The sequence below is a fragment of the Flavicella sediminum genome, assembly GCF_006381105.1.
Classification (GTDB): Bacteria; Bacteroidota; Bacteroidia; order Flavobacteriales; family Flavobacteriaceae; genus Flavicella; species Flavicella sediminum.
In genome coordinates, this window is the sequence record NZ_VDET01000001.1 from 230,686 (window position 1) to 288,356 (window position 57,671).

The 57,671-nt window shown below is 34.2% G+C and carries 46 protein-coding genes and 1 tRNA gene (2 of these 47 only partly in view); 24 read left to right on the top strand and 23 right to left on the bottom strand.

Going from position 1 to position 57,671, the window contains the following annotated elements; all coding sequences use genetic code 11:
- From FGM02_RS00660 to FGM02_RS00705, 10 genes are all read right to left on the bottom strand, one after another.
- Positions 1-946, bottom strand: the 5' portion of a protein-coding gene (locus tag FGM02_RS00660; protein ID WP_139955933.1) for an MFS transporter. It extends 344 nt beyond the left edge of the window; 946 of the gene's 1,290 nt are visible here — the first part of the coding sequence; its start codon is at positions 944-946; its stop codon lies beyond the left edge, outside the window.
- Positions 939-4,226 (bottom strand): VCBS repeat-containing protein, encoded by a 3,288-nt coding sequence (locus FGM02_RS00665; protein WP_139955935.1) that lies wholly within the window; start codon positions 4,224-4,226, stop codon positions 939-941. Before FGM02_RS00665 ends, FGM02_RS00660 begins: the two co-directional genes overlap by 8 nt.
- 84 nt (positions 4,227-4,310) lie before the next feature.
- Positions 4,311-5,888 (bottom strand): RagB/SusD family nutrient uptake outer membrane protein, encoded by a 1,578-nt coding sequence (locus FGM02_RS00670; protein WP_139955937.1) that lies wholly within the window; start codon positions 5,886-5,888, stop codon positions 4,311-4,313.
- Between the two features lie 16 nt (positions 5,889-5,904).
- Positions 5,905-8,970 (bottom strand): SusC/RagA family TonB-linked outer membrane protein, encoded by a 3,066-nt coding sequence (locus FGM02_RS00675; RefSeq protein WP_139955939.1) that lies wholly within the window; start codon positions 8,968-8,970, stop codon positions 5,905-5,907.
- Positions 8,971-9,353: 383 nt separating this feature from the next.
- Positions 9,354-11,837 carry a beta-galactosidase GalB gene (gene galB, locus FGM02_RS00680; protein ID WP_139955941.1) on the bottom strand — a complete coding sequence of 828 codons (2,484 nt, stop codon included), beginning with the start codon at positions 11,835-11,837 and terminating at the stop codon, positions 9,354-9,356.
- A gap of 18 nt (positions 11,838-11,855) precedes the next feature.
- Entirely contained in the window at positions 11,856-12,170 is a 315-nt protein-coding gene (locus FGM02_RS00685) for a Dabb family protein (RefSeq protein ID WP_139955943.1), read from the bottom strand.
- A gap of 213 nt (positions 12,171-12,383) precedes the next feature.
- Entirely contained in the window at positions 12,384-14,207 is a 1,824-nt protein-coding gene (locus FGM02_RS00690; RefSeq protein WP_139955945.1) for an arylsulfatase, read from the bottom strand.
- A 15-nt stretch (positions 14,208-14,222) separates the two neighbouring features.
- Entirely contained in the window at positions 14,223-15,209 is a 987-nt protein-coding gene (locus tag FGM02_RS00695; protein ID WP_139955947.1) for a Kelch repeat-containing protein, read from the bottom strand.
- A 251-nt stretch (positions 15,210-15,460) separates the two neighbouring features.
- Positions 15,461-16,339 (bottom strand): family 16 glycosylhydrolase, encoded by an 879-nt coding sequence (locus FGM02_RS00700; RefSeq protein ID WP_139955949.1) that lies wholly within the window; start codon positions 16,337-16,339, stop codon positions 15,461-15,463.
- Positions 16,340-16,388: 49 nt separating this feature from the next.
- Positions 16,389-17,714: a family 43 glycosylhydrolase gene (locus tag FGM02_RS00705; RefSeq protein ID WP_139955951.1), complete on the bottom strand. Its 1,326-nt coding sequence runs from the start codon at positions 17,712-17,714 to the stop codon at positions 16,389-16,391.
- Positions 17,715-17,940: 226 nt separating this feature from the next.
- Here FGM02_RS00705 and FGM02_RS00710 point away from each other — a divergent pair, with 226 nt between their 5' ends.
- Positions 17,941-18,936: a hypothetical protein gene (locus tag FGM02_RS00710; protein WP_139955953.1), complete on the top strand. Its 996-nt coding sequence runs from the start codon at positions 17,941-17,943 to the stop codon at positions 18,934-18,936.
- 62 nt (positions 18,937-18,998) lie between these two features.
- Here FGM02_RS00710 and FGM02_RS00715 read toward each other — a convergent pair whose 3' ends face one another.
- From FGM02_RS00715 to FGM02_RS00735, 5 genes are all read right to left on the bottom strand, one after another.
- On the bottom strand, positions 18,999-20,441 hold the full coding sequence (locus FGM02_RS00715; protein ID WP_139955954.1) for a sulfatase-like hydrolase/transferase: 1,443 nt from the start codon (positions 20,439-20,441) through the stop codon (positions 18,999-19,001).
- 2 nt (positions 20,442-20,443) lie between these two features.
- The gene (locus FGM02_RS00720) at positions 20,444-23,701 is read right to left on the bottom strand and encodes a glycoside hydrolase family 2 TIM barrel-domain containing protein (RefSeq protein WP_139955956.1); all 3,258 of its coding nucleotides are present in this window, start codon (positions 23,699-23,701) and stop codon (positions 20,444-20,446) included.
- A 112-nt stretch (positions 23,702-23,813) separates the two neighbouring features.
- The gene (locus tag FGM02_RS00725; protein WP_139955958.1) at positions 23,814-25,325 is read right to left on the bottom strand and encodes a sulfatase-like hydrolase/transferase; all 1,512 of its coding nucleotides are present in this window, start codon (positions 25,323-25,325) and stop codon (positions 23,814-23,816) included.
- 162 nt (positions 25,326-25,487) lie between these two features.
- Positions 25,488-29,732 carry a hybrid sensor histidine kinase/response regulator transcription factor gene (locus tag FGM02_RS00730; protein ID WP_243739317.1) on the bottom strand — a complete coding sequence of 1,415 codons (4,245 nt, stop codon included), beginning with the start codon at positions 29,730-29,732 and terminating at the stop codon, positions 25,488-25,490.
- 38 nt (positions 29,733-29,770) lie between these two features.
- Positions 29,771-30,796 carry a LacI family DNA-binding transcriptional regulator gene (locus FGM02_RS00735; protein ID WP_139955962.1) on the bottom strand — a complete coding sequence of 342 codons (1,026 nt, stop codon included), beginning with the start codon at positions 30,794-30,796 and terminating at the stop codon, positions 29,771-29,773.
- Positions 30,797-31,052: 256 nt separating this feature from the next.
- On the opposite strand from FGM02_RS00735, the gene FGM02_RS00740 reads away from it, so the two are divergent.
- Both FGM02_RS00740 and FGM02_RS00745 read left to right on the top strand, forming a co-directional pair.
- Entirely contained in the window at positions 31,053-32,099 is a 1,047-nt protein-coding gene (locus FGM02_RS00740) for a sugar kinase (protein ID WP_139955964.1), read from the top strand.
- 109 nt (positions 32,100-32,208) lie between these two features.
- Positions 32,209-32,877, top strand: a complete 669-nt coding sequence (locus FGM02_RS00745; RefSeq protein ID WP_139955966.1) for a bifunctional 4-hydroxy-2-oxoglutarate aldolase/2-dehydro-3-deoxy-phosphogluconate aldolase — start codon at positions 32,209-32,211, stop codon at positions 32,875-32,877.
- A gap of 62 nt (positions 32,878-32,939) precedes the next feature.
- On the opposite strand, the gene FGM02_RS00750 is transcribed toward FGM02_RS00745, so the two are convergent.
- The gene (locus FGM02_RS00750) at positions 32,940-33,968 is read right to left on the bottom strand and encodes a LacI family DNA-binding transcriptional regulator (protein WP_139955968.1); all 1,029 of its coding nucleotides are present in this window, start codon (positions 33,966-33,968) and stop codon (positions 32,940-32,942) included.
- A 357-nt stretch (positions 33,969-34,325) separates the two neighbouring features.
- Between FGM02_RS00750 and FGM02_RS00755 the strand changes: the two genes are divergently transcribed.
- The 7 genes from FGM02_RS00755 to FGM02_RS00785 all read left to right on the top strand — a co-directional run bounded on the left by FGM02_RS00755 (position 34,326) and on the right by FGM02_RS00785 (position 42,215).
- On the top strand, positions 34,326-35,342 hold the full coding sequence (locus FGM02_RS00755; protein WP_139956041.1) for a zinc-binding alcohol dehydrogenase family protein: 1,017 nt from the start codon (positions 34,326-34,328) through the stop codon (positions 35,340-35,342).
- 39 nt (positions 35,343-35,381) lie between these two features.
- Entirely contained in the window at positions 35,382-37,034 is a 1,653-nt protein-coding gene (locus FGM02_RS00760; protein ID WP_139955970.1) for a UxaA family hydrolase, read from the top strand.
- Between the two features lie 94 nt (positions 37,035-37,128).
- The gene (locus tag FGM02_RS00765) at positions 37,129-38,565 is read left to right on the top strand and encodes a tagaturonate reductase (protein WP_139955972.1); all 1,437 of its coding nucleotides are present in this window, start codon (positions 37,129-37,131) and stop codon (positions 38,563-38,565) included.
- A 61-nt stretch (positions 38,566-38,626) separates the two neighbouring features.
- Entirely contained in the window at positions 38,627-39,454 is an 828-nt protein-coding gene (locus tag FGM02_RS00770; protein WP_139955975.1) for an amidohydrolase family protein, read from the top strand.
- Between the two features lie 11 nt (positions 39,455-39,465).
- Positions 39,466-40,419 (top strand): aldo/keto reductase, encoded by a 954-nt coding sequence (locus tag FGM02_RS00775; RefSeq protein WP_139955976.1) that lies wholly within the window; start codon positions 39,466-39,468, stop codon positions 40,417-40,419.
- Between the two features lie 111 nt (positions 40,420-40,530).
- On the top strand, positions 40,531-41,868 hold the full coding sequence (fucP, locus tag FGM02_RS00780) for an L-fucose:H+ symporter permease (protein WP_139955978.1): 1,338 nt from the start codon (positions 40,531-40,533) through the stop codon (positions 41,866-41,868).
- Between the two features lie 5 nt (positions 41,869-41,873).
- Complete coding sequence (locus FGM02_RS00785) at positions 41,874-42,215, top strand: L-rhamnose mutarotase (RefSeq protein WP_139955980.1); 342 nt, start codon at positions 41,874-41,876, stop codon at positions 42,213-42,215.
- Positions 42,216-42,368: 153 nt separating this feature from the next.
- Here FGM02_RS00785 and FGM02_RS00790 read toward each other — a convergent pair.
- A tRNA-Phe gene (locus tag FGM02_RS00790) sits at positions 42,369-42,441 on the bottom strand.
- A gap of 456 nt (positions 42,442-42,897) precedes the next feature.
- Here FGM02_RS00790 and FGM02_RS00795 point away from each other — a divergent pair.
- The 14 genes from FGM02_RS00795 to FGM02_RS00860 all read left to right on the top strand — a co-directional run bounded on the left by FGM02_RS00795 (position 42,898) and on the right by FGM02_RS00860 (position 53,282).
- Positions 42,898-43,380, top strand: a complete 483-nt coding sequence (locus FGM02_RS00795) for a hypothetical protein (protein ID WP_139955982.1) — start codon at positions 42,898-42,900, stop codon at positions 43,378-43,380.
- Positions 43,381-43,610: 230 nt separating this feature from the next.
- A complete protein-coding gene (locus FGM02_RS00800) occupies positions 43,611-44,099 on the top strand; it encodes a hypothetical protein (RefSeq protein WP_139955984.1) in 489 nt (162 codons plus the stop codon).
- A gap of 88 nt (positions 44,100-44,187) precedes the next feature.
- Positions 44,188-44,598 (top strand): hypothetical protein, encoded by a 411-nt coding sequence (locus FGM02_RS00805; RefSeq protein ID WP_139955986.1) that lies wholly within the window; start codon positions 44,188-44,190, stop codon positions 44,596-44,598.
- Positions 44,599-44,602: 4 nt separating this feature from the next.
- The gene (locus tag FGM02_RS00810; RefSeq protein ID WP_139955988.1) at positions 44,603-45,466 is read left to right on the top strand and encodes an AraC family transcriptional regulator; all 864 of its coding nucleotides are present in this window, start codon (positions 44,603-44,605) and stop codon (positions 45,464-45,466) included.
- A 98-nt stretch (positions 45,467-45,564) separates the two neighbouring features.
- Positions 45,565-46,014 carry a MoaF-related domain-containing protein gene (locus FGM02_RS00815; RefSeq protein ID WP_139955990.1) on the top strand — a complete coding sequence of 150 codons (450 nt, stop codon included), beginning with the start codon at positions 45,565-45,567 and terminating at the stop codon, positions 46,012-46,014.
- A gap of 197 nt (positions 46,015-46,211) precedes the next feature.
- Entirely contained in the window at positions 46,212-47,171 is a 960-nt protein-coding gene (locus tag FGM02_RS00820; RefSeq protein ID WP_139955992.1) for an MBL fold metallo-hydrolase, read from the top strand.
- A gap of 90 nt (positions 47,172-47,261) precedes the next feature.
- On the top strand, positions 47,262-47,888 hold the full coding sequence (locus tag FGM02_RS00825; protein ID WP_139955994.1) for an O-methyltransferase: 627 nt from the start codon (positions 47,262-47,264) through the stop codon (positions 47,886-47,888).
- Between the two features lie 159 nt (positions 47,889-48,047).
- Complete coding sequence (locus FGM02_RS00830; protein ID WP_139955996.1) at positions 48,048-48,245, top strand: hypothetical protein; 198 nt, start codon at positions 48,048-48,050, stop codon at positions 48,243-48,245.
- A 14-nt stretch (positions 48,246-48,259) separates the two neighbouring features.
- Positions 48,260-48,889 (top strand): ferric reductase-like transmembrane domain-containing protein, encoded by a 630-nt coding sequence (locus FGM02_RS00835; protein ID WP_139955997.1) that lies wholly within the window; start codon positions 48,260-48,262, stop codon positions 48,887-48,889.
- A gap of 5 nt (positions 48,890-48,894) precedes the next feature.
- Positions 48,895-49,623, top strand: coding sequence for a siderophore-interacting protein (locus FGM02_RS00840; protein WP_139955999.1), 729 nt, complete (start codon positions 48,895-48,897; stop codon positions 49,621-49,623).
- A 36-nt stretch (positions 49,624-49,659) separates the two neighbouring features.
- The gene (egtB, locus tag FGM02_RS00845) at positions 49,660-50,808 is read left to right on the top strand and encodes an ergothioneine biosynthesis protein EgtB (RefSeq protein WP_139956001.1); all 1,149 of its coding nucleotides are present in this window, start codon (positions 49,660-49,662) and stop codon (positions 50,806-50,808) included.
- A 1-nt stretch (position 50,809) separates the two neighbouring features.
- Entirely contained in the window at positions 50,810-51,757 is a 948-nt protein-coding gene (locus FGM02_RS00850) for an L-histidine N(alpha)-methyltransferase (protein ID WP_139956003.1), read from the top strand.
- Positions 51,758-51,759: 2 nt separating this feature from the next.
- On the top strand, positions 51,760-52,422 hold the full coding sequence (locus FGM02_RS00855; RefSeq protein ID WP_139956005.1) for an aspartate/glutamate racemase family protein: 663 nt from the start codon (positions 51,760-51,762) through the stop codon (positions 52,420-52,422).
- Between the two features lie 14 nt (positions 52,423-52,436).
- Positions 52,437-53,282: an SDR family oxidoreductase gene (locus FGM02_RS00860; RefSeq protein WP_139956007.1), complete on the top strand. Its 846-nt coding sequence runs from the start codon at positions 52,437-52,439 to the stop codon at positions 53,280-53,282.
- Positions 53,283-53,396: 114 nt separating this feature from the next.
- Here the strand turns inward: FGM02_RS00860 and yiaA are convergent, their stop codons facing one another.
- From yiaA to FGM02_RS00890, 6 genes are all read right to left on the bottom strand, one after another.
- Positions 53,397-53,798 carry an inner membrane protein YiaA gene (gene yiaA / locus FGM02_RS00865; RefSeq protein WP_139956009.1) on the bottom strand — a complete coding sequence of 134 codons (402 nt, stop codon included), beginning with the start codon at positions 53,796-53,798 and terminating at the stop codon, positions 53,397-53,399.
- A 2-nt stretch (positions 53,799-53,800) separates the two neighbouring features.
- Positions 53,801-54,466 carry a TIGR02117 family protein gene (locus FGM02_RS00870; RefSeq protein ID WP_139956011.1) on the bottom strand — a complete coding sequence of 222 codons (666 nt, stop codon included), beginning with the start codon at positions 54,464-54,466 and terminating at the stop codon, positions 53,801-53,803.
- A 49-nt stretch (positions 54,467-54,515) separates the two neighbouring features.
- Positions 54,516-55,031 (bottom strand): TetR/AcrR family transcriptional regulator, encoded by a 516-nt coding sequence (locus FGM02_RS00875; protein ID WP_139956013.1) that lies wholly within the window; start codon positions 55,029-55,031, stop codon positions 54,516-54,518.
- 359 nt (positions 55,032-55,390) lie between these two features.
- Positions 55,391-55,837 carry a KTSC domain-containing protein gene (locus tag FGM02_RS00880; protein WP_139956015.1) on the bottom strand — a complete coding sequence of 149 codons (447 nt, stop codon included), beginning with the start codon at positions 55,835-55,837 and terminating at the stop codon, positions 55,391-55,393.
- A 128-nt stretch (positions 55,838-55,965) separates the two neighbouring features.
- Positions 55,966-56,568: a YkgJ family cysteine cluster protein gene (locus tag FGM02_RS00885; protein ID WP_139956017.1), complete on the bottom strand. Its 603-nt coding sequence runs from the start codon at positions 56,566-56,568 to the stop codon at positions 55,966-55,968.
- Positions 56,569-56,744: 176 nt separating this feature from the next.
- On the bottom strand, positions 56,745-57,671 hold the 3' portion of the coding sequence (locus FGM02_RS00890; protein WP_139956019.1) for a glutamate synthase subunit beta. It continues 537 nt past the right edge of the window; only the last 927 of its 1,464 coding nucleotides appear in the window; its start codon lies beyond the right edge, outside the window; its stop codon occupies positions 56,745-56,747.

Genomic DNA, 57,671 nt, shown 5'->3' on the forward strand with positions numbered 1-57,671 from the left:
CTATGATAATGGGTGCTTTTCTTGATATTTCTACCGAAAAGCCTTTTTTTGTTAAAAAGTCTGATGTAAAACCAGACAATAGAATTCCAACAAAAGCGGCCAAATAGGGTACTGAGGCATAAAAACCTGATTTAACAAAGTCGAGCCCTCTAAATTCTACTAAATATGTAGGGAACCATGTTAAAAAGAACCATGTAATTGCCCCTAAACAAAATTGGCCAATATAGATTCCCCATAGTTTTTTGTAAATAAAAGCTTGTTTTAAATCGTTCCAAGTAAACTTCTTTTTTTCTTTTTCTTTGGTTTTAGCCCCAACTAATCCTCCTCCTTTTTCTATATAGTCTAATTCAGATTCACTTATAGAATTATGATCTCTTGGGTCTCTATAAAAGAAATACCAAACGACAGCCCAAACCAAACCTATAAGTCCCGATACTATAAACAAGCCTCTCCAACCTAATGAATCCTGAATTAATGTTAATACTGGCATTAAAAATGCTAAGCCTAAAAACTGACCAGAGGTATAAACGGCAATAGCCGAAGCTCTTTCTTTTTCAGGGAACCATCTGCTTACCACTAAATTGTTAATGGGGTATGAAGGAGCTTCAAAAACTCCGATACTTGCTCTTAATCCTATTAAGGCGCCTAATGAATTTATAAAGCCTTGTAAAAGAGTGGCTAATGACCAAAACACCAATATGACAGAGTAAAAAACTCTAGATTTAATTCTATCCGCAAGAACACCACCTGGTATCTGTAATGTAGCATAGAATATTCCAAAAGCAGAAAATACCCAGCCCATTTGTTCTGTGTTTATTCCTAAATCTGTTCTTAAGGCAAAAGCTGCCACCGAAATATTTGCCCGGTCTAAATAATTAATAACGACAGTTATAAAAACCATGGTTAAAATGTTAAATCGCTTTTTTGTTTTTAGGTTTTTATTCATTTTTTTTAATTATTTGTAGGGTTTCGTTATTTCTAAGCAATATATAGCCTGTTTGTTTGTGTTTTAATTTGATGGGAGCTATGTTTTTTATTTCACCGTCTAAAAATAAATGACTTTCTTTTGCTGTTATGGCATCAAATCCTTTTCCATTTCCAATTAAAATGATCCCTAAACTGGCATCGTTTCTTGGGGTTTCCACTTCTGAATTGTGTAAGTTTCCAACCGCAATCAAATCGGGGTACGCATCATGGTTGTAATCAATTTGTTGAAATTTATTGATGGATGAAAATTGTGATTCATTTGGTAATTTATGAATTTTAAACGTTTCATTGCCTAAGTTTTCAATCCAGTGATGTGCAAATGTGTTGATTTTATAATGCAAAGATTCTTTTAACATGCGTTCTCCATAAATATCATCTAGATTTGCTTCCGAAAAGGATTTATAGGTTTTAAAACGATGTTTAATCGCAGGTATTTGTTGGGAAGAACATTCTCTACCTCGAAGTGGCAGTTTGGTTCCTTTTTTATCATAACTTAAAACAATGTCTGATTTACCATTTTCATCAAAATCATTGGCATACACTTCAAAAGAAACCTTTTGATTGGTTTTGTATTTGTAATTCAAGCCAAGATTTCCAGCAACATAATCTAAATCACCATCCTGGTCTATATCTATTTTTTGCAAGCCATACCACCAACCTGTAGTATTTTGTAAACCAGAATTACTCGTGATTTCTTTTAGTTTAGTGCCTGTGTTTTTAAAGATTCGAATTGGCATCCATTCCCCTGTAATTATTAAATCGATGTTGCCGTCTGCATTAAAATCATTCCATAGGGCTGAGGTAACCAAACCTGCTTTTAGCAATTCTGGCGCAACAGTTTCTGTAACATCTATAAATTTGACTTGCTCATTTTTCTTGCCTTGATTCTGTAGAATATAACTTTTTGCAGGATATGGATAATTCCCAGGTACAATTCTACCTCCAATAAATACATCTAAATCACCATCATTGTCATAATCTGCTTGCGTAATGGCAACTCCGCTTCCTGTTATTTTAGGCAATGCATTGGTTGTTTTGATAAACCCTTTTTCGGTATTGATATATAGGCGATCTTGAAATAAATTTTCAGTTCGTTTATCAGGATTTCCTCCACTAACAACATACAAGTCTAAATCACCGTCGTTATCTACATCAAAAAGTAGGGCAGCAGTATCTTCAAAATCTAAGTCTAGTTCCCAAGGACCAGAGACAACAGCAAAGCTTCCGTTTTCGTTTTGAGAATACATTTTGGCCATACTATTTTTAGCATTTCCAACAAAAAAATCTTCTAATCCATCGTTATTGATGTCACCTACAGCAAGTGCTTCGCCAAGTTGAGAATATTTATGCGGCAATAGCGGTTCGTTTTCAAAATCATTATAGCTGTCTTCTTGGTGTTTGAAATCGACATTTAGTTCTTTCGAGATCTCTTGATAAGCGAATGCACTTGTATTTTTATTGTTTGTTAAGTTTTTTTGATAAGTGATTTCTAAGGTTTGGTTAGCAGTTATAGTATTCAGAATTTGTTGGTTACCATCTGCCCAAGTAATTTCAATTGTCTCAATAGTATGTTCTTTACCAAGTCCGAAATGCGAAATAGGTTCTACACTTGATTGGTAACCTCTGGTAAGTGTAATTTCTTGAGTTTGTGAAGTTTTATTTGTGTGAACCGTAATTTTTGCTCCAATAGCAAAAGGGTTGGAAGGGGTACCTTTTAATTTTATTTTTAAATAATTACGTGACGTATTTGCTTCATTAATAAAAATTGAAGCCGGTTGGTCGATATTATTAATGATAATATCAAGATCACCATCATTGTCCAAGTCGGCATAAGTAAAACCATTGGAAAATCCTTTTTCATCTAAGCCCCAGTCTTTTGTTTTGTTAGAAAAGGAAAAATCGCCATTGTTTTTAAAAGCATAATTGGCTATAGGTGTACTTGGTAATAAGTTGTAAGCTTTGGCTTTTTTTTCTCCAAATAAGGCTTCTGTTTTAAAGGCTTCGTTAAGATCGTTGTTATTCACATCGCGTTTTATACCATTGGTAATAAAAGCGTCTTTATAACCATCATTGTCAAAATCGGCAAAAAGAGCACCCCAACTCCAATCCGTTGTTGCTAAACCAGCATATCTTGAAATATCGCTAAAAACGGGGTGGCCATCAGAATTTACACCGTTGTTAAATTGCAAAGAGTTTTGCATGTATTGGTAGTGCAAGCCTAATTTAATGGCATTGTAAAAAGTACTCGGACTCATACTGGCCATATTTGTTTTAGATCTTTTGTAATCTTCAGCGGTCATGTCTACTTGTAACAAATCTGTTAACCCATCATTGTTAAAGTCGGAAGCATCTATTCCCATTCCAAACATCGATGTATGCTTGGTGGCTTTTTGAATAATTTCTGTAAAAGTTCCATCGCCATTATTTTGGTACAAATAATCAGGCACATTAAAATCGTTGGATAGATACAGATCTTTGAAACCGTCATTGTTAAAATCGGAGGCAACGAGTCCTAGTGTTAAACCAAAGTTTTTGACACCTGCTTTTTCGGTTACATTGGTAAAAGTATCGTCTCCGTTGTTTTTATAAAGCTGACCAGAATCTTCTATTAAATTGGCATCCATTTTACTACGATAATAGCTATTGCCCATACTTACCGGTACGTTTGGATAGTTGGCAACGAATAGGTCTAGCAAGCCATCATTGTCATAATCGAAAAAAGTGGACTGAATTGAAATTCCTGCATCATCAATACCATAAGAGGCTGCTTTTTCCGTAAAGGTATTGTCGCCATTATTGATGAAGAGTTGGTTTTTAGTAGTGGTGAATTTTCCAGAGACACTTAGGTAAATGTCTAAAAAACCATCATGGTTAATATCTACCATGGTAGTTCCAGAATACCAGCGATTATCTCCTGACATACCAGCGGATTCTGTTATGTCTTCGAATTGCAAGTTGCCTTTGTTGAGGTATAATTTGTTTTTTGTCAGGTTTCCTGTAAAATATAAATCAGGGAGTCCGTCATTATTTATGTCTCCAACAGAAACTCCGGCACCAAGATATAGGTATGGAAATTTAAAATAATTTAACGTATCATTTTCTATAAGCTTGTTAGCAAATGATACCTTAGATTTTTTTTCATCCAGTTTATAAAAATGTGTCGAATTTGTTTCTTCATTGACAGAACTACAAGAAGCAAAAAACAAAAGGAATGCTAAAAAAGTAAAGATGTTTTTCATGAACAAATAAATTTTAAAGGAACCACCCGAAGGCGATTCCTTTGTTAACTAACCAAATATTACTATTAAACTTACTCAAATCATTTAGTATCCAGGATTTTGTTTGAATTTTGCATCATTGTCATTCGCATCAAGTTCTGAAATAGGAATAGCAAGGTATTCTCTACCAGCCTTGTAAGATCCTGTTCCTCCACTTTCAGATTTGAATTCGGAATTGTCAACAATTCTTGACTTTACTTTACCCCAACGTAACAGGTCAAAATACCTTGTGCGCTCAAAAGTCAATTCTTTTATGCGTTCATCTTCGATGTCTTGCATGGTAATTACTAAGTGAGGTGCTAAATCAACTCTTGCACGTACTTCATTAATAGCATCAAGTGCAGCGATTGTAGAGCCATTTAACATAAATTCAGCTTCGGCAAACATTAATAAGATATCCGCATATCTTAAAATTCTTAAATTATTTCCTGAGGCATGCCAACCACCATCTCTAGACTGGCTTTTTCCATTGTATTCCCAGTCGGCATATTTGTTTCCGAAAATATTAGTACCCGTCGCTGAATATGCATCAGGGTAAGAAGTATTAAGATATGTTCTCGAACTTAAGGTTTTACCTTCGTATTGAGTTGTGACTGCTGAATTCCAAAAGAAAGTAGTATACGTTCTAGGGTCCACTTCATTATTAATGGTTTGTTCATCTAAAAACAAGTCCAATGCCCATTGATTGACCCTCATTGTATTTTGGTTTGTATAGCCAACAGGAGCTAAATCAGCTTGAAATGCAGATCCAGAGCCACTATTTGAAGCATCTGCTCCCCAACCTTGATTACCATCAGATAATAATTGAATTTCAAATAAAGATTCTTTATTATTTTCAAATTCTTCACTGAAATTATGAGCGTAATTATCCATAAGTTCAAAACTGCCATCCATGATCTTTAAAAATTCGGTTTTTGCTTCCATGTATTTACCTTGGTATAAATATACTTTACCAAGTAAACCAGTGGCAGCTTTGGCTCTAGCTCTTCCTGTTTGACTTGCAGGCCAAGAATTAGGTAACATTGTTTGCGCTTTTTTTAAGTCAGCTTCAATTTGAATCCAAACATCAGCAGGGTCAGCTTGAGGAATAGAATTTGGTTTGGCAATTTGTGTAGCAGGAATCGTAATTAAAGGAACGTTTAAAAAATTGTTCACTAAATTAAAATAGTTAAATGCTCTAATAAAATAGGCTTCCCCTAAAATATTTTCTTTGTCTGTTGCATCCATATCTATATTTGGAACATAGAAAAGAACATCATTGGCTCTAGCAACACCTCTGTATTGAGCTTCCCACATCCATCTAGGTGCATTACGATCTGCCGTTGCGTTAAAGTTTCCTGCAGCAGTTCTGTCTGAAGGATTAAAACCATTAACAACATCATCTCTATAATCTGACAAGAAAATTTCAAATCTTGCATAATAAGTAATCGCAATAAATGGGCTATAAGCACCAATTATGGCTTTGTTAGCATCATCTGCAGTACTCCAGAAAGATGATGGAACTAGAACATTTGGATTGTCTTGGTTTAAGAAATCATCTGAACAGTTTGTGTTAAGTGCGAATATTGCTACTAGTGCAAGTATGCCTTTTATTGAAAGCTTGTAATTTTTTATTTTCTTCATTTTTTTCATTTTTTAATTAAAAAGAAACTTGTAAACCTAGTTGGAATGTTCTTGGAGTTGGGTAGTTTCCTTCATCTACACCTCTGTTAAATAGGCTAGTTCCTCCTCTACCATTTGTACCAACTTCTGGATAATAACCAGAATAGCTATTAAGAGTGAACAAGTTTGTTCCTGAAAGATAAAATCTGATTTTTTCAATTTTTATTTTGTCTATAATAGTATCAGGAATTGTATATCCAATTTGCGCATTTCTCAAACGGAAATAAGCACCACTTTCTAAATAGAAGTCTGACATTCTTCTGTTAAAACCAGGGTCTACTTGCGTGTTTCTTGGAACATTTGTATTTGTGTTAGATGGGGTCCATGCATTTGCAGCATCTGCCAAGTAGTTTCCGTTAAAATCAAAGTAACCTCTGTATATTGTTGAGTTCAATATTTTATTTCCAGAAACTCCATTAAAGAATAAACTAAGATCAAAGTTTTTATAATCAGCATTTATGTTAATCCCGTATTCGAAGTTAGGAATTGCACTTCCCAAAAATCTTCTATCATCCGGATCAAGACCATTTCCGTCAAAATCTTTAAATTTTAAATCTCCAGCTTTTGGATTTCCTTCTTGATCGTTAGCAGCAGTTGCTTCTGCATCTGTTTGGTAAATTCCGTCTGTTACATATCCATAGAAAGATCCAATAGGTTGTCCAATTTCTGTTCTAGTTCCTCTAAGTCCATTAGAAGTGAAGCCTCCGCCAATAATTGGAGCTTGTCCTCCTAAAGATTTTACAACATTGTCTAATGTAGAAAAGTTTCCAGTAACGCTAAAGTTTAAATCACCAATTTGATCTCTATAAGTAGCTAAAAACTCAAAACCTTTGTTTCGAATATCACCTCTGTTTTCAGGAACTGTATTAGAAGTACCTATGTAAAAAGGTCTTTGTACATTTACAAGGATATCTTCTGAGTCCTTAATGAAATAATCCATTGTCACGCTCAATTTACTATTTAAAGCATTGAATTCAAGACCAAGATTTGTTGTAGTCGTTGTCTCCCAAAATACATCTGTATTTACACCTCTAGTTATTGCGTAACCTGCTGTTCTATTTTGATCATCACCTAAAATATAGGTGCTAAATAAATTTATAGTAGGAATTATTTGATAGGCTGGTACATTGTTAGAACCCACTTGACCGTATCCACCTCTAAGTTTAATGTTTGTTAAAGCATTAAAATCTTCCATAAAGTCTTCGTTACTTAAATTCCAACCTAATGCAAATGATGGGAATTTTCCAAATCGTAAAGGTTCTCTAAAAACGGAAGAGCCATCGCGACGCATACTAGCTGTTAATAAGTATTTATCATTGTAGTTGTAGTTTAATCTTCCAAAATAAGATTGGATTCCAGAAGTGATATCAACAGAAGGTGCACCTTGTAATTTTTTGGAATCAAATGCTCCTGCAACGCTTATTCCATTGATGGCGTTGATCGCGTTAATTCCTAGTGATCTAGAATTGTTTTTTTGATCTGTAAAACCAGCAATAAAATCAATCGTGTGTTTTCCAAATGATTTTTTATAATTCAAAGTGTTTTCAACCAATGTGTTTAGTGAATTTGTATTTGATTCAGATAATTCAGATGTGGCGGAGTTACCTCCATTATAAATCAACTGGTTGTCTGGACTAAACCTAAAATTATTTCTTGAAGATGTTTCTAGGCCTAAATTAAGTTTGTAGGTTAATCCATCTAAAATTTCATAGGAAGCAGAAATGTTACCTAAAACAGTATGTTGCTTGATTTTATTTTTTATCAATGCCGCATATCCTAGTTCATTTCTAATAGTACCGGGACCATAAAAAGCACCATAAGCAGTTGTTATTCCTCTAGCTTCTCTATCATCAGAATTCCAGTTTCCATTTTCGTCTTTTAATCGAATTGTAGGAAGTAAGTTTCTTTCTTGATTAAAAAAGGTGTTTGGGCTATTTACGGTTCTAGTTAAACCGATGGTGCTTTCCATTTTGAATTTTCCCTTGTCTAATCCTGCATTTAATCGAACTGTCGTTCTTTCAAAATCAGAGAATTTAATGATTCCTTCTTGTTCAAACTGATTTAAAGAAAGGCTATACACACTGTTTTCGCCACCTCCAGAAAATCTAAGATTTGTGTTACGTACCGAAGCTGTTCTAAAAGAATCATCATATAAATTACTGCTATAATTTGGGTCAAATTGTGAATCATTGGCAGGATATCTTGGAACTCCATCAGCATCGTTTGCTCTATTTACGATGGTTGCATATTGGGTCGCATCTGCCCAGTCTACCTGATTAATCGCTTTTTGAACTCCGTAACTTGTATCAAGATCGATAGTAACTTTTCCTTTTTTTCCTTTTTTAGTTGTAATAATAACAACTCCATTTGCTGCTCTAGAACCATATATGGCAGTGGCAGATGCATCTTTCAAAACAGAAACATTGGCAATATCTCCAGGGTTTACGGTATTCATGTTTCCTGTTATCATTCCATCTATAATAAACAATGGGCCTGCATTGCTAAATGTTCCAGTACCTCTAATGGTTATTACCGAACCAGCTCCTGGTGCACCACCTTGTGCTTGTACGTTTACCCCGGCCATTTTTCCCTGTAATGCTTGAGAAGCATCGTTATAGGTATACTTATCAATGTCTTTAGAATCGATGGAGGCAATAGAACCTGTAAGATCTGATTTCTTTTGAGAACCGTATCCAACAATTACGACTTCATCCATTAAGTTTGATGTTGGGGCTAACTGAATTTTTAGACCAGATTTTCCGGTGATAACAACTTCTTTGTTTTCGTAGCCAACATAACTAACAATCAAAATAGCATTTTTGTTTGCGGTCACGGAAAAATTTCCGTCAAAATCGGTCTGTGTTCCGGTTTGTGTTCCTTTAATAACCAAATTGGCTCCCGGTAAGGGTTGGTTACTTTCATCTGTGACCACCCCTTTGATAGTGGTTTGCTGCGCTTGTAGTTTTGGTAGGGTTAGTACCATAAAAAACAGTAAAATCATACTGCCTTTTGAAAATAGCTTTAGTTGTAGTTTTTTCTTCATAAATAGTTTAGTTTAAATATTTACTTATTAATAATATGTAATACATCATACAAATATGAAGAAAAACAATGATATTTCAAAATGAAGAAATATTCAATAGTTTAAAAATGTTGATTTGGAAGAAGTTGAGTTTCGCTATAATAAATTAAAAACGTGTGTTTTCCTAGTGAAAACAATAGCTTAAGGAGAGACGTTTGTAATTATTTGCGCAAAATATTGCGCAAATAATTTTAATTTAGAATTGTTAGACTTTTTGTGAATTCTATGAAAAACGATTCTTTAGAAGAATTTAAGGCTCAAGTTTTGCAAATAATCAACCTGTGTTAGGCAGTAAATAACCTTTCCAACCTGTTTAGGTTTTAGTTGGAAAGGTTGTCGTTATTTTATTTGGTACTGATACTGGTTGATGCAGCCATTAAATTGTTTGAAGTTGCTTTTATTTGAATGTTTCCACTTTTTTCTGTTGACTTGACAATTAATAGACACAAACCATTAAAGGCTTTTCTTTGAGGTACTTGAAAAGAGGCCATTGATGTTTGGTCCCCATTACCAACAGCTGCTAACGTTCCTGCTCCATCTATTTCAAAACTCACTAAATTATCTGCCAATGGACAGATATTTCCATCTTTGTCTTCAATTTTAACGGTGATAAAAGACAAATCATTACCATCTGCTGATATTTCTGTTCTGTCAGCAATTAGTGAGATTTTAGCTGGCGCACCTGCTGTTTTTATTTCTTTTTCAGAAACTACTTTTCCGTTTTTGTAGGCAACAGCTTTGATGCTTCCTTTTTGATACGGTACATTCCAAGACAAGCGGTACTTTGTTTTGTACATTCCTTTTTTGAATCCGTGGTATTCTGAAGGAATTTCTGTAAAATCCTTCCCCTTCACTCGTCGTCCGAAAGATTTTCCATTGACAAATAATTCTACTTCATCACAGTTGGTGTAGGAGTAAACAGGAATAATTTCTCCTTCTTTTCCTTCCCAATTCCAGTGTGGTAAAATATGCACCATTGGTTCTGTTGTCCACTGACTTTGGTATAAATAATATCGGTCCTTAGGGAAACCACATAAATCTACAGGAGCAAAATAAGAAGATCGAGAAGGCCAGTCGTCATTCCAATACCCATTTGTAGAATTGTCTCTTCCTCCATAAGGAGTAGGTTCTCCTAAATAATCAAAACCCGTCCAAATAAATTCTCCTAAAGATCTTGGCTCTTTTGCTTGTGCATCAAATTCAATATCTGGAGCATAAGCCCACGGCGGTCCCACAATTACATCATAACTAGAAACGTGATTGGTTTCGTGTTTCTCTTTAAATTCTATCGGTAAATGGTACACACCACGGCTACTTGTTTGTGAAGAAGTTTCTGATCCATAAACAATCATATTTGGATTGTCTTTTAAAATTCCTTGATAGTTTTCTGGCCAATAATTCATACCAACAATGTCTACATAATTGGCTAGTTTGTTTTTAAAAGGTGCCGGAAAATAATTAAATCCAACAGTTGTAGGACGCGTATTGTCTTCGTCATGACAAATATCGTTTAACATTTTTGTGATTTTCCATCCATCTTTTCTAGACTGTTCTAAAATTTCATTTCCAATACTCCACATAATAACGGAAGGGTGGTTACGATCTCTTTTGATCATATCACGTAAATCTTTTTCATGCCATTGGTCAAAATAAGTGTGGTAACCATTTTCAACTTTTCCTATTTTCCACTCATCAAAAGCTTCAACAATAACCACGATACCCAATTCATCACAGGCTTTTAAAATTTCTGGTGAAGGTGGGTTATGACTCGTACGAAGTGCATTTACTCCCATGCTTTTCATTATTTGCATTTGACGTTGCTTCGCTCTAAAATTAATGGCACTCCCTAAAGGACCTTGATCGTGATGCATACAAACACCATTCAATTCTACTTTATTTCCGTTTAATAAAAAGCCGTTTTCTTTACTGAATTCAATAGAACGAATTCCAAAATTCGTTTTGTATACATCAGAAATATTTCCATTGACAAGAACAGTACTTGTGGCTGTATATTGAACTGGCGTATCTAAATCCCATAAAGCAGGATTGTTTAAAGTCACATGGATTGCTGCTTTTTCTGTGGAGTTTTTAGAAAGTGTCAGTTTTTTACTGTCGTTTGCAACAGTTTCTCCATTTGGATTGGTGATCACGGTTTCTAAAGTTACCGAAGTATTTTTATTCAGTTTATTGCTAATTTTTGTTTCAATACTTACAGAAGCTTTTTCTTTTGTTACTTTGGGTGTTGTAATAAAAGTTCCCCATTGCGGAATGTGCACTGCTTCATTTATTTTTAAACGAACATTTCTATAAATACCTGCACCTGGATACCATCTTGCTGATAAGTCGGTAGGTGACAATTGAACGGCTAGTACGTTGTCGCCATCAAAATTAATGTGTTTTGTTACATCTAATTCAAAACCGATGTAACCATAGGGTCTTTCGCCTACATAGTTGCCATTTAACCAGACTTTGGCATTGTTCATAGCGCCATCAAATTCAACAGATATGTACTTGTTTTTCTGCTTTTTGTCTAATGAAAAATGTTTTCGATACCAAGCTTCCCCAGTAACAGGTAATCCACCAGTTCTAGCATTGTGTTTAATGTCAAACGGACCTTCAATAGCCCAATCATGCGGTAAGTTTAACTTCCTCCATTGCGCATCGTTGTAGTTTGTTTTTTCAGCACCAGGCAATGTGTCTTTTACAAAAAGCCAATCTTTATTGAAATTTTGATCCTCAAGAGATAAATTTTGAGGAACTTCACAGGAAGTCAAAAAGCAAGATAGGAGCATAGCCGTACTTGCAAATAAAATGTAGAGTTGTTTCATGGACTATTTTTTTTTAGTTTAAGCTTCGGAATCATAAATGAGAACGCGATCCCATAATTGACTAGATTCTTCTATAAAAGTTGTATGTACGTCTTCTATTTGGTATGCGTCGTGTTGTTTTTTAGATTGAAAACCAACGGATAATGAAAAAGTAAAGGAGTCGTCAATAACAGCACGTTCTTTTTTTGGAGGAGTTCCAATAAAGGAACTTTCGATAAATTTTGAATTAGAAATGAATTTTTCTAATGAGGATTTGAAAGCGGTTTTGTCTTCAGAAGATTCTGGATTTTTTAACCAGAACAAAACCGTATGCATAAATTTTATGGTAGCCATTTTGTTTAAATTATTGGATTCTTTGTAAATATAGATGTATTAATATTTTCCACAAAAGAAAGACCGATACGTATTAAAGGAAAAGACATTTGTGGTAGGATTGGCAATTATTCAGAATAAAGAAGTTACTTGATTTTTATTCTCGTCAAAATTTGACATAAAGAAGCCCTGAAAATTATTTTTCAGGGCTTCTTTTTTTTTGCATATAATTCGTTATATTTTTTCTATATATACATAGTATGCAACATTTTTATTTCCTTTGGCGTCGTAAAAGTTCGCATTCATTTTAGTTTTACCCGCTTTTAAATTTATGGTAAAAGTAGCTTCTTTGTCTTTGTTTGTCACGGCGACTTCTTCAAAAATAGTGCTGCCAAGTTTAATAGAAGCTTTTGTGTACTGCATGTTTTTACCTGCTGGAATTTCTTTTTCTAATCCAGGAAGTTGCTCGGTACTAATGGCAGGAATAGTGGTATTGATCAATAGGCCAGATTCCAAAGGATATCTGCGTAAAGCAATATTGTAAGTCCCTTGTTTTTTAACATCAATACACCAGTAACCTTTTCCTTTATTTCCATTTCTAATAGCTATTTGATTCCAGGGTTGGTTTCCGTTATCCGCATGAATATCATGACAGGTTAAAGTAATTGGGTTTTCTTTTTCGGATCCTACTTTGAAATAAATTTCTTTATCAAAATCTACAGAAACTTCGTTCCACCATTGTTCGTAAAAAGCACGCATTTCTGCAACTTTCTCTGGGTTTTTATCAGCAATATTGTTTTTTTGACCTTTGTCGTTTGAAATGTTGTACAATTCCTTTCCGTCAATTAACCTCCACTTATTTTGCATTACTGCTGAAGATTTCCATTTTTTTGGACTTTGAATTCTTTGAGAATCGGTAACCAACATTCTGTTATTTGTTGTTTCAGGATTTTTTAACATTGGCACCAAGCTCTGTCCGGCAATTTTTAAATGCTCCTTTGGAAGTGAAATACCACAAAGTTCTGCCAAAGTAGGCATAATATCTACAACACTTGTTAGTTCATTAATGTCGGTTGCTGTTGTAATATTTCCGTTTTTCCAATGAATAAAGAAAGGAACTCTATGTCCACCGTCATACTGGCTACCTTTGTTTCCTCGCATACCAGCATTAAACCCGGTTGAGGTTTTTGTTTTTTTATTGTAATAGTTTCCTGCTGCCGTACCATTATCTGTCATAAAAATTAAGATGGTGTTGTCGGCAATTTTTAAAGCTTCTAATTCTTTTCTAAGTTTTCCGAAATTGTCATCTATATTCGTAATCATGCCATAAAAACGTTTTTGCTTTTCAGCTAAAACAGTAGCAGGTAAATCTTTGTACATGTTGTAATAAGATACAGGAACATTGTATGGTCCGTGTGGCGCATTAGATGCGATGTAGCAAAAGAATGGCTTTTCTTTGTTCTCTTTGATGAAATTAATAGCTTCACCAAAAAAGATATCTGTACAATAGCCTTCGTATTTAACAGGTTTTCCATTTTTAAAATAGGTGTCGTTAAAATAGGTATTGTCCCAAAAATCTGGCGTTTGCTGAACACCACCACCACCATGCATTACGGTATGTTGAAAACCTCTGTGTTCAGGTCTAAACGGATAATTGTCTCCCATGTGCCATTTTCCAAAGCCACCAGTTGTATAACCACCTTCAGCAAACATATTGGCCAAGGTTTTTTCTTTTTCTCTTAATAAAGACCAGCCTCCAATGGTATGCCATACACCTGTGCTGTTAGCATATCTTCCTGTCATTAAAGCAGAACGCGTAGGTGCACAAGTAGGACCCACATGAAAATCTGTTAAGTGGTAACTTTCTCCATGAAAAGCATCAATATTAGGTGTTTTGATGATTTTATTTCCATGCACTCCTAAATCTCCATACCCTTGGTCATCAGTAATTACTAGAATTACATTTGGTTTTGTTTCTGCGTTTTGCTTGTTTATTTTTTTACTAGTACAACTTGTTACTGCTAGAATAAGTACTAAAAAGTAATTGATTATTTTCACGACGTATATATTTAATTAATATTTTTCCATTGTTGTTAATTCTGGTGATCCACCCCTATGACCACAACCAGAAGCGATGTAAATTTCATCTTTAAAAATTAAAGCACCAGATCCATGTCTTCCTTGGAATAAAGGAGGGAAAGTTGTCCATGTATGATTTTTAATACTTAAAGCTTCTACTTGGTTATGCGCCTGCTCCTGATGTATCGATTCTCCTCCAAGAACTAAAATAGCATCCTGATAGCGAATGGCCATATTTCCGGCTCTTTGCGTTGGGATTTTTTCTTTTAAAGTACTCCATGTATTACTTTGAATATCATAGACATCTACTTCGGCAATAGTTTCAGAAAATGTAGCTTTTGGAGCTTTCGATAAACGTCCAGCCAAGGTATAAATTTTACCTTCAGCTTCTACGGCTTGAAAATGATCTCTTGCTCTTGGTGCATCGGGAAGTATTTTCCATTCACCTGTTTCTAAATTATAAGTATCCAACCATTTTTTATGACCACTACGGTGACCGTCTAAAATACCACAGCTCACATAAACAAGGCCATTTTTAATAATATTTCCTGTAGATCCTCTTCGTCTGTCTTGAGGTATTTCTGCATCTTTTACCCAAGTGTTTGTATTTGTGTCGTAATAATAAATATGTTCAACCGGAGTTTCTCCAGGATATTTTCCGGTCATGGCTCCAATAATATAGACTTTGTTTTGGTATACTACAGGTTGAAAATGATGGAACTCAATTGGAGGTTTTTCTCCAGTTGTCCATTGTTGTGTTTTTGTGTCGAAAATACTAACGGGTCTTATTCCACGACCTCCTAATAAATAAAATTTATCGTCGACTTTTACAAAAGCGGCTTCGTGTCGTTTGATGGGTTTTGAAGCGTCAGAAGCAATAACTTCTTGCCATTTTCGAGTTTTTTTGTTGTTTTGTTTTTTTTCAGAATTACAAGAACAAAGTAAGATGAGTGCTAGACTGGTAAGTAGTATTTTTTTCATTGAATAACAATTTTAATCTTGTAAATGTAGCTTTTTGTTCTGGCTTTAAGAAAAAATAAAAGTAGACAATCCTTATCAGGCTGAACGGCATATGTGGTTAGAATAAAGGGACAAATGGTTTTTTATAAAGCAGATTTCGTCTTATTTGAATGAATTTTGTATGCAATAAAGAGTGGAGATATTTTTAAGTAAAACAATAGGTATTGTTTAAAAGGAATACAACACCTATTGCGACTATTTTTTATAGGGGGTTATTTTTTCTTTTTTTGCTTCCAAGCTCTGAAATACTTTATATGAAATTCACCATCTAATCGATCATTATCTGGCAGTGCACCAAACCATTTATTTGATTCGCAGTTAAAGTTGACTTCCAAAGGTTGATGCCAATGTGTGTTTTCGGCTTCTCTAAATAAAATTCCATCAATATAAAACTTGATAGATTCTTTGGTCCATTCTAAGCCCCAAGTATGGTACTCTTTTTGAAGTTCTAAAGGGAAATAATATTTTTTAGTTCGAGAAAAATGTTTTTTAATATCTCCTTTGTTTTTAGGTGCTCTAAAAACATGAATGTTCGAGTTTAAATCATGACGATTGTACAAAACTCCTGGCGCATTTTCACAAATGTCAATTTCCGTCCACCAATCTCTATCCACATTGGTCATCCAAAATCCAGAAACCCAAGGAGCATCCATTAGTTTAATTTCCGCTTCAAAATAACCATAAAGAAATTTTTGTTTACTTTTTATAAAACCTGTAGAATGTGTAAAGTCTTTGGGTAGTTTTTCTTGTCCATGTTGATTTACGCGAATAACCACTTCTCCGTTTTCTAATTGTACATTAGAACCATGAAAATAAGTAGGAGGTCTTCCTTTCCATTTTGGGTTGTTTGGGTACCAACGTGAGGTGTTTAAATTTTTAGTATCAAATTCGTCGGAGTCTTTTTTTAGTAATTTCCAACGACCTTCGTTTTTTTGATCGGATAGCGGCAAACGATTTGAAATTCGTTTTGGAGCGGTTTCAAGTCGTACACTATCCACATATTTTTTGGGTGGAATCGTTAAGTCTTGAGAAAATAAATTCATGCTAGATAGGAATACAATTCCTGCAAGTAATTTTGTTTGTTGTATCATGTTCGCTTTTTTAATTTTTAGAAAGTAGTGCTGTTTGGTGAATTGCTGCTTAATTGAATTTGACCCAGTCTATATTTAATAAATAATTAGTTCCTCCTTCAAAAACGAGTTTGATGTTTTGAACTCCTTTTATTTTTTTTGAAATAGGACTGCTAACCTCTTGCCAATTGTTCCAACCACCTGTATTGTGTACTTGCGTTGTGGTGATAAGTTGGTTGTTTATGTATAATTTTATTAGTCCTCCTTGTGTTCCTGAAGAGACTTTATAAGTTACATTTTTAACTTTTTTAGAGCTGAAATCTACAGCGTTATAGCTTACTTCGGAACCTGATTTTATATAGTCTAATTGCCAATTCACTTCGTTCGATTCTTTAATTCTACTAATTTTTAAATTTTTTGAAGTGGTGTAGCGATCAATTTGTATGGGCTGGTCAATAGGGTGAAGACCTACGCCTCTTAAAGTAGCTGTTTTGTGTTGAATCAGTCCTTTTTTGTTAAAGAACAAACTATCTACACGCATAGAACGTAAATGCTGGTCGTTTGAAATATCATGATGATGGTAAAAAATATACCATTGTTTTTTGAATGCAACAATAGAATGGTGGTTGGTCCAAGCGCCATCTTTCCACCTGTCCAAAATTACACCTTGGTACGTAAAAGGTCCTTTAGGATTGGTACCAGTTGCGTAGGCAATTTCTTCAGATCCTCCTGGAGCATGTGGAAAAGTGAAATAGTAGGTGCCATCTTTTTTAAAAACAAAAGATCCTTCTTTGTATTTTCCCGGAAGCGTTTCTATTTTTTGTGGTTTTCCTTTGATGCTTTTCATGTCCTGAGCGAGTTCAACCACAAATAAATTTTCTCCACCTCCATAATACATATAGGCTTTTCCATCATCGTCAACCAATACATTAGGGTCAATTCCCTCAATTCCTTTTATATAATTTTTTTCAACAGAAAAAGGACCGGTAGGAGATTTAGAAGTGGCGACACCAATTCTTCTAAAAGAACTTTTGTCGGCTGGTGGTGCCGGAAAGTAATAATAGTAAGTATCTCCTTTTTTAACACAATCTGGTGCCCACATACCAAAACCTTTCGGATTTCCCCAAGGAACATCCGTTTGATCGATAATCAATCCATGGTCTTTCCAAGTGGTCATGTTTTCTGTAGAAAAGACATGGTAATAGGGCATGCAAAAGCCATTGTCAGCAAAACCTTCTTCGCAGCGAATATCTGTAGAAGGATAAACATATAATTTTCCATCAAATACACGAGCAGTAGGATCTGCGGTATACATATGTGTTACAATTGGGTTTTGGGCATTCGCTAAACTGCCTGCGAGCAATGCGAATACCAAAAGAGTTTTATAGCGTTTCATAAGAGTTGAATTAATAGTTCATTAAAAAAATGTATAAGATGTTGTGAAATTAGAGCATACAAGCGCGATAGTTTTCTATATATGTGCGTAAGAGTAAAACGTATGTATTCAAAAACTTATAATATGATTAAATACATATGTACTACTTATAAAATCATTTAGTTAGCGATTAGCTGTTGAAAAGTTTTAAGTTTATTTTCTATTAACTACTTAAACTAAATTACGTATGAGACATTTTTTATGGATGGCAATTTTGATTTTATTTTCTAAATGTGGAGGGAATGATTCAGCTTGTGATACAAGTGCTTCCTTTGGAGAAATAACCATTTCCGAAGTGGGCAAAACTTTTATTAGCTTAAACGGAGCGGCGCTAATAGATATTTGCGCGGGCAATGCTTCTGAAAAAGGTATTGTGTATAGTACCAGTGAAAATCCGACAATTGCCGATACTAAACTGACGACCAATAAAGTTATTTTTACCAAAAGATTAGAAGGCTTAGAAGCAGAAACCACCTATTATATCAAACAATTTTTAACCTATGGAGGTCGAACAAGTTACAGTGAGCAAGCGGTAGTAACAACCTTAGCAGGTGCTATTGCGGGAGTTTGTACACAAGGAGATTATATAGAAGCAGATGGTAAATTGGTGGTAGAAATGGAAAGTGCTATTGATAAAGCTGGATGGGACGTGGAAACTTCGGCATCGGGTTATAGCGGAGCAGGCTATTTGGTTTGGAATGGGAGTCAATCTTTTAACGAACCCAATCAAGGTTTAATCGACTATAAATTAAATTTCACAACGACTGGGACTTATAAATTTGTATGGAATTCAAGAGTCACCAAGGGAAATAATGGAACGGAGCATAACGATAGTTGGTTAAGTTTTCCAGATGTTCCTGCGGGCGATTTTTATGGTAAAAAAGGAAATGGGTCTATAGTATATCCTAAAGGACTTGGATTAACGCCAGTTCCAGAAGGCGGAGGGAAGTCTGGTTTTTTTAAAATTTATAAAAGTGGGGCCGCAAACGAATGGAAGTGGCAAGCTTCTACAAGTGATAATGATGGGCATGCGATTTATTTAGAGATCAAAGATCCTGGTGTATATACCATGAGAATTGCGGCTAGATCTTCCAATCATGCTATAGATAAATTTGTTTTACATTTAACTTCCATAGCAGCGCCAACAGGAGCGAATGAACCCTTAAGTGCAATTTGTGAGTAGGGTAGAAATAAAATATTAAAAAGGGCTATTCAATATATTTGAATAGCCCTTTTTTTAGTGTTTTATCTTTTGGATCTGTGTGAATTTTTATTGGCAGTTTTAAAAGTTGCTTTTTTTCTATCCGCTTCCCATCTTTTTTGTCCTTTGATACAATTTGGAATATGTGGATCTAACCAACCTGGAGCGATGTTTTTGGCATCCCATTTTTTATATTCAGCTTCTAACTCTGCTAGTAATTCCGGATTTTCATTGGCAATATCATGACGTTCATAGGCATCAGTTTTTAAATTAAACAGCAATGTTTTTTCTTTGGTAGCACTTTTGTAGATTTTAAAATCTCCTTTTCTAACGGCATATTCGTAACCACCAACAGAACGCCAAAATAGTAAGTCATGAGGTTTGTTGTTGTTCTCATTCAAAATATAAGGCCATAAACTTTTTCCGTCTAGTTGTTTCTGAGAAGTTGGGTTGACACCAGCTGCTTCTAAAAATGAAGGAAATAAATCTAATGAACTTACCATGTTTGTATACACCTGATTTCCTTCTAATTTATTAGGCCAACGAATGAAAAAAGGAACTTTGATTCCTCCTTCAAACAGCATTCCTTTGTAACCTCTATTAGGTCTGTTGTCAGCATGTTCTCCTCTTCCTCCATTGTCACTTAAAAATACAACAATTGTATTGTCTTTTAAATTATTGGCAATTAATGTAGAATCTATTCGACCCACACCATTGTCAACTGCATTTACCATAGCACCGTAAATACTTCTACCCGCGTATTCAATATGTTTGGTTTCTTCTAAATATTTTTCAACAGCATGATCAGGTCCGTGTGGAGCGTTGTAGGCCAAATACATAAAAAAGGGTTTGTCGTCTTTTTTACTAATAAAATCAATCGCTTCGTTGGTAAAGTCATCGGTTAAATAGTTTAGTTCTTCTTCAGGAACTTTAACTCCATTTCTGAAAATAGTTTGAAGTGGGCCTTTTGAAATTCCCCAATAATTCATTCCACCACCAGGAAAACCAAACCAATGATCGAAACCGTGTTTTGGTGGGTGTAAACTAGGATGATCTCCCACATGCCATTTTCCAATAGCACTGGTTCTATAGCCTTGTTCTTTTAAAGCTTCAGAAATCATAATTTCAGATAGGGGAGTTCCTACAGTTTCATCATTTTCCGTGTTGTAAGGCATGTTACAATCGTGCCCAAAACGTGCTTGAAAACGACCTGTAAGTAAACCCGCCCTTGAAGGACTGCAATAAGGATGTGATACATAGCCATTAGAAAAAATAACACCTTCACCTGCCATTTGGTCTAAGTTTGGAGTTGGAATATCCGTAGCGCCATTAAAACCTACATCTGCCCAACCTTGATCGTCGGTTAAAACAACAATAATATTGGGTTTACTTGTGTTTTTAGTTTCGGTTTCTTTTTTCGCAGTTGGTTTGTCTTGTGAACAAGATAGTGCCAACAACGCTGTTAACGTGATGATAATTTTATTCATAGTTAAAATTTAATTTTATCAATAGCTACTTTAGAATTCAATGGAACTAGGTAGAATGAGTATTCATAATGTCCTGGTTTTATCAAATATTCGTCGTGTGCTTCTGCTTTAGGAGACCAAGTATTGTCTCCTCCAACTCCTGCTTGAATTAAGTCCACGTCAACAGTATTTGTATTTCTTTCTAGCAATTCATTGGTATGTGTTGCTGTTTCAATATTTTGAGTACTATAAGGAACAACACTAAAATTGATAGGTTTTATACCTTTTACCAAAAGTCCTTTTCCTTTTTTGTTTGTAAGTTGAAACCATCTTGTTTCCATGTGATTTCCATATTCTTGAGGAACTACATAACCATAATTCATGGTATTTGTAGTACTAGAATACAAACCTAATTTGGCACCACTATTTCTATCTTGGTAATTGGCTTGTGGTCCTTTTCCAAAATAGCTAACCTGGTTGAATTCTTTTGAAATATCAAACTCCATCCCAATTTTAGGTGCATTTGGCTCTTGTTTAGCAATGTTTATGCTATAGTCTACTTTAATTTGCCCCTTTCCTGTAGCCACATATTTTAATGAAATTTTGGTATTGTCAGACAAAACAGTTCCTTCAATAAGAACCTGTACTTTTCCTTTTTGAAGTGTTTTTAGAACTACTTTTTTAACCTGTAGGTTGTCGCCCGCAGTTAGCCAATTGCGTTCTGATTGCTGTTTTTTAGATCTTCGATAAGCAGCATCATTTTCAGTTTCTGGTCTCCAAAAATTTAATTTTAAAGGAGCAGCCAAATAATTTATACCAGCAGCCTTAAACGTTTTTAGGGTTCCTTTGCTTTTATCAATACTCACCAAGAAATTTTTATTACTTAAAGTAATTTCTGTATCCGTTTGTTTTGTTTCAATAGCAGGATAGCTTGCCGTTTTGGTTTTAAGAGTAGGAGTTTTATAAGGAAGTACAAATTGCTCTTCAAAAACAACATAGCCTTTAGTTTCCCATAAGGTATTTTCTTTTAATTTACCTTGAACGGTTATGCTGTATTCAGCGGCTGCTTTTATTCTCGGTTTTTTGAAATTGATGGTGAATTCATCTGTTTGGAAGGCTTTTGTTGTTAATTCGTTTAGCAGTCCTTTTTTGATGATGTTTCCATTTTCAGTTAGGTACCATGACAATTCATACTGACTTAAATCAGAAACATGGTGTCTGTTTGTAATTTTGAAAGTTCCTTGAAGGGCATTGACAGCTGTAATAACAACAGGTTGATTTACTTTTTTACATTCAAAAATTTCTGGTTTAGGTGTTCTGTCGGCAGCTATAATTCCGTTGATACAAAAACTATTGTCATTAGGTTTGTCGCCAAAATCTCCTCCATAAGCCAAAAATTCTTTGCCATTTTTATCTTTTTTAAGAATTCCTTGGTCAATCCAATCCCAGATATAACCTCCTAAAGCTCGGTCGTTTTTGTAAACAACATCCCAATACGTTTTCATGTTTCCAACAGAGTTTCCCATAGCATGTGCATATTCACACATAATAACTGGGCGCGTATCTAATTTATCCGTTGAGTCAATTAAATTTTGATATTCTTGTGGACTTGGATACATTCTACTAACCATATCAACCCACCAAGGATCGGTTGGGTTTCCAGCACCGTGAGTATAGTTGTTTTTTTTGTAATCTTTATGAGAAGGGAGTCCTTGAGCACCTTCATAATGTACAAATCGTGTCGGGTCAAAATCTTTGATCCAACCAGCCATAGCAGCATGATTAGGTCCTGTTCCAGATTCATTTCCTAAAGACCAAAAAACAATACTAGGATGGTTTTTATCTCTTTCTACCATGCGAATGGCTCTTTCTAAATAAGCAGATGCCCAAGATGGAGTATTGGTTAATAAACCTCTCGTACCATGTGTTTCAAGATTTGTTTCGTCCATTACATAGATCCCATACTTGTCGCATAAATCATAAAAATAAGGATCGTTAGGATAATGAGAAGTTCTAACGGCATTGAAATTAAATTTCTTTATAAGTTGAACGTCTTTTTCTATATCAGCTCTCGACAAAGCTTTTCCGTTAGTCATATGATGGTCATGTCTGTTGACACCAATCATTTTAACTGGATTTCCATTGACTAAAAAGCGACCTCTTTGGTCAATTTTTAATTCTCTAAAACCAACTTTTGTACTTGAAGTTTGGGTGGTTGTACCTTGCTCATTTTTTACAGTAAAAACTAAAGTATACAAGTTCGGTTCATCAGAAGACCATTTTTTAGGGTTCTCAACTTCAATTTCTTGCATTCCAAAATACACATTGTCACGTTGTGGATAAGATTCTCCTAAGGCTTTTTTTAAGGGCATTGTTGTAGGTTTGCTTACCACACTTCCAGTAGCATCTACTAAAGTAGAAGTAAGTGTCCAATTATCGTATTTGGTTTTTAATGGAGTTGTTCCAAAATGACCAACTTTTTCTTCATACTTATCCTTTTTATTTACCACAAATTCTGGACGAATTTGAACAATGGCATTTTTGTAGTCATCGTCTAATTTAGTTCTAACAGTAAAATCAGACAAACGAACTTTAGGAACAGCTTGTAGGTAGACTTCTCTTTCAATACCACTCATTCTCCAATGGTCTTGTGCTTCTAAATAACTACCATCACACCAACGATACACTTTTACTGCAATTTTATTTTCACCAGAGTTTAAGTGTTTGGTAATGTCAAATTCTGAAGGCAAACGCGTGTCTTCACTATAACCAACAAATTGACCATTCACCCAAACGTAAAAAGCAGAAGATACCCCTCCAAAGTGCAGAATAACATCTTGGTTCTTCCAATTTTCATCAATAGTAATTGTTTTTATATAGTGTCCAATAGGATTGTCGTTATGATTGATATATGGGAAATCGCTAAAAAAAGGATAGGTTGAATTGGTGTAAATAGGAGTTCCATAACCACGCATTTCCCAGTTAGAAGGAACATCAATGTTTTTCCAGTTTTTAGAATTGTAATTTACTTCATGAAAATTAGAAATGGCGTCGGCAGGTTTGGCAACCCAATGAAATTTCCAATCGCCATTTAAAGATTTGTAATTTTTAGAGGATGCTCTATCTCCTATGACGGCATCTTGAAAAGAATCAAAATTGTAAAAGGTGGTGTGTGCATCTAATTTGTTAATTTGATTGACATGTGGGTTTTCCCAATCATTTTGTTGTGCATACAAAAAGCTTGAAAAAAAAAGAACTGCCATTGGAAAAAAATTCTTCATAGGATCGATTTCTATTTATTGTAAGTTGTTTTTTTGTTTAAAGAGGATAAGTGTTATACTTAAAAAAAGGGTACAACATTAAATAAAATGTGTACCCCTTTGTTTGGGTGTACTAAAGTTTTATGATTTCAGAAATATCCAAAGGATCGTCCATTTCTTTTTGAAGTTGTAACAAATCTTTGAAAAGAGTTTTTGTTTTTTCTTGATATTCAGGTTTCTTGGCCAAATCGTTCATTTCTTCAGGGTCCTTGTTTAAATCAAATAAAAGAACCTCCTTAATTTCAGGAAAGATTAATAATTTGAATCCGTCTTTTCGAATCATTCTTTGAACTCCTAAATAGGCTCCATAAATTTCATCATAATGACTTTTTTGAGTCGTACCTTTTGCCAAGTCTAAAAAACTATTAAAATCTATATAGCTAGGTTTTGTTGCGCCAGCTATTTCTAAAGAAGTTGCCATGGCATCTTGTAAATACACATCTGCATTGATTCTTTTGTTTTTTAGGACATCAGGACCTAAAATAACCATTGGCGGACGAATACTATGGTCAAATAAATTTTGTTTTCCTAAAAATCCATGTCTACCCATAGCCAAACCATGATCGGCAGTAAAAATAATATAGGTATTGTCTAGTTTTCCTGATTTTTCAAGAGCTTCTACAATCAATCCAATTTGAGCATCTACGTGCGTGATGCTTGCATAATATTCTTTGATATGGGTTTTTACAGCAAATTCTGTTCTAGGAAAAGGTGCTAAAGCTTCATCTCTTAAATCGTTACTATTCGCAATTCCATGTCGGTATGGGTTTTCTGGTACATAACTTTTAGGTACAGAAATATTTTCTAAAGAATACATGTCTTGGTATTCTTGTGGAGCTTGTCTCGGATCGTGAGGAGCATTAAAGGCCAAGTACATAAAAAATGGATTTTCTTTTTCTTTGGCTGTTTGGATAAAATTGATGGCATCATCTTTAAGCGCTTCACTCCAGTGTTGTCCACCTTCCCAAAAACCACCAAATTTGGTGTCTGTTGGGGTCCAGTCTTTATCGTTTTTATCTTTTGGTCTGTTATACCCAACAGGCATAATGGCTTCAGATCCAGATTTTTTATATTCAGGATTTTTTTTAAATTTTTCTACCATGGCATGATGATCCCAGGCGTCTTTTGGCATTCCGCCTCGCACATTTGTTGTGTTTTGGAAAACTTTATGTGCTTTTGCGTCCACATGCCATTTCCCTGTCATGTAGGTGTCGTAGCCTTGCGCTTCCATAAGTTTACTCCAAGTCTGGTTTAAAGAATCATTTTTATACCAGTTTTTTCTGAATTTGTTGGCTCTCCATACAAAACGGCCAGAATTTAACATAGCTCTTGAGGCAGCACAAACGGCTCCACTCCAAGATCCCATATTATAAGCATGTGTAAATGTAGCTCCTCCTTGTACCAATTTATCCATATTAGGCGTAATGATTTCATTGTTCCCTAAAGCGTGAATGGAAGAATACGTTTGGTCGTCTGTAAAAATGAAAACGACGTTTGGCTTTTGCGCTTTTTTACTTTCTTTTTTAGCTGTTTGACAACTGAATAAAATGCAGGAAAGAACTGCTATTTGAATTACTGATTTCATATAATTATTTTTCTTTAGATCGTTACAAAGATTGTGAAAAGTAGCTTAATTTATAGACACGTATGTTTTTATATAACTCACATATGTTTTTGTTGGGTGAAAACGCGGCAAATGACTTTATATAACAAGAGGCTAAAAATGATTTTAGCCTCTTGAAAATGTTTAAGTTAAGGGAGTTTCCTCTTCAGGAGGATTGTTCTTTTTACTGACGTTTCTTACATATTTACTTGGGATAATTCCAAACTGCTTTTTAAAGCATTTAGAAAAGTAGGAAGCCGTGTTAAATCCGGTCATATACATGATTTCCTTCACAGATAAATCGCTAGATTCAAGTAGTTGTACGGCTCTTTTTAAACGAATGTTTCGAATAAATTCACTAGATGATAAGCCGGTAAGTTCTTTTATTTTGAAATGTAAATTACTTCTACTCAACGCCATTTCTTTCACCAACATTTCAACACTAAACTCGGTATTCATCATGTGTTTTTCAACAATTTGAATAGCGTTTTGCAGGAATTTTTCATCGGTTGAGGTTACTGTAATTTCTTCAGGTTGAAGTGTGATTTCTCGGTTAAATCGCTTGCGTAACTCTTCTCTCGTTTTTAAGGTGTTGGTTAACTTTAACTCTAAAAGCTCTAAGTCAAAAGGTTTTCTTATATAAGCATCGGCACCAGTTTTTAAACCTTGAATTTCCCATTCTTGTGAGGTTTTTGCCGTTAGCATAATTACAGGAATATGACTGGTTTCTTTGGAAGTTTTTAATTTGTTACAGAATTCTATTCCATCCATAATTGGCATTAAAACATCAGTAATAACAATATTTGGCATGAGTTTTTTTGCGAATTCAAATCCGCGTTCTCCGTTCTCTGCTTCATAAACGTCATAATTTTCAGAGATTCCGTTTTTGATCACAGATCGTATTTCCGCATTGTCATCCACAACCAAAACAATAGGAAGTTTAGATCTGGTTTTGGAAATATTTTGATCTAAGATATCATCGATAACGTCAATGGCGTTTAATTCAGCATCAATTTGATTGGTGAAATTAGCATCTTCTGAAGGCTCTGTAAAGCTAATGTCTTTTATGTTTTCGTAGTTTTCTTTTTCAATAGGAAGCCAAACTAAAAATGTAGTACCTGTTTTGGCATCGCTGGTAACGTCAATACTACCTTGGTGTAATTCTACCAAATCTTTGATAAAGGCCAAACCAATTCCTGCTCCTTGGGTATTTACTTTTCGTACATCACGGTCTACATAAAAGCGTTCAAAAATAAATTTGATTCTATGTGCAGGAATTCCAGAGCCAGTATCGGTAACCTGAATGACCATATAGTTTTCTTTATTTGAAACCTTTTGCAGCCCAGTAGGAATGTCAAAGTTTTCGCCTTTGCAAATATGAATGTTTATAGATCCTTTTTCAGGAGTAAACTTAAAAGCGTTGGATAATAAATTATTGATAATTTTTTCTAAAGCATTTGGGTCAAACCAACTTAAATATGATTTATCCGTGTGCTTAATGTTAAAATTAATTTTTTTACTCATGCTTAAAAATTGAAAAGGCTCGCAGATTTCCTTTACAAATTTGATCATATCATGTTCACCAACAGACAAACTCATTTTTCCTTTGTCCATTTTTCTGAAATCTAAAAGTTGATTGACCAGTCGAAGCAGAGAATCGATATTTTTACTCATCAAAGCATATTGCTCACTTGCTTTTTTATGACTGATTTTTGGTCCTTGTTTTTGTAAGAAGTCTAAAGGCCCTTTTATTAAGGTAAGCGGTGTTCTAAATTCATGAGAAATATTGGTGAAAAATTCCAATTTTAATTTGTTGATTTCCTCGTATTTTTCTTTTTCTAAATGTTCTAATTCGAGTTGGTGTTTTTTTGTTGATTTGATAATGGTAAATCGTTGAAAACCGAATAAACTAGCAATGAATAAAAGTAAGTAGATAATTTTAGCATAGGTACTTCTCCAAAAGGGAGGGGTTACTTTAATAATTAGCTCTGTAGGTTGCTTATTCCACAAGCCATCATTGTTAGAAGATTTTACTTTTAGTGTGTATTTTCCAGGTTCTAAATTGGTGTAAGTTGCAAAACGCATATCAGAAGAAGTATTGATCCAATGATCGTTAAAACCTTCAAGTTTGTATTTGTATTGATTTTTCTTTGGTGCCGCAAAATGCAATCCAGAAAATTCAAATGAAAAACTATTTTCTTGATATTTTAATTCTATTTCTTTTAAATCGTTGATGGAGTTTTTTAGAAGGACACGACCGTTAATTTCTTCTCCAATAGCGATAGGTTTATTAAAGATGGAAAGTTTTGTAATAATGGTATTTGATTCTGTTGTATTGTCTTTAATGGTGTTTGGGTTGAAAATATTTAGGCCGTTTACACCACCAAAAAGAATCTCACCATTTTTCCTTTTTAAACTGGCTAACTCTCCAAACTCATCACTTTGCAAGCCATCGTTGCTATCGTAATTTTTTATGTTTCCGTTGGTAGGGTTGATGCGAGAAAGACCTCGGTTAGAAGAAATCCATAAGTTTTTATTGGCATCTTCTACAATGGCCTTAATTACATTGTTTGGTAGGCCGTTGCGTTCTGAAATTACTTCAAAATGTTCTGGCTCATTTTCTGTTGCCGGAATAAATTTATTAAGTCCGCCCCCAAAGGTTCCAATCCAAATGGTGCCATCAGCGGCTTCACGAATTGTTAAAATATAATTATGGGTGATTGTTTTTGGATCACCTGGTGTGTTTTTGTAAACCTTAAATTTCGGATTTCTTTTGGTTCTTTCTGTTTTTGAGAGGGAGCAAAGTCCATCGGCAGTTGCAAACCACAAAGTACCTTTTGAATCTTCAACAATTTCTCGAATAATATTGCTAGAAATACTTTCTTGTTTGGTAGGTTCGTAGCTAAGAATGTCTTTTCTATACTCACCTGGAGTTTCTGTCGCTAACCATCTAAAAACCCCTCCATTATAGGTTCCTATCCAAATATTTTTTTGACTGTCTTGAGCGAGGGCAAAGGTACTAGGGGTTATTTCATTGACTGTTTTAAATGAATTTTCTGTGATTGTCGGATTGTTGGTGATGTCAACCTCATACAAGCCAGGAGAGCCTTCTGTACCAATTAGTATTTTTTTTGTAGAACCTTCGTTAATTTCAAGAATGTCATAGGGTTTTAAATAGCGTTTAAAATTATGAAGATGATCTAGGTCGTGGTCGCCTTTTAAAGCAATATTCAAGCCGCCGCCATGAGATCCAATCCATAAATTTCCATTACTATCTTCAAACAGACTTTTGATATTTTCATTGGCAAGGCTGTTTTTGATATTTGTTTTTCTAACCACCCGAAACCGTTTTTGCTCAAGATCTAGTTTGTTTACACCACCACCTATCACGCCTGCCCAAACAATACCCGCTCTGTCAATATATAAGGAGTTAACTTGATTTTTACTAATGCTGTTTTCTGGCGATTTGGGGTTGTATGAAAAGTGATGAATGTAGGTTGGATTGTCTTTTGGAGAAGTGCTCTTGTAAAATATTAGCCCACTTGCGGTTCCGCACCAAATTTGGTTTTTGTAGGTAAGTATTTTTCCTGTGTAAAAATCATTTAGTTTGATAACGGGCTTGTTGTCGTTTCTTTTTATGTACAAACCATTGGTAGTTCCAATTAATAAATTACCAAAAGAATCTTCATTTATGGCTTTTACATTACGATTCTTAAAACCTAAAATGGCATTGTAGTTTTGAAAAAATTCATCGCCATTAGGGTTTTTGTTTAGTCTGAAAATCCCGTTAATAGTTCCTATCCAAAGTTGTCCGTTGCTGTCTTCAAAAATACTGTTGACAGATTTGATACTAGAAATTTCACCAAGAGTTTCAGTTGTAGTTTGGAAATGCTTTATTTTAATTGAATCTAAGGGCGAATTTAAATCTAAAACATCTAGTCCACTAATGGAACCAACCCATAATCTGTTTTTTTTGTCTAAATAAATTCGACTTAAATAATTGCTAGAAAGACTATTTGGATTGTTGGCTATATGGGTAAAGTGCTTGAATTTCTCCGTTTTTCTATCAAAATAATTCAATCCTTGTCCTGTGGTGCCTATCCATAAATTTCCGTTTTCATCATTAATGATGTCCCAAATTAAATTGCTATTGATGCTATGTGCATCATTGGGGTTTGGTTTGAATATAGTGAAGTTGTAGCCGTCATATCTGTTCAAACCATCATGTGTACCAAACCACATAAAACCTTGGTCATCTTGAATAATGGCATTTACATCGTTTTGCGATAAACCGTCTTTGGTGGTTAAGTGTTTAAATCCAAGATAATCTTGAGAATAACCAAAATGAACGAATATTAGAAATACTAAATAGGTAAAGGTTTGTTTCACGTTTAAAATAGTTTTTGAAAAGGAGGTTTAAAGATAATTTATTTTTTCCTAGAAGAATCTCTGATAATTAATTCAGGATCTAAAATCATTTTATTCAGAGTAGGTGGGATATCAGCCTCTTTTATTCTTCGTAAAAAAGCTTCAGCAGTTAATACACCTATTTCGGTACTATGTTGTTCAATGGTGGAAATTGGAGGGCTGACCAATGATGTGAAAGGTTCGTTTCCAAATCCAACAATAGCAATTTCCTCAGGAATTTTGATATTATGTTCTTTTAAAACCTGTAAAGCACCTAAGGCAGCATAATCACCAGCCACATAAACGGCATCAGGTCTGTTAGCGTGTTCTAATAACTGCTCCATAATGGCACGTCCGTTTGCCTTAGATAAATTGCATTCAAAAATCAAATCATCATCAAGGGGTAAGCTATGTTTTGCAAGGGCATCTCGATAGCCTCTATTCCTGTTTTTAAAAATACGAGTATGGCTAAAACCACCTATATGCGCTATTCGTTTGCAATTTTGCTCTACCAAATGATCTACAACCATGTGGCTACTTTTATAATCATCAATTCCTATATAGTCAACACCCAAGTCATTTTCACCACGATCAAATAAAACTAAGGGAATTCCTTTCGATTTAATTTTTTCATAAGAGGAAAAATCTTTGGTTTCGTTTGCTAAAGAAGCAATAACCCCATCTACTTGGGTAAATAATAAGGCATCAATATTTCTACATTCCTTATCAAAGGACTCATACGACTGTGAAATAATGATATTGTAGCCTTTTTTATTTAAAACGCCTTCGATACTTTCTAATACTGCTGAGAAAAAATTACTATTGGCACGGGGAATAATAACCCCTACTAAATTACTTTTCCCTTTTCGCAAGGCACTGGCTAAATAATTGGGTTGGTAGTTCAAGTTTTGTGCTACCTGCTTGACCGAAGCCTTCGTTTTTTCGCTAATTCTAGGATGGTTATTCAGTGCTTTTGAAACAGCAGAAGGAGTCAAACCTAACACGTTAGCAATGTCTTTTATGGTTGTTTTTTTTTTAATTCCCAAATTATTTATATATTTGTTCCATCGTTTGAACAAAAGTAGTTTATTTTTGTAAGAATAACAAATCAAGAAAACTTTCAAAACACAGTGTATATAGGTGATTGAAGGTTTTTTTGGCGCCTAATGTTAAGGATTATAAATATGTAATCCTATTTTTTGGTAAAAGTGTTCAATCGATAGAACAGTAGAACAATAGTCTAAACATAAACGTAAGATTCTAATGAAACGGAATCATTAATTAAATTAAACAAGAATTAAGATGGGTAAAGTAGTAACTTTCGGAGAGATCATGTTAAGATTGGCTCCACAAGGATTTTTAAGATTTTCACAAGCGAACAGTTTTGACGCTATCTATGGTGGTGGAGAATCTAACGTAGCAGTATCATTAGCAAACTACGGAGTAGATGTAGATTTCGTAACTCGTTTACCAAAAAACGATATCGGAGAATGTGCCATGATGGAAATGCGTAAAAGAGGTGTGAATGTTGATAAAATCGTTTATGGTGGAGACCGTTTAGGAATTTATTTCTTAGAAACAGGAGCTGTATCAAGAGGATCTAAAGTTGTTTATGACCGTGCACATTCTGCAATTGCAGAAATTGAGTCAGGAATGATCAATTGGGAAGATGTTTTTGCTGGAGCTGAATGGTTTCACTGGACAGGAATTACGCCTGCGATCTCTCAAGGAGCTGCAGATGTTTGTTTAGAAGCTGTACAAGCGGCTAGCAAATTAGGTGTAAAAATCTCTACAGATTTAAATTACCGTGCTAAATTATGGAACTATTGTGACAATGCTCATAGAGAAGCTATCATGACTGAATTGACTTCTTATTGTGATGTTGTTTTAGGAAATGAAGAAGATGCAGAAATGCACTTCGGAATTAAGCCAGATGGTGCTGCGGTTCAAACTGCTGGACACGATGTAAAAGCGGAAGCTTTCTTATCAGTATGTCAACAAATGATGGAAAAATTCCCAAGAGCTAAAAAAGTAATTACAACGTTAAGAGGTTCTATCTCTGCGTCTCATAACACATGGGCAGGAGTTTTATATGACGGTAAACAAATGTTACAAACACGTCAATACCAAATTACAGATATCGTTGATAGAGTAGGCGGTGGAGATTCGTTTATGGGAGGTTTGATCTACGGATTGTTAAAATACCCAGAAGATGATCAAAATGCATTAGATTTTGCTGTTGCTGCATCTTGTTTGAAACACACGATTAAAGGTGATGCAAACTTGGTAACTGTTGCTGAGGTTGAAAAATTAATGGGTGGAGACGCTTCAGGAAGAGTAGCAAGATAATAGTAAAACATTTGTTGAACTGTTGGATTGTATTTGTTTAATTGAAGTTTTCTTCAGTGCAAAATAATACAATTCGGCAGTTGAACGATTTAACAATTACACATACAATATGGCACAGTTTAGTAGAATTGAAGTTGCTGCGGCAATGAAAGAAACAGGGATGATTCCTTTGTTTTTTAACAACGATATAGAATTAAGTAAAAAGGTTTTGAAAGCTTGTTACGATGGTGGAGCTCGTTTGATGGAGTTTACTGCTCGTGGAGATTTCGCTCATGAAGTTTTTGGAGAATTGACAAAATATGCAATTGCGGAATTACCAGGAATGATTATGGGTGTTGGTTCTGTTACAGATGGAGCTGCTGCTTCATTATACATGGCTTTAGGTGCAAACTTTATCGTAACTCCTGTTTTAAGAGAGGATATCGCTATTGTTTGTAATCGTAAAAAAGTATTATGGTCACCAGGATGTGGGTCTTTAACTGAAATTGCAAGAGCTGAAGAGCTTGGATGTGAAATCGTTAAATTATTCCCTGGAGATTTATACGGACCAAAATTCGTAAAAGGAATTAAAGGACCTCAGCCTTGGACGTCAATTATGCCAACAGGTGGAGTTGCGCCAACAGAGGAAAATTTATCTGGATGGTTTGATGCAGGTGTTACTTGTGTTGGAATGGGATCTCAATTGATTTCTAAAGACATCATTGCAAATAAAGATTACGCAAAATTAGAGCAAGATGTAAAAGCTGCTTTAGCAATTGTAAAGAAAGTAAGAAAATAATTACTTAGGTAATTAACAAAGAGAAGGCGCAGTGTAAAACTGCGCCTTTTTTATTTGTCTTATTATTTGTTTTTATTGGAAGAATCTCTAATTAACAGCTCTGTTTCAATAATAATCTTATTCACGCCTCCTTCTTCTATAGGGTTGTCAATTCTGTTTAAAAAAGCTTCTGCTGCTAATTTTCCAATTTCTGCACTGTTTTGATCAACTGTTGAAATAGCGGGCACCACATAAGAAGTAAAACGTTCGTTACTAAAACCAACCAAGGAAATTTCTTCAGGAACCTTAATTTTGTTTTCGTTTAATACTTGTAAAGCGCCAAGGGCGGCAAAATCGCCAGCAGCATAAACGGCATCCGGTCGATTAGGAAGTTCTAATAATTCTTCCATGATTTTTCTTCCGTCTTCAATTCGTAATTTGCTATTGCTAATAATTGTTTTGTCTATGGCAATTTCATTTTTTGTTAAAGCGTCCTTATAGCCTTTGATACGATTTCCGTAAACTCTGGTGCCATCAAAACCTCCCATATGAGCAATTCTCTTACAGCCTTGTGCAACTAAATGATCTATAATTTTAAAACTAGTTTTGTAATCGTCAATACCAACATAATCAACTTTTAATTCCATCTCCCCTCTGTCAAATAAAACCAAAGGAATGCCCTTTGCTTTTATTTTTTCATAATAACTTAGGTCGGTAGTCTCGTTTGCCATGGAGGCAATTATTCCATCAACCTGGGTAAAAAGAAGGGATTCAATGCATTTACATTCTTTTTCAAAAGATTCATTGGACTGGGTGATAATTATATTGTAGCCTTTTTCGTTGAGTACTTCTTCAATTTTTTCAAGAACAGAAGAGAAGAAATTACTATTGTTTCTTGGAATTATTACTCCGACCAATCTGCTTTTCCCGCTGCGTAGTGCGCTTGCTAGGTGATTCGGTTGGTAGTTTAAGTTTTCTGCCACCTGACGAACCGCGATCTTTGTTTTTTCACTAATTCTAGAGTCGTTGTTTAATGCTTTGGAAATGGCTGAAGTAGACAGTCCCAATACATTAGCAATATCTTTTATGGTGATTTTTTTTTTTGTTGTCAAAGTTTTAATATATTTGCTACATCGTTATAGCAAATATAATATTTTTTATTTACTCACAAAGTAGAAATGTAAATAAAGCTATTATTGCTTCATAGATAAGGAGTTAATTCTTTTTATTTGTTTTCAAGTAAGGTTTAATTGTTGATTAAGCTATAACGATGTAGCAGGTTCTGTAAAGTTTTAAAAGAATCGATTTTAGAGAGTAAGTTTAGTTAATGAAATTAAAATAAAGTGCGAAAGCTCTTTTTTTATCTATTTGCTACATCGATGTAGCAAGTTTGGAATTGAGAAGTAAAATCTAATTTATGTCGAGAGTTATAGCTTAGGTGAAAAAAATAATTTTAAAAGAATAAAATGATGAAATATATTGTTTGCGAAAAACCAGGTGAGTTTATCTTAAAAGAAAAAGAAGCTCCAGTAAGAAAAGAAAACGAAGCTTTGTTGCAAATAAACAAAGTAGGAATTTGCGGTACAGATTTACATGCCTATGCTGGGAATCAAGCATTTTTTACCTATCCAAGAATTTTGGGTCATGAATTGGCTTCTGAAGTTTTAGAAATTGGAGAAAATGCAAGAGGAATTAAAGCGGGCGACAAAGTTGTCGTGATGCCTTATGTAAGTTGTGGTAAATGTATTGCATGTAGAAATGGAAAAACAAACTGCTGTACTAATATTACAGTATTAGGAGTTCATGGTGATGGAGGGATGCAAGAACAAATTACCGTTCCTGCGGATATTTTATTGCCTGCTAATAATTTATCTAACGACCAAATGGCCATCGTGGAGCCTTTGGCTATTGGAGCACATGCTGTAAGAAGAGCGGCTATTACTCCTGGTGAAACTGTCGCTGTTGTAGGTTGCGGACCTATCGGAATTGGAATCATGAAATTGGCTCAAATTGCAGGTGCTAAAGTTGTGGCTATTGATATGAATGAACAACGTTTAGAATATGCTAAGGAAAAGATTGGTGTTGAATATACGGTAAAAGCGGGTGCAGGTGCTGCCGAAGCAATTGCTGAAATCACAAATGGAGACATGTGTACTGCTGTTTTCGATGCCTCAGGAAATAAATTTGCCTTAGAAGCAGGACCAAGTTATATGTCACATGGTGGACGTTTTGTACTAGTTGGTTTGTCTAAAGGAGAGTTGACTTACAATCACCCTGCAGTGCATTCTAAAGAAATGACCTTAATGTGCAGTAGAAATGCAACTACGGAAGATTTTGAACATGTCATCAATGTATTGGATCAATTTCCAACAGAATCATTTATTACTCACAATGTGCCTTTTACAGAAATGATTGAAAATTTTGATAGTTGGTTAGATCCTGCTACTGGCGTAATCAAAGCAACTGTAGATTTTACGAAACAATAAGAATAGGAAGTTATTTCTTCATTAAAACAATAAAAGAGGATGTCTAAGAATTATGTTCAAATAGATCCAAAGGATAATATTATTGTAGCCATTACAAACCTTGAAAAAGGAATGTCGACTACCATCCAAGGAAAAGAAATTATTTTAAAAGAAAATATCAAGCAAAAGCATAAATATGCATTAAACGATTTTGCCATCGGTGATGAAATATTCATGTATGGTGTGTTAATAGGAAAAGCTATTGAGCCAATTCAAGCGGGATGTGCTATTACTATTGGTAATGTAAAACATGCATCTGCAGAATTTCAAGATTCTAAAGAGAAATTTACTTGGACAGCACCAGACGCTTCTAATTTTGAAGGAAGAACATTTAATGGGTATCACAGAGAAGATGGAAAAGTAGGAACCGGAAATTACTGGTTGGTTATTCCGTTGACTTTCTGTGAAAATAGAAATATTGATGTTTTAGAAGGAGCGCTTTCTGAGAAGTTAGGCTACGAAACTAAAAAAGATTTTGCCGTAGATACAGATGCCTTAATTGCACAATACAAAGCCGGTGCTTCTACAGAAGATATTTACAATACGCCAATCATTACGACAAAAGAAGAATTGTCTAAAAACAGATTGTTTCCAAATGTAGATGGGATTAAATTTTTAAAACACGACGGTGGATGTGGAGGAATTCGTCAAGATTCTGAAACTTTATGTCGTTTGCTGGCAGGGTATATTTCGAATCCGAATGTAGCAGGTGCAACCGTTTTTAGTTTAGGTTGTCAAAATGCGCAAATTGAAATGTTGCAAAGTGCCATTGACGCTATTGCTCCTAATAACACAAAACCTGTTCATTATTTGGAACAGCAAAAAAGTGCCAGTGAAAGAAGTTTGATTGAAGAAGCTGTTAAGCATACATTTGTAGGCTTGATTGAAGCGAATAAAATTGAAAGAAAACCAGCACCTTTAAGCAAATTGGTTCTTGGTTTAGAATGTGGAGGTTCAGATGGTTTTTCTGGGATTTCTGCAAACCCAGCTTTAGGCTATGCTTCTGATTTATTGGTCGCTTTAGGAGGAAGTCCAGTGCTTTCAGAGTTTCCTGAATTGAACGGAGTGGAACAAGAAATGATTACAAGATGTAATACAGAAAAAGACTCAAAGAAATTTTACGATTTAATGAGAGCTTATTCTGCAGCAGCGGTTGCTGTTGGGTCTGGTTTTGAAAACAATCCTTCTCCAGGAAATATCAAAGATGGTTTAATTACAGATGCCATGAAATCGGCAGGAGCTGCTAAAAAAGGAGGAACATCTCCTGTGGTAGAAGTATTAGATTATACGGAGCAGGTAACAAAGCCAGGTTTAAATTTATTATGTACTCCTGGAAATGATGTGGAATCGACTACCGGATTGGTAGGTTCGGGTTGTAATATTGTGGTGTTTACAACTGGTTTGGGAACTCCAACGGGAAACCCAGTAGCGCCAGTATTAAAAATTTCTAGTAATACCAACTTGTACGAAAGAATGAATGATATTATTGATATCAATACAGGAACGGTAATTACAGGTGAAGATACCATTGAAACGATGGGAGAGAAAATCTTAGACCATGTAATTAGAGTTGCAAGTGGAGAAACAGCTTCTAAAGCGGTTCTTCATGGAAATAACGATTTTATTCCTTGGAAAAGAGGGGTTTCCTTATAAAATGTTGAGTTTTGAATGTTGAGTTCAAAATTTTTCATTATTGAGAAATAAAAAATACTAAAAGCCAATAGCTAATGGCCATAAAACAAAAAATATGAATACATTAAATAGAAGTACTGCAAACGTAAAAACGTATACAGAAAGAATAATTCAATTTGGAGAAGGGAACTTTTTAAGAGCCTTTGCCAATTGGATGATTCATGAAATGAATAAAAAAGCAGGTTTTGATGCTGGTGTGGTTGCTATTCAACCTATTGACCAAGGTTTGATTAAAATGTTAAACGATCAAGATGGTTTGTACACTTTGTACTTAAACGGAATCAAAAATGGTGAAGCTATTAGCGAGCACGAGATTATTGATTGTATCCAAAGAGGAATCAATCCTTATGAAAATCCTGCTGATTATTTAGCGACTGCTGAAAATCCAGATTTACGTTTTGTTATTTCTAATACAACGGAAGCAGGTATTTCTTACAATGCAGATGATAAATTAGACGACGCGCCACAATCAAGTTACCCAGGAAAATTAACAGCTTTGTTGTATAGAAGATTCCAAACTTTTGGAGGTGCATCTGACAAAGGATTGATTTTAATTCCTTGTGAGTTGATTGATAAGAATGGAGACAACCTAAAAAGAATTATTTTACAATATGCTGCCGACTGGAATTTAGGTGCAGAGTTTGTAGAATGGATCAATGATGATAATATTTTCTGCAATACTTTAGTGGATAGAATTGTACCAGGTTATCCAAGAGATAAAATGGAAGCGATTACGGAAGAACTAGGTTATAAAGATAATTTGGTGGTGGAAGGTGAACAATTCCATTTGTGGGTCATTGAAGGACCTGCTTCTGTAAAAGAAGAAATTCCGGCTGAGGTATGTGGATTGAATATTGTGTTTACCGACAATATGGAGCCTTATAGAACTCGTAAAGTTAGAATTTTAAACGGAGCTCATACCACTTTAGTGCCTGTTGGTTATTTATACGGAATTGATAAAGTTAGAGAGTCTTTAGAAGATGAAGTTGTAGGTGGTTTTTTGAAAAATACAATTTTCAATGAAATTTGTCCAACTTTAGATTTGTCTAAAGAAGAATTAGATCAGTTTTCAAATGATGTTTTGGATCGTTTTCGAAATCCTTATTTAGAACATGCTTTGATGAGTATTTCATTAAACTCAACTTCTAAATACAAAACAAGAGTATTGCCTTCTGTTTTAGAATATATCAAAAGAAAAGATGCTTTACCTCAAGGTTTATTGTTCTCTTTGGCTTCTTTAATTGCTTTTTATAAAGGTGAAAGAGGAACTGAAAGGTATGCGGTTAAAGACGATCAGGCTGCTTTAGACTTTTTCGCTGCGCAATGGGCAAAAGGAGATATCAATGCTATTGTAAAAGCAACACTTTCAAATACTGATTTTTGGGGAGTAGATTTGACTCAATTTGATGGTTTAGAAACCGCTGTAGTGACTTATTTAGAAGCAATTCAAAACAAAGGAATGAAAGCGGCTTTACAAGCTTTTGTAAACTAAATAATACCAATATATTTGTTTTTTTGAAAAAGAAAACGAACCAAAATTTAAACTTTTTAGCATGATTATAGATTCTCATCAACATTTTTGGAATTATGAACCCGTAAAACACGAATGGATAGACGATAGCATGTCTGTAATACGTAGAGATTTTACGCCATCTGATCTAAAAAAGGTGTACGAGGAAAACGGTGTTGATGGCTGTGTAGCGGTACAAGCAGATCAAACTTTAGAAGAAACAGATTTCTTATTAGAGCTGTCTTCAAAAAATAGCTTTATTAAAGGAGTTGTGGGCTGGGTAGATTTAAGAGCTTCTAACCTTACAGATGTTTTAGATACGTACCAATCTTTTGATAAACTGAAAGGTTTTCGTCATATCGTACAAGGAGAGGCTGATCACAATTTTTTGTTGCGTCCAAATTTTTTTAATGGAATTCAGACTTTAGAAAAACGTGGATATGTCTATGATATTTTGGTGTTTCCACATCAATTAGGTTCGGTATTGGAGTTTGTAAAAAAGTTTCCAAATCAGAAATTTGTGATTGATCATATTGCAAAACCTTATATAAAAGATGGTTTTTACGAAGGTTGGGCAACGCAAATGAAGGAAATAGCGAAGTATGAAAATGTAGAATGCAAGCTTTCAGGAATGATTACTGAAGCAGATTTTAAAACATGGACGCCAACTCAAATGCAACCTTATATGGAATTAGTATTGGAAGCTTTTGGAACAAAAAGAACCATGTTTGGTTCTGATTGGCCTGTATGCTTGGTGGCAGGTAACTATAAAAAAGTAAAAGAATTAACAACAAATTTTATCGCAGGACTTACCGTAAATGAGCAATCAGATATAATGGGAAAGAATGCTGTAAAATTTTATAACCTATAAAAAATAACATTATGAAAATAAAACCAACGTACATCGAAGGAGATTTCACGAAGAGTGAATTTTTCAACAATCAAAGCCGTTTGGTATGTGGTTGTTCTGGTTTAGGAGGAGTTTGGAGACCGATAGAAGAATCTGTGGCTGTTGGCACAATTTTGCATGCATTGGAAAACGGTATTCGCGTTTTTGATACATCTCCATCGTACAATAAATCGCAATTGTTTTTAGGAAAAGCTTTAAGACAATGGGAAGGTGAAAAACCTTTTATCAGTACCAAAGTAGGGCGTTTACAAGCTGAAAAAGCAGACGATTGTGTGGTAGATTATTCTCCTGAAACCATGCGTAAAAGCGTATATGAAAGTCTTGACTTGTTAGGATTGGATAAAATTGATTTGTTGTTTTTACATGAGCCTCACTTGGTTCCTGTAGAAAAAATGGATGAAATTATGGATTGTTTACAATCTTTTAAAAAAGAAGGAATTGTAGGTAAGCTTGGTGTTGGCGGAAATCCAATTGATCGTTTTTACCCGCATTTAATCAAAAAGAATTTTGATGTGGTTTCTGGGTTTTTAAAGATGGACGCCTGTAATCTTTCTGCTTTTGAAAGAGATGTGCCTCAGCTTAAGAAAGAAAACATAGCTTACTATGGAGCTTCTGCTTTGCATATGGGCTTATTGGGAAGACGCTTGGAGGAATACAATGCAGACAGACCTAATAACGAATGGATTACAAATTTAGACGTGGATATTGCTGTTGAAGTAAATAAAATTGCTAAAAAGTACGATATGCCTTTGTCTCGATTGGCCATGAGGTTTGTGTATTCATTAAAAGAAGCAGACAGGGTTGTGGTTGGTCCTACGAGTAAAGAACAGGTATCAGATATTTTAAGTTCTTGGAACGAAGGGAAATTGCCTGAAGCTATTTTTAATGAAATTGTAAACGTGATTGAAGAGTTCAGAAAGAGGTAATTTATTTTAGCATGAATTCAAAACATAAATATTAAAATATTATCAGGACAAATCGTTTGTCATAAACGTTTTGTCCTTTTATTTTTACAAACCGAAACTAAATTTAAAAACATGAATAAATTATCGAAAATTCCAGTAGTAAAAAAAGAGCTACTGTTTCCATTTATTATCATCACCTCTTTATTCGCCTTATGGGGTATTGCCAATGATTTAACAAACCCAATGGTGTCGGCATTTAAAAAAGTAATGCCTGAATTGTCAAATGTGCAAGCTTCTTTGGTACAGTTTGCTTTTTACTTTGGGTATTTCTTTATGGCTTTGCCAGCTGCTTTGTTTATCAGAAAATACAGCTATAAATCAGGAATTATTTTAGGACTTTGCTTGTATGCAATTGGAGCCTTCTTGTTTTACCCAGCTGCGGCTTATGAGGAGTTTAATTATTTTTTGGTATCGCTATGGGTTATTACTTGTGGACTGGCCTTTTTAGAAACAACTTCAAATCCGTTAATTTTGGCCTTAGGTGACAAAGAAACGGCAACACAGCGTTTAAACCTAGCGCAAGCATTTAACCCTATTGGATCATTAATGGGAATGATCGTTGCTCAGCAATTTGTGATTTCTGCTTTAAGATCGGATGATAAAGATGCTTCTGGAGCTTTGATCTATGATACCTTATCGGAAACAGCAAAAGCAGCTGTTAGAGAAAATGACTTAGGAGTGATTAGTGTACCTTATATTTTATTAGGATTGGTGGTATTGGCAATTATGGTAATCATTATTTTTACGAAAATACCAAAGACTTCTGAGGAAGATAAACTTTCTTTATCAGCATCGTTTAAATTATTGTTCGCTAATAAAAATTATGTGCATGGTGTCATTGCGCAAGCTTTCTACGTGGGAGCTCAAATTATGTGTTGGACATATATTTTTCAATATGTAGATAATATCAATGAAAGTTTGGCAGAATCAGAGCAATTAACGGCGACTTGGTTCAATGTGGCAGCAATGATTATTTTCTTGACAGGTAGATGGATTGGTACAGGTTTAATGAAAACAATTAACCCTTCTAAAATATTAATGTTATTTGGTATTGGAGGAGTTGTTTGTGCGGCTGGAGCAATTGTTTTACAAGGAGTTCCAGGGTTGTATTCTCTTGTAGGTGTGTCTTTGTTTATGTCTATTATGTTTCCAACAATTTATGGAATTGCATTGAAAAATATGGGTGATGAAGCTAAAATTGGTTCGGCTGGTTTGGTAATGGCCATTGTAGGTGGAGCTTTTATGCCAGTTGTGCAAGGAAGTATTTTAGATTGGGGTGGACCTGGATTTGCAGATGAGCAAATATTAGGATTTATACCTGAAGTGAATTTTTCATTTGTATTGCCTATGATTTGTTTGGCGGTAGTAGCACATTATGGTTATGCAACATTAAAAAAATCTAATAACTAATAATTATGAGTACGAAAAGATATTGTTATTCTTGCGATTTAAAAGATGATTCTAAACTAATAGCAGAATATAAAGCATACCATGCTGCCGGAAATGCATGGCCAGAAATTACAAAAAGCATCAAAGATGCCGGAATTGTAGATATGCAAATTTACCTAACAGGAAATCGTATGTTTATGATTATGGAAGTAGATGAAACTTTCGATCCTGCAAAGAAAGCAGAAATGGATGCCAACAATCCTAAAGTACAGGAGTGGGAAAACCTTATGTGGAATTACCAGCAAGAATTGCCTTGGGCAAAGGATGGTGAAAAATGGATTGCTTTGGAGCAAGTGTTTCAATTGTAATTCAATTTAAAATTATAAATAAGAATAAAAAAGTCAGACTAGCGTCTGGCTTTTTTTATGAAGTGCATAGGAGGAGTTCCTATAGAGAATTAGTGAGTTGAAAGTTTGAAGCATAAAAAAACCGTAAAGAAATACATCTTTACGGTTTTTAAGTGGTGCCTCCAGGAATCGAACCAGGGACACATGGATTTTCAGTCCATTGCTCTACCAACTGAGCTAAGGCACCATTGCTACTAAGACTTAAGAACTACTCTATTTGTCAAAGCGGTTGCAAATATACATGTTTTAAGTTAATAAAATAATTATGGGACAAGAAAATTTTATAAATTTCAATAAAATAAAGTTTTTGAAATCAAATTGATTTGACGTTAGTTAAAAGTAATATGTGTTTTGTGAAAGAAGCTATAAAACTAGTTGCCTAATTGAAAGGGTATAAGAGTTGAATAACACCTTTTTTTATAATTAGAACCTGTCTTGACTCGGTAAAAATAGTAGCTATTAAAACAATAAAAAATTGAGTAGCTAGAGGTTTACTTGTTTTTATCGATGATTATTTTTCACTTTAAGTGTTTAAATAAGAATAAACTTAAAATTCAGCCACAAATAGTTTAACTTTAAACTCAACTACATATAGTTTGTCATTATTGGATGTTGTTACTTACATCTATAAAAAGGAATAGAGATGCTAGGAAAAATACTAAATATTAGGAAAACTAATTACACTTCTGACTTGAACGAAGAAAATTTAAAGAAAAAAGTGGAAGCGATCTTTGCTCAAGGGACTTTAAGTTTTGTCGGGAGGTTTTCAAATAAAAGTGAGTTTACGGCCTATGATAAATTGAGGGTGGTTGCTTGGCATATGCCGAACTTTAAAAGAAAATCGGCGTATTTAAAAGGGGAAATAATAAAACTTGAAAAAGGGGTGTTGTTAAAAGTACATAGCAACCCCAATGTTATTTTGTCCATTTTCGCATTACTTTCAGTCTTAATTGGTGCGGCAATAACTTTAGCTGCAGAGTCTATTCATAAAAACAAACAATTTTTCTTAATTGGCTGTATACTTATCATCGTTGGTATTTTGTATTATTTCGTTGGACGCTTTTTAAGAAACAGACTTCAGAAAAATTTTGAGCAGTATTTAGGGCTGCCAAAGATGAAGCTATAAATTTCTTTCTCTTGTAACTTTTTGTAGTGGTATTTATTGTGCGCTGGGCTATTATTTTTAGAAATATGCTTATGAACCTACAACTGTTCAAAACTTTTCTTCATTTTACAGCTATTAGTCTGTAATGTTGTTGACTATTGTTTAGTTTTAGAAAAAAATATTTTCACCTGTAGTTTAGTCTAGCTTTCACCAATTCAAGACTAGACCAAACCTTAATCATAACCACAAATATGAACACACAAAACAAGAGAGTAGCAGTACTAGGAAATTTCAAAGCGCTAATTTTAATTTGTTTGCTGGCCTTTGTAGGCTGTGGCGAATCGGATGCTGGAAATGAGATGGATGTAGCTCCGGAAACAACTGAGAAAAGCTATTCAATAACCGTTGGTGTGTTCATTCAAAACGGAAATACCTATACCGATCAAAACAAAGATCTTGTTTTTGTCACACAGGATGCTTGTCAGTCTTGGAGCAGAACGGCTTCTGGTGATGATCATAATGCTTCTTCACATTTGCATTACAATGCGGCAAAAAACACCAGCTACAATGCAACTACCGAAACCATTACTTGGAAAGAATACGGCCCAGAAATAAGTCAGGAGTTAATTGATGCTACCTGTGACAATGGAAGTAACGGAGCTACTAAAACGGCAGACAAAACCAGCTACCATGCAGATAAAAATTTCTTCTTAAAAATTAAAGCTGTTGTAGAACAATAGGAGGTGAAAAGGACAATGCTTTATATGTTGTAGCATCCTTGTTTGACATTGCATATGGATCCTATTTACTTTATTTTCGTTAAAAAAAATGAAGAATCAAAAATTAGCAATAAAAATACTGCTAGGTATATTTACAGCAGTTATCCTATTTCATATAAGCATACTTTTAAAAATTGTTCCTTATGAAATTACTTGGGGCGGCAGGTTGAAAAATGATACAGAAATGTATGTGTTTGAAAGTCTTTCCCTATTGATTAATAGTTTACTAATTGCGGTTCTTCTTATGAAAGGAAATTATATAAAAGCATTCCTCTCTACAAAAACAGTGTCTGTAATTTTATGGGTCTTTTGTGTGCTTTTTGGACTAAACACAATTGGAAATATTTTTGCAGAAACAAATTTTGAGAAATTTTTTACTATTATTACCCTAGCAAGTTCCTTTTTAATTTGGTCTATTTTAAGAAGTGATAAAAAAATAACTACTAATTCAGAAAAATAGTTCCTTGAAGAATATTCCTAACATAGCCTTTGAAAGCAAAGAGCAAACAAAAGATTTTGAATTTCTGAATCTAGCCAATTTGTTTGCAAGAATTCCTACAATTTCAGATCACAATCCTACCGAACCTCACAGAGTTACTTTTTTTGCTTTGCTTATTGTTACCAAGGGAACGGGAACACATCAAGTGGATTTAAAGGAATATCTTTTAGAAGCAGGATCGGTGTTGAAAATTGCCAAAGGACAGGTGCATGCTTTTCAGAAAAATGCAACGTACGAAGGTTTTTTAATCCTTTTTACGGAAAATTTTGTGTTGAATTATTTTTCAAAATCATCGATCAATATTATTTCTCATTTGTACAATTACCATATTACTCCTCCGATTGCCAAGGATGAAAAATTAAACGAGGAATTTCTGAACCAGTTTTTACAGGAGCTAGAAATAGAAAACAGTTATGCCAAAAAAAATATAATTGCGGCTTTGTTAGAATTGTATTTTTTGAGATTGGAACGCAAGTCGCAGCACAACAAATTAGAAGGCACTCAGGTAAAACAGCACCAACTTTTTATTCAATTTAAAAATTTAGTGGAAAGCCAATACACCACCACGCGTAACGTAAAGGATTATGCCAATATGTTGCTAGTATCTACAAAGCTCTTAAACCAAGTGGTGAAGTTTTTCACCTTAAATACGGCCAAAGCATTTATAGATGAATATGTTGTGTTAGAAGTAAAGCGTGCCATTGTGAGTACCGATAAAAGCTTGAAGGAAATTGCTTATGAAGTCGGTTTTGATGAGGTGACCAATTTCACCAAATTCTTTAAAAAGCACACCCATACAACTCCAAAACAATTTAAAGAGACTGTATAAAAGGTTTCTGCGCATATTTACCATTATTTCCCGAACATTGACCTAGTCGTTTCTTTTAGATCGAGTTATTTTTGTATAAATTTTAAAATCCTTAAAAAATGAAAACAAAATTAGTCGCATTTATTTTTCTTAGCTTATTTAGTATAGGTCTTAGTTTTGCACAAAACAAAAAAACAGAAGAAACGAAATTTCAGTTTGCACAGCCAGAGCATTTTTTAGATGGCTATTCTTTTAATTTTCAATACCAAAATGGAACGGCCATACATATGGAGTTTTATAAGGGGAAAGCCAAATATGAATGGTTGCTTGGACCAGGAAAAGGAAACGGAAATAGTGATATTCCATATCGTTCTCGTAAAATTGGCAATGATTTGTATTTGGTTAACTGGCATGAAGTTGGTTTAAAAGATTACCTAACTATTGTTTTTGATTTTAACAATATGACGGTTCATAGTTCTATAATTATTGGCTATGAAAACAAACCCGAAAGAACCTTAAAAACTGTTTTTAGAAGTGGCGTTATTGATCATTTAAAAAGAACAGAATAAAAATAACAACCCCTGTGATTCCTAAATCTGATAAATGCCTTTGGTGTTTGTCAGATTTTTTTTTGTTTTAAGCTTTTTGAGAAAACAAACGGTAAAATAAGAATAGTCTCATATTTACCATTTTTTGAGCTGTTTTGATCACGGCTCTGCTATTCTATTTTAGCAATTTTGTCGTACAATATAAAAACATAAAAAAAATGAAATCTTTTAAATTAAAATTTTTAGTACTAGTAGTAGCATCTCTATCAATTTACTCTTGTAGAAATGATGATGACCATAGAAATGCACAAGTAATTGTTGATTTTGGAACGGCTCCTGCTAGTTCTATGATTACCACAGGAACAGTAAATGTAATTACTGAAAACGAAGTGCGATACCATACAATTAATTTTGGTGAAGCACCATATACGGTAACACTTGTTGAAACAGAAAACAATATTGTTTTGGTAGATTTAGGTCCTGCGCCTGCCTTTGCAGCAGAATTGAAAAATTATTACGATGCCATTGACAAGCCTGGAGCTGTAATTATTACGCACAACCACGGTGACCATTACGGTGGCGCGGGTAGTTTTACCGATTTAGATTTTTTTGCAGAAAGTGTTGTTGCCAATCAATTAAACAACACAGATGAGTTTACCACTTTGTACAGTCAAGATGTTATAGCGGTTAGTGCTACTCAAAAAATAGGTGACTTAAACTTTAATTTCGACAAAGTTTCTAATGCAGAAACGGGAGAAAATGGCTATGTGTACAATGAAGAGCACCAAGTTTTATTTGCAGGAGATTTAGTATATAATTTAACACATCCTTATATTAGAGAGTATACGCCTAAAGATGCAGAAGACGAAATAGACAATTGGGTTGCAGGTTTGACAACTTTAAAAACAGAGTTTTCTACTTACACCTACTTATTTGTAGGTCACAATGGTTCTCGTTCTGATCTAGTAACAGCAATTGATGAAAACATTAACTATTTGCAAACAGCAAAAGGATTGATTAAAGGAACACAAACACTTACTGCAGGAGGTACAGCTAGTACGAATCAAGAAGTAATTGATGAACTTGAATTGTTATATCCTAATTATAAAGAAGGTGGACTTTCTTTAGCACTTCCAAATGCTTTCTTTCCTGGAGATACAGGAGCAGATTGGTTTTAATTAAAAAATAGAATTTTAAATTTAATCTATAAACAGTAGGAATGGAAAGTATTTATTTCTATTTCTACTGTTTTTTTTATAACAATAAGTATGGAGCTTACACTAGAAAATCAGATAAATAATACTTTAATAGAATTGTACAACGATTCAAAAAAGGATCAGCTTAAAATTATTAAAAGCTTGGCGAAAAGTGCTTTTAGAAAAATTCAACCAAAGGATTTTAAAGATGTATACCTGTCTATTTCTAAAAAACAAGGTGAAGATTTAAGTAGGTATATAATAGCAAACAATTCAAAAAATATTATTGAGTTCGGAACTTCTTTTGGAATTTCTACGCTCTTTTTAGCACAAGGAATTAGAGAAACAAAAGGTCATATTGTAACCACAGAATTAATTGTTTCTAAAGCTCAAAAGGCCATAGAAAATTTTAAAAAAGCTGGAGTAGATCATTTGATTGACGTACGAATTGGAGATGCCTTGCTTACTTTAAAAAATTATAAGGAGCCTATAGATTTATTGCTGTTAGATGGATGGAAGGATTTGTACTTACCGCTATTTCAACTATTGGAACCTAATTTTCATAAAAACACTTTAGTTTATGTGGACAATGCAAATATGAAAGATGCTCAGGTATTTTTGAAAACAATAGCTAAAAATCCTAAATACCAAATAGTGCCAAAATACAAGGGTAAAGTTGCTTGTATTAGCACAATATAAATTTTTAGGAAAACCTTGTTTTTCTAGGGATGAAGAGCTTTTGTCCTTTTTAATAGAAAAAAATAGAAATTCAATAAAATCTCAGATGTACCATTTATAACACAGGATTTACCTTTGGTGGTTTCCTGTTTTAATCAATCTTTGAAAAAAAATAAAGGAATGAGTCAAGTAGCCCAATGCCCAACTTGTGGTAGCAAAGCAAAAATTAAAGAAAAGGACGGAGTTACCAACTACCAGGCAGTCCAAGATGAAGAAGCCTTCAAAAAAATAAGCCAGCTAAAAAAAGCTATGGAAAAATTCAAAGCAAAATCGGAAGCGCTAGAAAAGGAAATAGAAGCTTTAAAATCAACACTATAATTTTAAAAACAACTATGCAATTTATCAAAAAAAATTACGGATGGATCTTGGTTTCAATACTGGCCTCGCTTCCTTTATTGGTGCTTTTTAAAATGTTACAGGTTGATTTTTTCAATGGATTTTCCGTTAGCCTTATAGAAGGATCTGGTGCTGAAGGAAAAACAACCTTAGAAATGTTGTATCATGTTTCTGGTGAATTTGCCATTCGTTGGATGACCGCAGTTCTGACTTGTACACCGTTTTTTATTTTATTTGGAGTCAGCAATTTGTATGTTCGACAAGCCATGGGAATTGCAACCGCTATTTGGAGTTTTATACATTTTATCATTTTTATAGCGGCGGAAGGTTTTTTAGAAACCTTTACTCAAGTAAATTATATAGCAGGTTTTATAGCTGTATTATTATTAATTCCATTGTTTTTTACGTCTAATAGAAAGTCAATGAGGTATTTAAAAGATAAGTGGAAAAAACTACAAAGTTTGGTTTATATAATTATTTTTCTAAGTCTTTTACATATTGTACTTTTAGAAAAAACTTGGCTAATTTATGCTATTGTTGTAGGGCTTGGATTGGTTTTAAGAATTCCAGTAGTTAAAAGTTATTTTATCAAACGAAGAAAAAAAAGAAAAACAATTCAAGCTTAATTGAAATGAGTTTATTAGAAAATATCTTAAAAAAAGTTGTCCTACAAAAGGCTACAATTATAAAAAAAACACAACTATCAAATTCGGTTTACCAAATTCGCTTAAAAAGTGAAAGCATCAAAACAGCTGAATTTCTACCTGGTTATTTTTTACGCTTAGTTATAGGAATAGGCAATGATGAACTTGCTTTTAAGGACAAAGTTAGAAGTTACAGCGTGTGGAATATCAATAAAACGGAAGGAACTTTGGACCTAGCCATTGCAACCGAAAGTAATGGAATTGGAGCCCAATGGGTGGCCAATTGTTTGGTAAATGATGTGGTTTATTTTAAGTGGAAAAAAGGAACTTTTGTGCTTGATAAAACTGCTGATAGTTATTTAATGATAGGTGATCTATCTGCCCTATCACACTTGTACGTAATTCACAGATCCTTGCCTAACAACAAACAAGTAGAAAGCCTTATTTACAGCTCAAATACGAATCGTTTTTTTAATGATATTGAGGATACTAGTCCCTTTAACTTTTATGAATTAGACCCCAATGCCATCACAGAAATTTTACGTTTGGTAAAAGAAATAACGCCAAAAATGAAAGGCACTAAAATGGTTTATATTGCTGGAGATAGTAGAGTATGTATAGCCTTAAATCAGTATTTTAGAAAAGAATTAAATTGGAACACCCAACAAATTAAAACCAAACCTTTTTGGAATCCAGACAAAAAAGGATTGGAATAAATGAAAATAGCCATCACCCAAAAAATTTAATCCCCAATGAATTTAAGTGAATCCTATACAACTATTAGACAGCAAACACTGGATTTTTGCCGTTATCTACAGCCTGAAGATTTTTCTATACAAGTAGTAAAATTTGCAAGCCCTGCCAAATGGCACTTGGCACATACTACTTGGTTTTTTGAAACCTTTATTTTAAAAGATCAAGTAGACAACTACACCGAATTTGATAAGAATTTTAATTTTTTATTCAACAGTTATTACAACAACGTAGGGAGTAGAATTTTACAAGCCAACCGAGGAAACATGTCTCGCCCCAGTACCGATGAGATTTATGCTTATAGAGCCTATGTAGATGCCCAAATGCAAGCGTACATACAAACAAATCCTCCTAAAAAAATAGTAGATTTAATTGTATTAGGACTAAATCACGAACAACAACATCAGGAATTGTTAATTACCGATGTAAAATACATGTTAGGGCACAACCCTTTGTTTCCTGTTTACAATGCTGATTACAATTTAACAGCTGATAAAAACACGAGTACAGAAAGTGTACAAATTAATGCAGGAGTTTACAAAATAGGTCATCAGAATAAGGATTTTTGTTATGACAACGAACTAGGTGTACATCAAGTATATATAGACAATTTTGAAATTCAAAACTACTTAGTGACCAATGGTGATTATATAACTTTTATGGAGGCCGGTGGTTATACCGATTTTAATCTTTGGTTAGATGAAGGTTGGTCTTGGGCAAATAAGCAAGAAACTAAAGCTCCTATGTATTGGCATCAGATTGATGGAGAATGGCATATGTACACGCTTGCTGGATTACAAAAAGTAGACAAAACAGCTATTTTAAGTCACGTAAATTATTACGAAGCTTGTGCGTATGCCGAATGGAAAGGCATGCGTTTGCCTACAGAGTTTGAATGGGAAATAGCCGCACAACAATTAAACTGGGGACAACGTTGGGAATGGACCAACAGTGCCTATTTACCTTATCCCAATTTTGTCAAAGAAAACGGAGCTGTTGGGGAATACAACGGCAAATTTATGAGTAACAAAATGGTGTTAAGAGGAGCTTCTGTAGCCACATCACCCAACCATAGTCGTAGTACTTATCGTAATTTTTTTCACCCTTCGGAACGTTGGCAGTTTACCGGAATTAGATTAGCAAAATAAAATGATAGAAACCTTTAAAAAAGACGTAGATCAGGGTTTAAAGGCAAGCACTAAAACCTTGCCTTCTAAATATTTTTACAACAAAAAAGGGGATGCTCTTTTTGTAGAAATTATGAAACTTCCTGAATATTATTTAACGCGTTGTGAACTAGATATTTTTGAGAACAAAACACAAGAACTAATTGATGGCTTGGACATACAGCCAGAAACTTATTTTGAGTTGATAGAATTAGGAGCCGGTGATGGGACCAAAACTAAAAAATTATTGGCCTCTTTAGCCAATCAAAACTATACTTTTGATTACTTACCTATTGATATTTCTGCCAATGCTTTGGACTTATTAGAAAAAGACCTTTGCAAAGAATTACCAAAAGTATCGGTACAAACCCAACAAGGAGATTATTTTGAAGTATTGGCTTCTTTAAAAAAGAGCAAAAAGCCCAAAGTAGTTTTATTTTTAGGTTCTAACATTGGTAACATGACCGATGATTTGGCGGCTGAATTTATTTACAATTTAGGAGCTAATTTACAAGCCGGAGACAAGTTATTATTAGGGGTAGATTTAATCAAAGCCAATGATATTGTATTGCCTGCCTATAACGATAGCAAAGAAATTACCGCCAAGTTTAATTTGAATTTATTAGACCGAATCAATCACGAATTGGGTGGGAATTTTAATCAGGAACAGTTCAAACATCAACCTGAATATAATGAAAGCGAAGGAATTGCAAAAAGTTTTATTGTAAGTACTACTCATCAAACCGTAGAAATTAAAGCACTAGGAAAAAGTTATCATTTTACCGAAGGAGAAAAAATTCACACAGAAATTTCTAGAAAATACAATGATGATTTGCTTCAAAAAATCATACAAAACACCGATTTTTCTTTGGAAACTAAAATTCTAGATAGTAAAGGCTATTTTGCAGATTACATTCTTAAAAGAAACTAAACATGAACAGCATAAGGTTGGGTATTTTAGGATTGGGAAGTCAGACCACTACGTTTTACATAAGTGAGCTGAATCGTATGTATCATAAAAAACATGGAGGGTATAGCACCTGTCCTTTTGTTTTGTGGAACAGCAATTTTCATGCGATCAACTCTCGTTTGCCAACTATTTCTAAGGAGCTCAACACCCTTGTTCAACAAGAAATTCTACAATTAGAAAACTTAGGAAGTACACATTTAGTCATTCCAAATATCACTTTACACGAAAGTATAGATCAACTAGAGCTTTCTAAAAAAGTATTACATCCTGTGTATTTAACCGTAGAAAAACTAAAAGCAAACACTATTTCTAAAGTGGTGTTACTAGGGTCGGAACACACCATGAACTCCGCTTACATTCGTTCTATATTTAAAGAGAATGCTATTGAAGTAACAATTCCCACAGCAACAGACAGACAACAAATTGATGCTTTTAGACAGCAAGTCTATGCCCAAAAAGAAACGGCAGAGAGTATTTACAACTATCATCAAATAATTCAGAAATACAGTGCTACAAATCCTGTAGTGCTAGCTTGTACGGAATTGTCCATTTTTAAACCCAAAGAAAACAAACAACTAGTAGATATGGTTACTGTTCAAATTAGAGCAGCCATCCATCAATTATAAAAACAAAAAAGAATATGAAAGTAGCAGTAACATCAGCAAACGGAAAATTAGGATCTAGCATTGTTAAAAACCTAATCCAACTACTAGGAAAAGACAAGGTAGTAGGTATTGCGCGTAGCCCAGAAAAAGCAGCACACTTAGGTATAGAAATTAGAAAAGGAGATTACAACAGTCGTGAAGAATTTGAGCAAGCTTTACAAGGAATTGATAAAGTTATCTTACTTTCTGGTATGGACGAACCGCAAAAAAGAATTCAGCAACATCGCAATGTAATTGAAGCCGCAGTAAGCAATGGGGTGCAAAAAATTGTCTATACCAGTATTATTGGTGATGATGAAAACAATGCATTTAGTCCTGTGGTACAATCCAACCGTCAAACAGAAAAAGACGTTCAAAACGCTGGTCTTGATTATGTGATTGGTAGAAACGGAATTTACATAGAACCCGATTTAGAATACATAGACACCTATATAAAAGAAGGAGAAATTAGAAACTGTGCAGGTGATGGAAAATGTACTTATACCAGTAGAGAAGAATTGGGAGAGGCTTATGCCAAAATGCTGACCGATGACAAACATAATGGTAACGTTTACAATTTAGTTGGGGAAGCTATTACTCAAAGTGAATTAGCAGACGGTATTAATAAAGTATTTAACACACAGTTAGTTTTTACTTCTGTTTCTGTTGCCGATTATTTAACTGAAAGAAAAGCAGAATTAGGAGAGTTTATAGGAACCATAATTGCCGGGATTTATGAAGGAATTAGAAATGGAGCCAATGAGGTACCTTCTGACTTTGAAAAAGCAACCCAAAGACCTCACAAAACTCCTATAGAAATGATGAAAGCGTTTAAGAAATAAGCTAAAAGCTTGTTTACAACGGTCGTGTTCTTTAGAAGACAATTTAGTTCATGTTGACAAAAACAAAAGTCCTTCATTTCTGAAGGACTTTTTTAGGTATTAATTAGTAGGAATTTATTGTTCCAATACCTTCGACTCATTGTCTCGAATGTTTTTTTGTACCGCAATAGCACCAAACAAACTTAGCAAAAAGGCAAAAGCATAAAATCCTTTTTCACTCGGTAGCAAATTGGCATTCCAAAGTCCAATAATGAGCAATACAATTGATAGTATGGTGCCAAACCAACAAATACTATAATAAATATCGGTTACAGGAATTTTTTCTAGCTTGTCTCTTACGGCTTTTTGAAGTGATATAACGGCAAAGAGTCCAAACATAATTATGGTAAAATAATAGCCTTTTTCGTTGAGTACCATGTCGGACCTGACTAATCCAATTAAATAGCCTATTAAGCCTGTTCCTAATGCAACCCAAGAAGCTGCCATAAATGCTGATGATGTTTTTTGATTTTCCATTTTTAGTTGTTTTTAATTAATAATTGATTGGCTGTAACGGTCCAAAGACACGCATTTTGTCCACTTTTTTTTAATGCTGTGTTGGTCCATGTGTTACAGGTGTTAAATAAATGATAGGTTCCAGTTGCTTCATAAAAAGCATCATGATTCCCGTAATTTGCGTTTGTATCTATAGGAATAAATGCATTGTTTTTTTGCAGTGCACTGTTTAGAATGTATTGGCAAAGTGTTTTGTATTGTTGTTCTGTTAATTGTAATTGAACACAATGATCGGAGGTAGAAATTTTTTGGTAATAAGTGGTATGTAATGCTGTTCCACCAAATCCGAAGGCAGCTTTAAAAGCTGTTTTTGCTGTCAAGTCTGACCATGTAGGCGTATTCAAATAAAAACCTTTGTCGCCCCAACCAAAACCAACGTAATTCATGCTAAGCTCAGGTTGTTTGGTGTGTGCTTGTTTTATTTTTGTTGACCAGTCATAATATTTATTTTTTATAGGCAGTACAATATCTGTATGGATGCCATTGGACTTTATAAAAATATTTATTTCTCTCACCGTTTGTACTGTATTTGCCTTTATAGTAAAATGGGGTAGTACCATTGCAGAGAGCACATAACTTAAAATAAATCCTAATAGGAGTAGGGCAATGTATTTACTTGTTTTCTTCATTTCGTTATTTTTACTAGTGAGTAATCACTTACTTATTGATTAAATTTTTTTAGAGTTTGTATTTGTTCTTTAAAAATGAAATGTAATTTTTTTCAAACTTATTAAGTAAAATATCGATGGCAATACTATTTAATAATTGGTTGAATAAGATCGCTTCCATTTTTGGGTTTTCATAGTTCAGCGAAGTAAAAGCTTCTTCGAATTTTGTTAAAATAGGAACAAATGTTTCGCTATTCGTATAGGCCGGTTCCCATCTAAGTTTGTATTGCAGTCTCCAATAGTCATAATGTTTTTTTTCTATGGATAATGGAAGATTCAATGTTTTTAGTAATATTTTTTTAGGATCAGTTTCTCTGAAAATAGGAGAGAAGACTTGATTGATTGTTTCTTGTGTTTGTTTTAACAACTCAACTAAAAGACCATTTTTATTGCCAAAATGCCTAAAAATCAAACCTTCAGAAACCCCTGCAGATTTGGCAATTTTACTAGTAGAGCTTGCTGCATAGCCTTCTTGGGCAAAAAGATGTAGGGCAGCTTCTAATATTTGTTCTTTTTTTTCAGTCATAATAATGTGAGTAATCGCTTACAAAGATAGTTTAGTTTTTGAATAAAAAAAGTAATCACTCACTTTTTTTGCGGATTACTTGTTTTCTTGTCTAAATGCGATAAGGTTTCCGTTAATTATTGTCAATTTTTTTTGGATTGCAATGAGCTGTTTTAAAAAGTTGCCGTACAAGAGGAGCAAATAACAAATTCAACATTTGAAATAGATTGTTTTCACTTTCATCCAATAAAAAATTAAAATCAAGAATTAATGATTAGAAACAAAAACATCTTGAAGGTCGGTAAGTACGACTTTCAAGATGCTTGATAGTTTCTTGTAAAAATAAAGAACAATAATACGGCTAAAACAATAGATTCGTCTTAAACGGTTGCCGTTGCTTTTTTAGATTTTCTATAGATAAAAGAATTAAAGATGTTTCTTCTACCAAAATTGTTGATCGATTTACTATTGACAAATTTTAAGAACAGTTTGTGGTTTACCCCAAAATATTCATAAGTAGTTCCATCTGTAAAAGTAACTTCCAACAACATACTTTTATGATGGTAATCTGCTACTTGTTCGTTTGTTATTGTATTGGTATACTCTTCTAAGTTTCCTTCCTTTGTTTTAGGAGAAATACTTACAAGAAAATGATACCCATCAATTATTTTTTGACTTTTTAATTCTGCTTCGTCTTTTTGTTCTTGGTCTTGAAATTTATCAGGATGCCATTGCTTAACCAAACCTCTATAGGTAGTTTTAAGCTCCTTTAAATCAATAGCTCCTTCTACATTAAAAAGCTTTTTATATTCATTAATACGTTTCATTTGTACCTGTTTCAAATTAGGCTGCAAAAGTATTCATAATAATCTGATATTCAAGTTTTTTTTTGAGGAAGCTTGATTTATTTTACAGAAAGAATATTGCTGTAGCTAGGTGTTATTTAAAATAATACTTAGCTACATTTTTTTGTTGGAATAGGAAAAGGACGGTAGGCATAATACTGCAGTACTTCTTCTAAAGCGATTTTTAAAGCTTTATTAACGGGTAAAATGATATTTCCTAAATGAAAATCGATATTATTTAATTGCATGTAATATTCTGTAAATATAGGTATATTGACAATGTTGTTAAGGTTTTTTTGAGCCGCATCGAATTTTTCCGTTTGTCCTTCTTTTATGATTTTACAAGTGGCCAATCGTAAGTTGCCATATTTGTCAGTATTGGCGGCAAATCCGAACAATCGGCAAATTAAACCTCGGTATTTATAGGTACTACAACGACCTTTATCTAAAAGTGTTAGTGGTTGGTAAATGATACAGGTTAAACTTTGTGTTTTGTTTAGTTGGTCTAAAGTTTTTTCAGCTTCTCCTTGTAAAAATAGCTGAAAAGCCCAAGGTAGGAACTCTAAAGGAGAGGCTTCTATATTTGGTGTGGTACAACACTTACCACAGCCAGAAACACAAGTCAATCCAGACGTTTTTTGAAACTCAGTACTTTCTAGTTCCAATTTTTGAAAAAGATCTTCAACTAATTTTACTCTTCTTTCTATCGACATGGATTTATTTCCAAGGTAGTCTTATTCTAACAGTTGTAAGCCTAAAAGAAATCTTATATGGTCATTTGTACAAAATGGCTAAGTAAAGAGAGTCGTTTTTTGCTAAGGAGGTTTGTCTAAAAACAAAAAATCCCTTTACTAGGAAGTAAAGGGATTTTAAAAATTATATAGATAACTTACATAGCAACTAAGTCACCTGTAGTATCTTTTGTAGGTAAATCTGATTTACCCATCAAATAAATATCAACTTGTCTAGCCGCTTCTCTACCTTCTGAAATAGCCCAAACAATTAAAGATTGTCCTCTTCGCATATCTCCTGCAGTAAATACATTAGGCACATTTGTTTGGTATTTACCATAGTCTGCTTTGTAATTAGAACGTCCGTCTCTATCCAAACCTAATTGATCTGCAATAGTACTTTCAGGACCTGTAAATCCTAAAGCTAATAAAGCTAAATCACAAGGCCAAGTTTTTTCGGTTCCTTCTAATTCTATCAATTGTGGACGTTGTCCTGGAACCATTTTCCATTCAACTTCAACAGTTTTTAAAGCTGTTAAATTTCCGTCAGCATCTTTGATAAATTCTTTTGTATTGATCAACCAATTTCTTTCACATCCTTCTTTATGAGAAGAAGAAGTTTTCAATTTCAATGGCCAGAAAGGCCAAGGAGTTGAAGGAGATCTGTGTCCTGGAGGTTTAGGCATGATTTCAAAATTAGTCACAGATTTTGCTCCATGACGATTTGAAGTACCAACACAGTCAGAACCAGTATCACCACCACCAATTACAATAACATCTTTACCAGTTGCTAGTACTTGATCTTTAACTTCTTTACCAAAAACAGCTTTTGTGTTTTGTGTTAAGAAATCCATAGCTTGCACAACACCATTTGCATCAGCACCTGGAGTTGGTAAGCTTCTTCTTTCCGTAGCACCACCACATAAAACAACAGCATCAAATTTTTTCAAATCTTCTACGTCGTAATTTACACCTACATTTACGTTTACTTTAAATGTAATTCCTTCTGCTTCTAAAATAGCTACACGACGATCAATAACGCCTTTTTCCATTTTAAAGTTAGGAATACCATAACGCAACAATCC

Bases quoted from the DNA above. Each gene is read 5' to 3' on its own strand.
- galB (WP_139955941.1), bottom strand. From the start codon at position 11,837: ATGAAACAACTCTACATTTTATTTGCAAGTACGGCTATGCTCCTATCT.
- FGM02_RS00785 (WP_139955980.1), top strand. From the start codon at position 41,874: ATGAGTACGAAAAGATATTGTTATTCTTGCGATTTAAAAGATGATTCT.
- FGM02_RS00755 (WP_139956041.1), top strand. From the start codon at position 34,326: ATGAAATATATTGTTTGCGAAAAACCAGGTGAGTTTATCTTAAAAGAA.
- FGM02_RS00695 (WP_139955947.1), bottom strand. From the start codon at position 15,209: ATGAAAAAAATACTACTTACCAGTCTAGCACTCATCTTACTTTGTTCT.
- FGM02_RS00880 (WP_139956015.1), bottom strand. From the start codon at position 55,837: ATGAAACGTATTAATGAATATAAAAAGCTTTTTAATGTAGAAGGAGCT.
- FGM02_RS00705 (WP_139955951.1), bottom strand. From the start codon at position 17,714: ATGAAACGCTATAAAACTCTTTTGGTATTCGCATTGCTCGCAGGCAGT.
- FGM02_RS00860 (WP_139956007.1), top strand. From the start codon at position 52,437: ATGAAAGTAGCAGTAACATCAGCAAACGGAAAATTAGGATCTAGCATT.
- FGM02_RS00825 (WP_139955994.1), top strand. From the start codon at position 47,262: ATGGAGCTTACACTAGAAAATCAGATAAATAATACTTTAATAGAATTG.
- egtB (WP_139956001.1), top strand. From the start codon at position 49,660: ATGAATTTAAGTGAATCCTATACAACTATTAGACAGCAAACACTGGAT.
- FGM02_RS00840 (WP_139955999.1), top strand. From the start codon at position 48,895: ATGAGTTTATTAGAAAATATCTTAAAAAAAGTTGTCCTACAAAAGGCT.
- FGM02_RS00850 (WP_139956003.1), top strand. From the start codon at position 50,810: ATGATAGAAACCTTTAAAAAAGACGTAGATCAGGGTTTAAAGGCAAGC.
- FGM02_RS00720 (WP_139955956.1), bottom strand. From the start codon at position 23,701: ATGAAGAATTTTTTTCCAATGGCAGTTCTTTTTTTTTCAAGCTTTTTG.
- FGM02_RS00800 (WP_139955984.1), top strand. From the start codon at position 43,611: ATGAACACACAAAACAAGAGAGTAGCAGTACTAGGAAATTTCAAAGCG.
- FGM02_RS00745 (WP_139955966.1), top strand. From the start codon at position 32,209: ATGGCACAGTTTAGTAGAATTGAAGTTGCTGCGGCAATGAAAGAAACA.
- FGM02_RS00835 (WP_139955997.1), top strand. From the start codon at position 48,260: ATGCAATTTATCAAAAAAAATTACGGATGGATCTTGGTTTCAATACTG.
- FGM02_RS00760 (WP_139955970.1), top strand. From the start codon at position 35,382: ATGTCTAAGAATTATGTTCAAATAGATCCAAAGGATAATATTATTGTA.
- FGM02_RS00815 (WP_139955990.1), top strand. From the start codon at position 45,565: ATGAAAACAAAATTAGTCGCATTTATTTTTCTTAGCTTATTTAGTATA.
- FGM02_RS00770 (WP_139955975.1), top strand. From the start codon at position 38,627: ATGATTATAGATTCTCATCAACATTTTTGGAATTATGAACCCGTAAAA.
- FGM02_RS00875 (WP_139956013.1), bottom strand. From the start codon at position 55,031: ATGACTGAAAAAAAAGAACAAATATTAGAAGCTGCCCTACATCTTTTT.
- FGM02_RS00675 (WP_139955939.1), bottom strand. From the start codon at position 8,970: ATGAAGAAAAAACTACAACTAAAGCTATTTTCAAAAGGCAGTATGATT.
- FGM02_RS00795 (WP_139955982.1), top strand. From the start codon at position 42,898: ATGCTAGGAAAAATACTAAATATTAGGAAAACTAATTACACTTCTGAC.
- FGM02_RS00700 (WP_139955949.1), bottom strand. From the start codon at position 16,339: ATGATACAACAAACAAAATTACTTGCAGGAATTGTATTCCTATCTAGC.
- FGM02_RS00710 (WP_139955953.1), top strand. From the start codon at position 17,941: ATGAGACATTTTTTATGGATGGCAATTTTGATTTTATTTTCTAAATGT.
- FGM02_RS00805 (WP_139955986.1), top strand. From the start codon at position 44,188: ATGAAGAATCAAAAATTAGCAATAAAAATACTGCTAGGTATATTTACA.
- FGM02_RS00740 (WP_139955964.1), top strand. From the start codon at position 31,053: ATGGGTAAAGTAGTAACTTTCGGAGAGATCATGTTAAGATTGGCTCCA.
- FGM02_RS00685 (WP_139955943.1), bottom strand. From the start codon at position 12,170: ATGGCTACCATAAAATTTATGCATACGGTTTTGTTCTGGTTAAAAAAT.
- FGM02_RS00665 (WP_139955935.1), bottom strand. From the start codon at position 4,226: ATGAAAAACATCTTTACTTTTTTAGCATTCCTTTTGTTTTTTGCTTCT.
- yiaA (WP_139956009.1), bottom strand. From the start codon at position 53,798: ATGGAAAATCAAAAAACATCATCAGCATTTATGGCAGCTTCTTGGGTT.
- FGM02_RS00820 (WP_139955992.1), top strand. From the start codon at position 46,212: ATGAAATCTTTTAAATTAAAATTTTTAGTACTAGTAGTAGCATCTCTA.
- FGM02_RS00715 (WP_139955954.1), bottom strand. From the start codon at position 20,441: ATGAATAAAATTATCATCACGTTAACAGCGTTGTTGGCACTATCTTGT.
- fucP (WP_139955978.1), top strand. From the start codon at position 40,531: ATGAATAAATTATCGAAAATTCCAGTAGTAAAAAAAGAGCTACTGTTT.
- FGM02_RS00870 (WP_139956011.1), bottom strand. From the start codon at position 54,466: ATGAAGAAAACAAGTAAATACATTGCCCTACTCCTATTAGGATTTATT.
- FGM02_RS00855 (WP_139956005.1), top strand. From the start codon at position 51,760: ATGAACAGCATAAGGTTGGGTATTTTAGGATTGGGAAGTCAGACCACT.
- FGM02_RS00830 (WP_139955996.1), top strand. From the start codon at position 48,048: ATGAGTCAAGTAGCCCAATGCCCAACTTGTGGTAGCAAAGCAAAAATT.
- FGM02_RS00765 (WP_139955972.1), top strand. From the start codon at position 37,129: ATGAATACATTAAATAGAAGTACTGCAAACGTAAAAACGTATACAGAA.
- FGM02_RS00885 (WP_139956017.1), bottom strand. From the start codon at position 56,568: ATGTCGATAGAAAGAAGAGTAAAATTAGTTGAAGATCTTTTTCAAAAA.
- FGM02_RS00725 (WP_139955958.1), bottom strand. From the start codon at position 25,325: ATGAAATCAGTAATTCAAATAGCAGTTCTTTCCTGCATTTTATTCAGT.
- FGM02_RS00775 (WP_139955976.1), top strand. From the start codon at position 39,466: ATGAAAATAAAACCAACGTACATCGAAGGAGATTTCACGAAGAGTGAA.
- FGM02_RS00670 (WP_139955937.1), bottom strand. From the start codon at position 5,888: ATGAAGAAAATAAAAAATTACAAGCTTTCAATAAAAGGCATACTTGCA.